A 56552-nucleotide genomic window follows, 5' to 3' on the forward strand; every position below is an offset into this window, starting at 1 on the left:
TCCCAGTTGAGGAGGTTGACGCGGGTGGCCTTGTCGGTGGGGGTGGCGGGGGTCTCGGAGGTCTGGCGGTCGCGCAGGGCGTGGAAGTTCTCCACCGCGATCGGGGCGGCGCCGCCGGAGGCCTCACCGAAGGGGCCGGAGCCGCCCATGCCGGGGCCGCCCTCGTAGTCCAGGCTGCACTCGGTGGCCAACTCCTCCAGCTTGTGGGCCTGTTCGGCGTGGGCGGGCGGGATGACATAGCGCTCGTCGTACTTGGCCAGGGCCAGCAGCCGGTACATGTCGTAGATCTGCTCGCCGCTCATGCCGACCGACTTGGGGATGGTGTCGTTCGGTTCGCGGCCGAGGTTGATGTCGCGCATGTACGCGCGCATGGCGGCCAGGCGGTGCAGGACCGCGTCCACCGGGGCGGGGTCCCCGGCGGTGAAGAGCTGGGCGAGGTAGTCGACGGGGATGCGCAGGGAGTCGACGGCGGCGAAGAGGTTGTGGTGGTTCTCGGCGTCCTGGCCGGTGTCGCGTACGGCGTCGACCACCGGGGACAGCGGCGGGATGTACCAGACCATGGGCATCGTCCGGTACTCCGGATGCAGCGGCAGGGCCACCTTGTAGGTGTTGATCAGGGAGTGGATCGGGGAACGCTGGGCGGCCTCGATCCAGTCCCGGGGGATGCCCGCCTTCTCGGCTGCGGCGATGACGTCCGGGTCGCCCGGGTCGAGGAAGACCTTCCGCTGCGCCTCGTACAGGCCCGTCTCGTCCGGTGTGGAGGCGGCTTCCAGGACGCGGTCGGCGTCGTAGAGGACGAGGCCGATGTAACGCAGCCGGCCCACGCAGGTCTCGGAGCAGACGGTGGGCAGGCCGACCTCGACGCGGGGGAAGCAGAAGGTGCACTTCTCGGCCTTGCCGGTGCGGTGGTTGAAGTAGATCTTCTTGTACGGGCATCCGGTCACGCACATCCGCCAGCCGCGGCAGCGGTCCTGGTCGACCAGGACGATGCCGTCCTCCTCCCGCTTGTAGATCGCGCCGGACGGGCAGGAGGCGGCACAGGACGGGTTGAGGCAGTGCTCGCAGATCCGCGGCAGATAGAACATGAAGGTCTGCTCGAACTCGAACTTGATCTTCTCGGAGACCTCGTTCAGCAGCACGTCCCGCTCGCTGGTCGCGGCCGATCCGCCAAGGTCGTCGTCCCAGTTCGCCGACCAGGAGATCTTCATGTCCTTGCCGGAGATCAGGGACTTGGGGCGGGCGACGGGGGTGTGCTCCTGCAGCGGGGCGTTGGTCAGGGTCTCGTAGTCGTACGTCCAGGGCTCGTAGTAGTCGTCGAGGGACGGCAGGACGGGGTTGGAGAAGATCTGGATCAGCTTCTTGAACCGGCCGCCCGCCTTCAGTGCCAGCTTCCCGCGTTTGTTGAGTTCCCAGCCGCCCTTCCAGGTGTCCTGGTCCTCGTAGCGGCGCGGGTAGCCCTGGCCGGGGCGGGTCTCGACGTTGTTGAACCACACGTACTCGACGCCGGTGCGGTTGGTCCACGCCTGTTTGCAGGTGACCGAGCAGGTGTGGCAGCCGATGCACTTGTCGAGGTTCATCACCATCGCCATCTGAGCCATACAGCGTCCGATAGTGACTCCGTCACGGGGCATATCAGTACTCCACGTCCTGGTTCGCCCGGCGGCGGATGACGGTGACCTCGTCGCGCTGGTTGCCGGTCGGGCCCAAGTAATTGAAGGCGTACGACAGTTGGGCGTAGCCGCCGATCAGATGGCTGGGCTTGATCAGCAGGCGGGTCAGGGAGTTGTGGATGCCGCCGCGCCTGCCCGAGGTCTCGGTGCGGGGCACGTCGATGAGCCGATCCTGGGCGTGGTGCATGTAGACGGTGCCCTCGGGCATGCGGTGCGAGACGACCGCGCGGGCGGCGACCACGCCGTTGCGGTTGACCGCCTCCACCCAGTCGTTGTCCTTCACGCCGACCTTGGCCGCGTCCTGCGTACTCATCCAGATCGTCGGGCCGCCCCGGGACAGCGACAGCATGAACAGGTTGTCCTGGTATTCGGAGTGGATCGACCACTTGTTGTGCGGGGTCAAGTAGCGGACCGTCACGCCCAGTTCACCAACGTTCCCGAGACGCGGCTCGTCGAACAGCGCGTCCATGTTCAACGGGGGCCGATAGACCGGAAGTTGCTCACCCAGCGCGGTCATCCAGTCGTGGTCGAGGTAGAAGTGCTGGCGGCCGGTGAGGGTGTGCCAGGGCTTGAGGCGCTCGACGTTGACGGTGAACGGGGAGTAGCGGCGCCCGCCGGTCTCCGAGCCGGACCACTCCGGTGAGGTGATGACCGGCACCGGGGCGGCCTGGGTGTCGGCGAAGGTGATCTGCTTGCCCTCGTGCTCGGCCGCCAGGTCCGCCAGCTGCGTGCCGGTGCGCGCTTCCAGGGTGTGGAAACCCTGGGTCGCGAGGTGGCCGTTGGTGGTGCCGGACAGGGCGAGGATCGCCTCGCAGGCGTTCACGTCCCGGGCGATCGAGGGCCGCCCGTCGGCCACTCCCCCGCGCACGGTGCCGTTCTTGTGGCGCAGATACTCCAGTTCACGCTCGACCTTGAAGGTGATGCCCTTGGTGGTGGCGCCCAGCTTGTCCAGCAGCGGGCCGAGCGCGGCCATCTTGTCGGCCACCGCCCCGTAGTCGCGTTCGACGGCGATGAGCTTGGGCATGGTGCGGCCGGGCACCGGTTCGCACTCCCCCGCCTTCCAGTCCCGTACCTCTCCCCGCGGGTTGGCCATTTCGTCGGGGGTGTCGTGCAGCAGCGGCGCGGCGATCACGTCCGTACGGGTGCCGAGGTGGCCAGCGGCCTGGCGGCTGAACTCCTTGGCCAGGGTGTGGAAGGCGTCCCAGTCGGTGCGGGTCTGCCAGGGCGGGGGGATGGCCGGGTTGAAGGCGTGCACGAAGGGGTGCATGTCCGTGCTGGACAGGTCGTGCTTCTCGTACCAGGTGGCGGCGGGGAAGACGACGTCGGAGAAGACCGTGGTGCTGGTCATCCGGAAGTCCAGGGTGAGCAGCAGGTCGAGCTTGCCGGCCGGGGCCTCCTCCCGCCACTCCACGTCACGGGGGCGGGCGTCGGGCGGTGCCTCGGTGGCGCGCACCGAGTGGTCGGTGCCGAGCAGGTGCTTGAGGAAGTACTCGTTGCCCTTGGCCGAGGAGCCCAGCAGGTTGGCCCGCCAGATGGTCAGTACGCGCGGGAAGTTCTCCGGCGCGTCGGGGTTCTCGCCCGCGAACTTCAGCCGCCCGGCCTTGAGTTCGTCCACGATGTGCTCGGCGACCGGTCGGCCCGCGGTCTTCGCCTCGTCGGCCAGGTCGAGCGGGTTGCGGTCGAAGGTCGGGTACGACGGCATCCAACCCATGCGCGCGGACTGCGCGATGACGTCCGCCGTGGACTTGCCCGCGAAGGGGCCCCCTGCACCGGCCGCCGAGAGGGTGTCGGCGGAGAACGGGTCGTAGCGGAACTGGTCGCTGTGCAGGTACCAGTACGCGGTCTGGATCATCAGCCGGGCAGGCCGGTTCCAGTCCGCGGCGGTCGCGATGGCCGAGTAGCCGGTGATCGGGCGGACCTTCTCCTGGCCGACGTAGTGCGCCCAGCCGCCGCCGTTGACGCCCTGGCAGCCGGTCAGCGTCGTCAGCGTCAGAAACGCGCGGTAGATGGTGTCGGAGTGGAACCAGTGGTTGGTGCCCGCCCCCATGATGATCATCGAACGGCCGCCGGACTCCTCGGCGTTGGCCGCGAACTCCCGCGCGATCCGGGCCGCCCGGCCCGCGTCCACGCCGGTGATCGCGGCCTGCCAGGCCGGGGTGTGCGGCTCGGAGGCGTCCTCGTACGAGGACGGCCAACTGCCCGGCAGACCCGGCCGGTTCACCCCGTACTGGGCGAGCAACAGGTCGTACACCGTGGTCACCAGCCGCCCGGCCACCCGGCGTACGGGAACCCCGCGCCGCAACTTTCCCGCGCTGCCGTCCGGCGCGTCGAAGCGGGGCAGGTCGACGGCGACCGGCGCCTCACCGCCGCCTTCGGCGGACAGCAAGGGCCGGGTGTCACCGAGGTCCAGGTTCCACTTGCCGGCGCCGGCCTCGCCGTAGCGGTCGCCGAGGGTTCCGTTCGGCACCACCGGCTGTCCGGTGGCGGCGTCCAGCAGGACGGTGCGGAACTCGGCGTGCTCGGCCGCCGCCTGCTCACCGCCCAGGTCGGTGGCGGTCAGGAACTTGCCGGCTGTGTACGTTCCCATCTCGCCCTCCTCCAGGGCCACCAGGAACGGCAGGTCCGTGTACTTCTTCACGTAGTCGGTGAAGTACGGCGTGGCCCGGTCGACGAAGAACTCCTTGAGGATCACATGCCCCATGGCCATGGCGAGGGCCCCGTCGGTGCCCGGCTGGGCGGGCAGCCATTCGTCGGCGAACTTCACGTTGTCCGCGTAGTCGGGCGACACCGCGACGACCTTCTGGCCGCGGTAGCGGGCCTCGGCCATCCAGTGCGCGTCCGGCGTACGCGTCACCGGCAGATTGGAGCCCCACATGATCAGGTAGCCGGCGTCCCACCAGTCCCCCGACTCCGGCACGTCGGTCTGGTCGCCGAACACCTGCGGCGAGGCCACCGGCAGGTCGGCGTACCAGTCGTAGAAGGAGAGCATCGCGCCGCCGAGCAGCGAGTAGAAGCGGGCGCCGGCCGCGTGCGAGACCATCGACATCGCCGGGATCGGCGAGAACCCGGCCAGCCGGTCAGGGCCGTACTCCTTGATGGTGTGTACGTGCGCGGCGGCCACCATCTCCACCGCCTCGTCCCAACTCGCCCGCACCAGGCCGCCCTTGCCGCGCACCGCCTTGTAGCGGCGGGCGCGCTCCGGGTCGGAGACGATGTCCGCCCAGGCCGCCACCGGATCGCCGCCCAGCCGGGCCTTGGCCTCGCGGTACATATGCAGCAGCACGCCCCGCACGTACGGGTAGCGGACCCGGGTGGGTGAGTAGGTGTACCAGGAGAAGGCGGCGCCGCGCGGGCAGCCGCGCGGCTCGTACTCGGGGCGGTCCGGGCCGACCGACGGGTAGTCGGTCTGCTGCGCCTCCCAGGTGATGATGCCGTCCTTGACGTACACCTTCCACGAACAGGAGCCGGTGCAGTTCACGCCGTGCGTGGAGCGCACCACCTTGTCGTGCGACCAGCGGTCCCGGTAGAACTCGTCCGCCTGCCGGCCACCGCTTCTATGCAGGGTGCGCAGGTCCTCGGAGACCTCCGCCTTGGTGAAGAACCGGCGGCTGCGCACCAGCGCCTCCGCCAGATCGCTGTCCATGCCCGCCCGCGTCTGTTTCCGGCTGGTCTCCGCGCTCACCGTGCCACTCCGCCCCGGGCGCACCGGGCACCCGTTCGAATTGTGATCGGTTCCGGCCGCACCCGACTCTACGACCGCCGTCCCCAGGCGGGTCAACAGCCACACCATGAATAACTCGGGGCTCGGTAAAGATCGCATGCGTGCGAGGCCGGTTACCCCGATTCGACGTGGCCATGCCCGCGTCTGCAAAGCCGGGTACCCCCGCTCGGGGTGAGCGGGGGTACCCGGCTTGCGAAAGTACTGTTCTGCTGGCGCGAGCGGCTGGACCTTCAGGCGGCCGGCCGGAACAGGGTGCTGCCCGCCTTCGCGCGTGTGGCCTCGACCACTTCCCACTCCTCGGTGCTGAGGTTCGCGAGTGCGGCCGGGAAGACGCCGTCCTGCTCCTTGAGGATGTGGTCGCGCAGCATGGCCATCGCCTCCATCAGCCGCTCCGGCCAGGCCGGGTCCGCAGGCATGCCGTCGGCGGCCTCGGCCAGCACCGCCTCGATGCGGCGGTGCTCGGCCTCCAGGGCGGCGATCTGGTCGGGGAAGTCCCCGGCCAGGGCCGGGAACAGACCGTGCTCCTCAACTACGGTGTGCGGACCGAGCACCCGCGCGATCTCCCGGGCGACCTCCGCCATCCGGACCGTCCCGCCCTCCCGGCGGGCGGGCCGGAGGTGGCTGATGAGGCGCACCACCTCGTCGTGTTCCTGGGTCAGTTCGTCGATGGTTTCCAGGGACTGGCAGCCGCAGTACTCGCACACCGGTCTTCTCCTTGATCCTCGACCTGTCGTTGTCGTCCGCTCGCCGTCAGGCAGTGGTGCCCGCGGTGCGGTGCCCGCGCGGGCGCCCGGCCCGCTGCTTCCGCTTGCCGCCCTCGGCAGCGGCGCGCACCCCGGTGACGGTGTACGCCAACGCCGCGGCGGCCACGATGGCGAGCAGCGCCAGGCCGATCGCGTACGACTCATACGCCCCGTACAGCGAGCCCATCACCAGCGGCGGCAGGAAGCCGCCCAGTCCGCCCGCGGCGCCGACCACGCCGGTGACCGAGCCGACCTGGCTGGCCGGGGTCAGCAGGGCCACCAGGGCGAAGGTCGCTCCACTGCCCGCGCCGAGCGCGGCGGCCATGGCCAGGAAGGCGAGGGTGCCCACCGGGGCCAGCGCCGGACTGAACGACTGCACAACCGCCCCGGCCACGACCACCGCCAGCGAGCCGGCCAGCACCCGGGCCGGGCCCATGCGGTCCGACAGCCAGCCGCCCACCGGACGCATCGCCACCGCGAGGAGCACGAACCCGGCCATGCGGTTCGCGGCGTCGGCCTGGGTCAGGCCGTAGCCGGTCTTGAGGTAGGTGGGCAGGTAGACGGAGAAGGCCACGTAGCCGCCGAACGCCACCGCGTACAGCGCGGACGCCTGCCAGGTGATGGGCAGCTTGGCGGTGGCGGCCAGGCGGCGGGCCAGCGGCTCGGTCGGTACCGTACGGCCGGGGGCGTCACGCAGCAGCAGCGCGGCGGCCACCGCGTACACGGCCAGGACCGCGGCGGTGATCAGGAAGGGGGTGGACATGCTGCCCGCGTCGACCAGCTTCACCGTGGTCAGGGCGCTGACGGCGGTGCCGCCCATGCCGGCGCCGAAGACGCCGATGGCCAGCCCGCGCCGCTCGGGCGGGAACCAGGCGCTGACCAGCGGCACGCCGACGGCGAACGCGGTGCCGCCGATGCCGAGGAAGAACCCGCCGACCAGCAGGGCGGCCAGCGAGGAGTGCCCGGCCAGGCCGAGGTAGAGCACCGGCACGATGGTGGCCGCCGACACGATCGGGAACATCACCCGTCCGCCGAACCGGTCGGTCAGCGCGCCCACCGGGATACGGCCCAGCGAGCCGACCACGACCGGCACCGCCACCAGCAGCGACTGCTCGAACGACGACAGGTCGAGGCCGTCCTTGAACCGCGGGCCGAGCGGGCTGAGCAGCGCCCACGCCCAGAAGTTCACGGCGAAACCGACCGTGGCCAGGGCCAGCATCAGCCACGCCCGGCGCGACACCGGCGCGCCCGACGGTGAGCTGCCGCTCTTCGACTTCGACGGCTGGACCATGTTGTCCGTCCCTTTCCTCGTGATGGTGGTACGGCGCCACCGGGATCGCAGGCGTTCCACAGGCCCCTTGCCTGCGGGACGGCGTCCCGTCACCACTGTCCGCTCAGGGGCCGCCCGGAGGCATGGGCCATGAGTCCCTGCCGACGGGCAGACGGTCCCGTGGTGCGGGCCCGACGGTCCCTCCGTACGGCCCCAGGCACCGCGTTGCCCTCGCGGCTCACGCGAAACCACGGCTGCGATCGGCCGTACGCCCGCCCCAAGTGGCCCGGGGGCAGGGCCGACCGGCCCTACCCCCTCGCTGCGGCGGTGCGGACGATGGAGGGATGTTCCAGAACGACGCCATTCGCGCACTCGACCGGCAGGAGAGCCTGCGCCTGCTCGCCAAGGTCCCGGTCGGCCGCGTGGTCTACACCCGGCAGGCACTGCCCGCGGTCCTGCCCATCAACTTCTCCCTGGACACCGACGCCTCCGTGCTGCTGCGCACCTCACCGGACTCGCACCTCGTCCGCGCCATCGACGGCGTCGTAGTCGCCTTCGAGGCAGACGAGTTCGACGCGGCGACCCGGTCCGGCTGGAGCGTGGTCGTCACCGGCCGGGCGACCGTGGTGACCGATCCGGCCGAGCACGAACGGCTGTCGCAGGCCGGCCCCACATCCTGGATGCCCCTGCGGGATGCGGTGTTCGTACGGATCGAGTCCGAGATGGTCACCGGACGGGAACTCAGGGGGACGAGCGGCACGCAGTGAGGCGCAGTCCGCAGCTGGCCTCCGGCCCTCTGGTGCCTGCTGTACGGGATCTGCGGACGCACGGTGGCGCGAAGCAACTCTCAGGACGGGTTAACGGGACCAGCCAAAGACAGCCCGGGCATCCCAGTCGTGCTGCCCGGGACTCTTCGTGGGGCCGTGGCGGTGGCTGTACCGCCCGGTTTCCGGGCTCGACTGCTGGATGTCGAAAGGCAGTGGCGCAGGCGTGGCCACTGCTATCAGTCCTGGTGGTTCCCGGGACCGGTGCGCGGGATGCGCACGGCGAGAAGAGCGAGGTCGTCGTGGCCGTCGCTGGGGTTCTGGTCGGCCAGGGTGCGGCAGAACTCGTCGAGGGGCAGCCCGGCGTGGGCGGCGGCGGTGGCGGTGGCGGTGGCGGTGGCCGCGAGCATGCCCAGTCCGGCGTCCAGCGCGTGCTCGGGGTGTTCGACCAGGCCGTCGGTGAACAGCAGCACCGTGTCCCCGGGCGCCAGCGGATGAGTGTGGTCGGGGCGCGGCAGGCGGGTGTCGACGCCCAGCGGCACGCCGGGTTCGGCCTGCAGGTAGCGGGTGCGGCTGTCGGCGCCGATGACCAGTGGGGGCAGGTGGCCGGCCGTCGACCAGTGCAGGCGCCAGCCGTCGCCGTCGGGTTCGATGCGGGCCAGGCAGGCGGTGGTGACGGGGGCCTCGGTGATGGAGTGCAGGGTGTCGTCGAGCCGGTCCAGGACCAGACTCGGCGGGGAGAGCCGGTCGTACAGCAGCGCGCGGAGCATGTTGCGGACCTGAGCCATGGCGGCCGCCGCCGTCAGGTCGTGGCCCACCACGTCGCCGATGATCGCGGCGCACGCACCGTCCGGGAGCAGCAGAGCGTCGTACCAGTCGCCACCCAGGTGGTGGCCCGGAGCGGTGGCCGCCCGGTACACCGCGGCCGCTTTGAACGGGGCCAGGTCGGGCAGGGTGGGCAGCAGCAAGCGCTGGAACTGCTCAGCGGAGGTACGTACCTGCTGGTACAGGCGGGCGTTCTCGATGGCGATGCCGGCGGCCCCGGCCAGCGCGGTCACGACGGCCGCGTCCTGTTCGTCGAACGGTTGGCCGTCGCGCCGGTCGGTCAGGTACAGGTTGCCGTAGATACGCCCGTGCACGCCGATGGCCACCCCGAGCAGGGTCCGCATCGGGGGGTGCCCCGCGGGGAAGCCGACCGCGTCCGCATGGTGCGGTATGTCATCCACGCGCAGGGGTTCGTGCTTCTCGATGAGGTGCGCGAGCAGGCCGCGTCCGTGCGGGGGGTGGACTCCGGCCAGGTCCTCGTACTCGGTGTCGCTCAGGCCGCGCGGAATGAAGTCCTCAAGGCCCACCCGGTCCTCGTTGAACACGCCGAGGGCACCGTAGCGGGCGTTCACCAGCTGCATCGCGGCGCTCACAATCTGCCGCAGCACCACTGGCAGCTCCAGCTCTCGACTGACCGCCAGCACCGCGTCCAGCAGCGCCTGCACCCGTTCCTGCGCCCGGGTGAGTTGCCTGAACTGCTCGGCGATGCTGCCCAGATCCGCATCCCAGATCACCCCGGGCGCCTTGATCGGGTGCCCCTCGTCGCCGTTCACTGGCACCTCACCCCTTCCGGGATTACACCAGGTACCGCGACCGGATGCGGCCACACGCACACCCTAGAACACCCGACGCCCGCCCACCCCGCCGCGCGAACCGGCGGCCAGGTACGTCACAGCCTGTGGAAACCGATCGGGCCACCAGAAGGGTCGGACGTCCATGCACAGCAGGGATTTGCTCGCGCCTGTCCGCCGTGGATGCCGGGCCGCAGCGCTGTGAGAGACCGCAGCACTCAGCCCGTCTTACTCACTTGCCGACGGTGCTGCGGGACGAACAACGGAGTGCACGGGTCCTCGCGGTGTGCCGGCGCCGTCCGGGCCGTAGCCGAAACGGATCAGCAGCTGCGGATGGCACCGTTTGTCTCGCGGGAGGGCCGTCGCGGCCCGCAGGTCGGACCATTCCATGGCCTGGTGCAGGAGTGAGGTGCGCAGGCCGTGGGCGGTCGCCGTGAGGAGTACGTACTGGAGTGCCTGGCCGGCGCGCAGCCAGTCCTCCCGCTGGTCGCGGGGCGTCCACAACAGGCCCAGCTGGACGTGGCGTTCGAAGAAGAGGGCGGGTCGGCGGAGGGCGGGCAGGGGGCTGGTGAAGTCCCGCATCGGCATCCGTCCGGCTGCGTCCGGCGGGCCGAGGGCGGTGACGGGAATGCCGTAGGAGACGTCCGAGCCGGGGGCGGTGAGCCAGGTGAGGGTTTCGGTGGAGCGTTCCGGGTGTGCGCGGTTGCGGGCCTCGGCTGCGGCGGTCAGGCGCAGCAGCCGCCGGGTTCCGGCGATGTCCGGTAGGTGCAGGCGGGCGTCGGCGGACTGCGCGGCCCTCGCCATCTCCGCCACGATCGGCTCGGGCACCGGGCGGCCGGTGAAGGGCATCCGGCTGGTGTGGCGTCGTGCGATGGCCTCATAAAGGCCCGGGTCGGAGGGCTGGTCGTCCGCGCCGAGCGGACCGGTCAGTCGTACGGCGGCCAGCAGTCCGGGGGTGTGACGGTCCGGCAGCAGCCTCACCTCGGGTCGCCGGCCCAGGTGGACTGCGGCGAGGCGGAGGTTGAAGACCGCGGCGCCCACGGACAGGTACTGGGCGCGGTGCATGGGGTCGGTCAGCGGCAGGGTCCGCTCCGGCGCCGAATGGACCTCCAGCACCTGGCGGTCAGGGTCCAGGCGGAAGCGCCAGGGCTGGGTGTTGTGGATCGACGGGGCCGCCACGGCCGCCGCCAGGAGCGACTCCACGGTGGCTGCGTCCAGCGGGGCTTGGGTGTGCATGATGCCTCCTCTTTTCTTTGTCCCGTTTTCTTTGTCCCGGCCATGGGTCACGTGGCGGGCAGGGCTGTGGCCAGCAGGACGACGCCGAGTGAGCCGACGAGGGAGACGACCGCCAAGGCGCGGGCCAGGTCGGGGCGGCCCTTGGCGTGGGCGATGCCGTGGCCGGCCGCGGCCAGCATCACCAGCACGAAGAGGGCGAGTTTGGTTGCGAGGGTGCGGCCGTAGCCGGGTTCGGCGAGGGAGGCCCAGGTGACGCCCTTGTGCCAGGCCATGGCCCAGCCGGTGGCCAGCTGCACGGGCAGGAACACCGCCCCTGTCAGCATCCCGAACCGGCGGCCCGCCGCGGCGGTGAAGCAGTCCTTGGCCTCCGGGGCGAGCAGATGGCGGGACAGCGGCAGAATCACCAGGGAGAGGGCCAACTGCCCACCGACCCACAAGGCCGCACCGGCCACGTGCGCGAACCGCACCAGGGACCACCAGCCGACGGTGTCCATCAGTCGCTCACCTCCACCATGCCGTGCGCCCCGGCCTCGGCGTGACGCATGTCGTGGTCGACGAAGGCGTAGTGGCCGGCATCGGGGAACGTCGTCTCGACGAATCCGCCCTGGGCCGGGGCCAGGTCCAGCACCTGCGCGCCGCCCGGATCACCGGGCTTGAGCAGGTAGGCGCCCTCCTTGTAGACGGTGTCGAAGACGGTTCCCACGAGGTGGAAGGCGACGCCGTCGCCGGGACCTGCGGCGACCACCCAGAAGCGGGCCCGCTCACCGGCCTTCGCCTTCAGCGGTCGCTGGGCGTACTGGTTGGCGATGCCGTTGAACACCCAGGCGTCCGGGGTGCCTTGGCGCATCTTCGTCACATGGGCGGTGCTGCCCGGGGTGCCGAGGTACAGCTCGGAGGAGACCAGTACGTACTCGTGGTCCACCTTCGTCAGGCCGGGTGGGTCGATGACGATGGCGCCGTACATGCCGTTGCCCATGTGCTGGAGCATCGGTGCGGTGCTGCAGTGGTACAGCCAGGCTCCGGCCTTCTCGGCGCGGAAGCGGTAGACCAGGCGTTCGCCGGGCTGGATGGTGCGCATGGGCTTGTCGGGGGCGAGTGCGCCGGCGTGGAAGTCGATTCCGTGACCCATGCCGTGGTCGTCGTTGACGAGGGTGACCTCGAAAACGTCGCCGACCTTGCCGTGCAGGGTGGGGCCGGGTGCGGTGCCGCCGAAGGTCCACATTTGCTGCTTCACGCTGGGGGCGACCTCCAACGTTCTGCGGGCGGCGTGCAGTTCGACCTTGTGGACCGTCCCGCCCGGCGCGGGGGCCAGGCCGGCGTCGCGTGGCTGCCAGTTGGTGGAGTAGTCGGCGGCGAGGTCCAAACCGGAGTCGTCATTGCCGGCCGCCGATGCGTGTCCCTCGTGTTCGCCGCTGTCCGTTGCCGTATCGCCTGCCGTATCGCCGCCCTTGACGACGATGTCCATGGTCATTCCGGCCGCCTTGTGGCCCGGCAGCGTGCACCACGCCTCGCGGTTCTCGGTGACCGGTCCGAGGTCGAGTGCGCCGGTGTCGCCCTTGGCGAGCATCGGCGTGGCGGGACCGTCCTCGACCTTGAGGTCGTGGCGCTGGGCGTCGGTGTTGGTGACCTTCAGCCGCAGCGCGGTGCCTGCGGCGACCTCGATGCGGGCCGGGCGTATACGCATGTCGGCCAGGGTGACGGCGACGGTTCGGGCGGGCCCGGTCCCGGAGCCCGCACCCGACGCCCCGGCGGCGCTCGCCCGGCCGCCCGTATCCCCGCCGCTGTTGGCCACGAGCACGGCCAGCACGGTCAGTACGGCGCCCGCGGCGGTGCCCCACAGGACGGGGCGCCGTGTCACGCCGACCGCACCTGCCTCCGGCGACAGCCCTCGGCCGCTGCGGACGAGCACGGGCACCGCGAGCGCCAGGAACGCGGCCCCGGCCAGCGCGGCCAGCAGCACGCCGGTCGTCGCGGCCGGGCCGGGCAGCGGGAGTGCCGCCAGCGCGACACCGGTGTTGAGCACCACCAGCCGCGCCGGCCAGCCCCGTTCGAGCAGCGCCTGTACCACCGCCCGGTCCTTGGGGCCGCTGCTGAGGACGACCGGCAGCAGATACGTGAGCGCGCCGATGAGGATCTGGGCGACGAAGCCGACGAGCAGCACAGGGAGCAGAGCGTCGATCCCGTTCTGTGCCGCCGCGAGCGGCCGGGTGACCAGCCAGGCGAGGTCCGCCGTCACCGCGATCAGCAGCCAGCAGGTGGCGGCGGCGAGCATCCAGGCCGCCGCCGCGGAGACGGGACGGTTGCCGCGTACGGTGCGGACGAGGAGGTTGACGGCGAGGGCCGCTCCCTCCACATACAGGCCGAGGCCCGCCGCGGCCGGCCAGCGCCAGCCGAGGGCCAGCGCGGCGACTGCGACGACCAGTCCGCTGCCGGTGAACCACAGCACCCACCGGGACACCTTCGTGGTGCGGTCCTTCATCCGTACGCCCAGCACGGTCGGCCACAGCATGAACAGCGTGCCCAGGACGGGCAGCCCGATCCAGCCGAGGAGGGTGACGTGGATGTGCGCCAGGCGCAGCCCCGCGTACCGCTCGGGCCCGCCGGTACCGCCGGTGGCCAGCAGCCAGCCGAGGACGGCACCGGCGATCAGGGCCACGGTGGCCGCCCGGTAGTAGGAGACGACCGGCCGCAGCCGCCCGCCCAGGGCGCCCCGCCCGAGGCGGACCAGCATCACCAGGTGCGCGGTGGCCACAGCCACCAGCAGCGCGGCGGAGACGGCGGTCAGCACGGGCGGTGCGGTCCACACGCCGATGAGCAGCCCGGCCACGGCGAGGTTGGCGATCACGAGCCGGGCGGTGCTCCAGCGCTCGTCAGGGATCTTCGCGTGCAACAGGGCGACGGCGAAGTGCTCGCTCCAGATCAGGATGGCGGTGGTGACGGCACCGAGCAGGAACATGTGCACCGCCAGCCAGCGGGCCATAGGCAGCGTCTCCTGTGCCGCGACCGCCAGCAGGGCCAGGCCCAGCCACCCCACCACCAGTACGTGGGCGCGCAGATGCCGGGCCCTCACGCCCTGCGCCTTGGGCCTGCTCTGGTATGTGCGGGGCCCGCTCGCGTTGCCGGTCCCGGGAGGCCCACTGGCGATGGTGGTCATGCCATTCCTCAATGCTGGGTGGGAAACCGCGCCCGGCCGCAAGGGACGGCCGGGCGCACGACCGAACCGGGCGCCACGCGCCCGCTGTACGCGCTACACCTGCGGCAGCCAGGGACGGGGGAATTGGCCGCCCGGCAGGCACGGAATGCGGTCGTACAGTCAGTTGGGCATCTGCGGTTCGATCAGTGCCCAGCATGCAACGTCGGCCTCACCCGGCTCCCCGGCCGACCGGACCCGACCACCAGGGCCATTGGGCCCTATTACGACCGCTCAGAGGGGGCCGGAAGGTCGCCCGGCAGGGACCGCCGGACCCAGGTGCGACGCGGTGCGCGACACATAGCGTTCCGGGCCATGGAGAACGATCAGAACGCACGACGCCAGGAGTCGCGCGCCGGTGAAGGCTGGCCGCTGGCCGCCCGGCGGCTGCTCACCCGCCGTGAGGTGTCGGCCGACGGACGCGCCGTGTTCGGCGAGAACGACGGCAAGTGGGAGGGCTTCTACCGGGACCGCTGGGCGCACGACAAGGTGGTGCGCTCCACGCACGGGGTGAACTGCACCGGCTCGTGCTCGTGGATGGTGTACGTCAAGGACGGCATCATCACCTGGGAGCACCAGGCCACCGACTACCCCTCCATCGGCACCGACTGCCCCGAGTACGAGCCGCGCGGCTGCCCGCGCGGTGCGTCGTTCTCCTGGTACACGTACTCGCCCAGCCGGGTCCGCTACCCGTATGTGCGGGGCGCGTTGCTGAAGCCGTGGCGCGAGGCCCGCAAGCGCCTCGGTGACCCGGTGGCGGCCTGGGCCGAGATCACCGGCGACCCGGCGAAGGCCCGCGCCTACAAGCGCGCCCGCGGCAAGGGCGGCCTGGTCCGCGCCGACTGGGACGAGGTCAGCGAGCTGATCGCCGCCGCCCAGGTGCACACCATCAAGACGTACGGTCCTGACCGCGTCGCCGGCTTCTCCCCGATCCCGGCGATGTCGATGGCGTCCTTCGCGGCCGGCGCCCGCTTCATGTCGCTGATCGGCGGCACCCTGCTCTCCTTCTACGACTGGTACGCCGACCTGCCGATCGCCTCCCCGCAGGTCTTCGGCGACCAGACCGACGTCCCCGAGGCGGCGGACTGGTGGAACGCGGGCTACCTGATCATGTGGGGCTCCAACATCCCCGTCACCCGCACGCCCGACGCGCACTTCCTGACCGAGACCCGCTACAACGGCACCAAGGTCGTCGCGGTCAGCCCCGACTACGCGGACAACGTCAAGCACGCCGACGAATGGCTGGCCCCGCACCCCGGCACGGACGGCGCGCTGGCGATGGCCATGGGGCACGTGATCCTGCGCGAGTTCCTCGTCGACCGCGAGGTGCCGTACTTCCAGGACTACCTGCGCAAGTTCACCGACGCGCCGTTTCTGGTGACCCTGCGCGAGCACGACCACGGACTCGTCCCCGACGGGTTCCTGACCGCCGCCGAACTCGGCCATGAAGACGAGCATGCCGAGTTCAAGACGGTCCTCCTGGACGGGGCCACCGGCGAACCGGTGGTCCCCGGCGGCTCGCTCGGCTTCCGGTGGGGGGAAGCCGGGCGAGGCCGCTGGAATCTCGAACTGGGCGATGTCGTCCCGGAGTTGAGCTTGCTGGAGCGGGCCGAGGACACCGTCGAGATCGCGTTGCCCCGGTTCGACGAGGGCGGCACCGAGGGCGGTTCGGTCATGGTCCGGGGCGTTCCGGTCCGCCGGATCGGCGGACGGCTGGTGACCACGGTCTTCGACCTGATGCTCGCCCAGTACGGGGTGAAGCGGGCGGGTCTGCCGGGCAGCTGGCCCTCCTCGTACGAGGACGCGTCGGAGCCGTACACCCCTGCCTGGCAGGAGACGATCACCTCGGTACCGGCGGAGCAGGCGGCCCGGATCGCCCGGGAGTTCGCCCGCAACGCCGAGCGCACGAACGGCCGTTCCATGATCGCGCTGGGTGCGGGCACCAACCACTGGTTCCACTCGGACACCATCTACCGGGCGTTCCTGGCGCTGACGACGATGACGGGCTGCCAGGGCGTGAACGGCGGCGGCTGGGCGCACTACGTCGGCCAGGAGAAGGTCCGCCCGGTCACCGGGCAGCAGCACCTGTCGTTCGCCTTCGACTGGCAGCGGCCCACCCGGCACATGGCGGGCACCTCGTACTGGTACCTGAACTCCGACCAGTGGCGTTACGAGGCCTTCGGGCCCGACGAGTTGGCGTCCCCGCTCGGTGACGGCCGGTTCAAGGGCAAGGGATTCGCCGACTGCCTGGCGCAGGCCGTGCGGCTGGGCTGGTCTCCTGGTCACCCCGGCTTCAACCGCAACCCGCTCGACCTGACGGACGAGGCGGCCGCCGCGGGCCGCCCGGTCGCCGAGCACATCGTGGACGAGCTGAAGTCCGGGCGGCTGCGGTTCGCCGTCGAGGACCCCGACGACCCGGCCAACTTCCCCCGCGTACTGACCGTGTGGCGGGCCAACCTGCTCGGCTCCTCCGGCAAGGGCAACGAGTACTTCCTGCGCCACCTGCTGGGCACCGACGCCGCGGTCCGCTCCGAGGAGACCCCGCCCGAGGCGCGCCCGAAGGACGTGGTGTGGCGGGAGGAGGCACCCGAGGGCAAGCTCGACCTGCTGGTCACCATGGACTTCCGGATGACCTCCACCAGCCTGCTCTCCGACGTCGTCCTGCCGGCCGCCACCTGGTACGAGAAGGACGACCTGTCCAGCACGGACATGCACCCCTTCGTACACGCCTTCACCCCGGCCATCGCCCCGCCCTGGCAGGCCCGCACCGACTACGACACCTTCCTGACCATCGCCGACCAGTTCAGCGAGCTGGCCGCCGAGCACCTCGGCAAGCGCACGGACGTCCTCGCGGTGCCGCTGCTGCACGACACCCCGGACGAACTCGCCCAGCCCGGCGGCGTCGTACGGGACTGGAAGACCGGCCAGTGCGAGCCGATCCCCGGCCGCACCATGCCGAAGCTGGTCGTCATCGAACGGGACTACGCCGCGACCGCGCAGAAGATGCGCGCCGTCGGCCCGCTCCTTGACACCCTGGGCACCACCACCAAGGGCGTCACCGTCCACCCGAACCAGGAGATCGACGACCTGCGGCGCCGCAACGGCACCGTCCGGGACGGCATCGCCGCCGGACGGCCCTCCCTCGCCACCGCGAGCCACATGTGCGAGGCGATCCTCGCCCTGTCCGGCACCACCAACGGGCGCCTGGCCACCGAGGGCTTCCGGGAGCTGGAGCGGCAAACCGGCAGCGAGGGCCTGGTGGAACTGGCCTCCGAACGGGAGGCGGAGCGGATCACGTTCGCCGACACCCGCACTCAGCCGCGCTCGGTGATGACGTCGTACGAGTGGTCGGGCTCGGAAACCGGTGGCCGCCGCTACTCGCCGTTCGTCATCAACACCGAGCACAAGAAGCCCTGGCACACCCTCACCGGCCGCCAGCACTTCTTCGTCCAGCACGACTGGATCAGCGAGATGGGTGAGCAACTCCCCGTCTACCGGCCCCCGTTGAACACGCCCCGGCACTACGGGAACGAGCAACTCGGCGGCGACCGCGCCGAAGTCACCGTCCGGTACCTGACCCCGCACTCCAAGTGGTCCATCCACTCGAACTACCAGGACAACAAGTACATGCTCGACCTGTCCCGCGGCGGCCCGGTGATCTGGATGTCCACCGCCGACGCCGAGAAGATCGGCGTCAAGGACAACGAGTGGATCGAGGCGTACAACCGCAACGGCGTCGTCGCCGCCCGGGCCGTGGTCACCCACCGCATGCCCGAGGGAACCGTGTACATGTACCACGCCCAGGACCGCAACGTGAACGTCCCGAAGACCGAGGTCAGCGGCAAACGCGGCGGCATCCACAACTCCCTGACCCGCCTCCTGCTCAAGCCCACCCATCTCGCGGGTGGCTACGCCCAGTTCACCTACGCCTTCAACTACTACGGCCCGACCGGCAACCAGCGCGACGAGGTCACCGTGATTCGCCGTCGCTCGCAGGATGTGGAGTACTGACATGCGCGTGATGGCACAGATCGCGATGGTCATGAATCTCGACAAGTGCATCGGCTGCCACACCTGCTCGGTCACCTGCAAGCAGACGTGGACCAACCGCACCGGCGTCGAGTACGCCTGGTTCAACAACGTCGAGACCAAGCCCGGCGTCGGCTACCCCCGCCGCTACGAGGACCAGGAACACTGGAAGGGCGGCTGGATGCTCGACAAGCGCGGACGTCTCGTCCTGCGCTCCGGCGGCCGGATCAAGCGGCTCCTGTCCCTCTTCTCCAACCCCGACCTGCCGTCCATCGAGGACTACTACGAGCCGGTCACCTACGACTACGACAACCTCGTCAACGCCCCGGCCGGCAAGGACATCCCGGTCGCCCGCCCGCGCTCCGTCCTCACCGGCAAGCCCACCGCCATCACCTGGGGCGCCAACTGGGAGGACGGCCTGGGCGGCGCCCCCGAGAACGCCGGCGGCGACCCGAACCTGACCGGCGAGTGGGCGGAGAAGGTCAAGTTCGAGTTCGAGCAGACCTTCCTCTTCCACCTCCCCCGCCTGTGCGAGCACTGCCTCAACCCGGCCTGCGTGTCGGCCTGTCCGTCGGGGGCGATGTACAAGCGGGTCGAGGACGGCATCGTCCTGGTCGATCAGGACCGCTGCCGGGGCTGGCGGATGTGCGTGACGGCATGCCCGTACAAGAAGGTGTACGTCAACCACGCCACCGGCAAGGCGGAGAAGTGCACCTTCTGCTTCCCGCGCATCGAGGCCGGCCAGCCCACCGTCTGCTCCGAGACCTGCGTCGGCCGCCTGCGCTACCTCGGCCTGCTCCTGTACGACGCCGACCGCGTCGGCGAGGCCGCCGCCACCCCCGACGAGCAGGACCTCCTCGACGCCCAGCGCGGTGTCTTCCTCGACCCTCACGACCCCCAAGTCATCGCGGCAGCAAGGGAGTCGGGCATCCCCGAGGACTGGCTGGAGGCCGCCCGCCGCTCCCCCGTGTACGACCTGGTCATGCGCTACAAGGTCGCGCTGCCGCTGCACCCGGAGTACCGCACGCTGCCGATGGTCTGGTATGTGCCCCCGCTCTCCCCCGTCCTGGACGCCGTGGACGCGGCGGGCGGAAACCAGGACGACCCCGACCATGTCTTCGCCGCCGTCACCCGGCTGCGGATCCCGCTGGAGTACCTGGCGGAACTGTTCACGGCAGGAGACGCGGACGTGGTCGCCGGGGTGCTGATGAAGCTCACCGCCCTGCGCTCGTACATGCGCGAACGCACCCTGGGTGAGGACGGCGACGAGGCCGCACTCAAGGCTGTGGGTCTCACCGCACGTGAGGCGGAGGACCTGCACCGCCTGCTCGCCATCGCCAAGTACCAGGACCGGTACGTCGTTCCCGCCGCGCACAAGGAGGACGCCGCCGCGCTGACCGCGATGGAGAACCGCTGCCCGGTGGAGTCGTCCGACACCGCCGAACCCCGCAAGGTCATGCTCGGCATCCCCACCCTGCGCCGCCGTACGTCCGAAGCACCCGCCGGAGGCCGGTCATGAGCCCTCTGCCCTCCATAGTCCGCACCCGCGTCCGCGCGGCCATACGCCGCCCCGCCCGCCTCACCCCCGAGGAGGCCGAGGCACGCACCCTGCTGCTGCGCCTGTGCTCACTGCTCCTGCAGTACCCGGACACCGAACTGACCGCCGCACGCCCGGTGTTGACCACGACCATCGAGGCACTGTCGCCCTCGCCCGCCGCCGAGCACCTGGCCGCCTTCACCACCTGGTTCACCGACCAGGAACCGGAGGAACTGGAACGCCACTACGTCGAGATGTTCGACCTGCGCCGCAAAAGCAGCCTCTACCTCACCTACTATCTGCACGGCGACACCCGCCGCCGCGGCATGGCCCTGCTCACCCTCAACCAGCGCTACAAGGCCGCGGGCTGGGACACCGACGGCGGCGAACTGCCCGACCACCTGCCGGTCGTCCTGGAGTTCGCCGCGCTGGCGGGCCCGGGCGGCGGCGAGGCACCGCTGCGCCAGCACCGGCGCGGTCTTGAGCTGATCCACCGCGCCCTGACCGACGCCGACTCCGCGTACCGGCATGTCCTGGCCGCGCTGCTCACCCTGCTGCCGCCGCCCACCGAGGCGGACCGCGCGGCGGTGGCCCAGCTCGTCGCCGAGGGCCCGCCGAACGAGGAAGTCGGCCTCGACCCCTACGGGACGTACGGGGACGGGGAGTTCGCCCCGCCGGGCACCTTCGTGCCGCCGATGCCGGCTCCGCCGACCCGAGTGCCGCCGCCTGCCCCGACCAGCCGTACGGAAGGACCCCGATGAACACCTCGCTCTCCGCCCCGGCGAGCGGCGCCGATCTGCTCCTGTGGGTCGCCGTGCCCTACATCTGCCTCGCCGTGTTCGCCGTCGGCCACGTATGGCGCTACCGCCAGGACCAGTTCGGCTGGACCTCCCGCACCAGCCAGCTCCTCGAACACCGCTGGCTGCGCTGGGGCAGCCCGCTGTTCCACCTCGGCGCGTTCATGGTGATCGCCGGGCATGTCGTGGGGCTCGCCATCCCCGACGCGTGGACCGAGGCCGCCGGCATCAGCGAGCACGCCTACCACACAACCGCCGTGTGGACAGGCTCAGTTGCTGGCATCGCCATGGTCGCCGGGCTCGGTATGCTCTGCGCCCGCCGGCTGCTGACCCGCCAGATCCGCCTCGGCACCGACCGCAGCGACAAGCTCCTCTTCCCGCTGCTGTCCGCCACCGTCCTGCTCGGCATCACCGCCACCGCCGCGCACAACGTCTTCGGCGCCGGATACGACTACCGCTCCACCGTCTCCGTATGGTTCCGCGGCCTGTTCGTCCTCCAGCCGCACCCCGAGGCGATCGCCGGAGCCCCGCTGCTCTTTCAGCTGCACGCTCTCACCGCCTTCCTGCTCTTCGCGGCCTGGCCGTTCACCCGGCTCGTGCATGTGTGGAGCGCCCCGATCGGCTACCTGGCCCGCCCGTACCTGGTCTACCGACGACGGGCCACACCGGCGGCAGTCCCGACGACCGCGGGCCGGACCCGGCCGGCCTCCGGCTCCCGGCGAGCCGCATGAGTCACGGCCCCGCGCTCGCACCGGACGCCACGACCACCCGGCGCCCTGAGACAGTGGGAGCGAGCCGCCGAACGGGATGGATGATGACCCTCACCGGGACCGTCGGCTGGCTCGCCTCCTTCCAGCTCACCGTGGACGCCTGGCGGCTCCTCAAGGACCCGGCCTACCAACCGCCCTGCAACATCAGCCCCGTCGTGAGCTGCGGCAGCGTGATGTCCAGCCCGCAGGGCAGCCTGTTCGGCTTCCCCAACATGCTGCTCGGCCTCGGCGCCTTCGCCGCCGTGACCGCGCTGGGCATCGCCGTGCTCGCCGGAGCGCGCCTGCACCGGCGGCTGTGGCTCACGCTGGACGGCGGGGCGCTGGTGGGCGTGGCGTTCGTGCACTGGCTGATCGGGGAGTCGCTGTACGAGCTCAACAAGCTCTGCCCGTACTGCGCCGCCATCTGGATCGTGACCATCGCCCTGTTCTGGTACGTCACCCTGCACTGCCTCGAACGGGGCATCGTCCCCGTGCCCCGCGGTGTGTTGTACATCCTCCGGGACACGCACTGGATGCTGCTCGGCGCCTGGTACGGGGTGATCGCGATGCTCGTCCTCACCCGCTTCTGGCCGTACTGGAGCGGCCTGCTGTAGGCGCATCGCAGGGCCGGCGCGGACGTGCCCCACTGGGCCCTTCAATCGGGACGTTCGGCCCCCGCGCCCGGCCATCACCCCGGATTAGGTTCGCCTAAGTGACACCGATGCAGGCAGAAAGCGAGGCACGAACATGGCATCGACAGAACCTTCGGCCCTGCGGCACAACTTCCCCGTCCCCGGCGACGGACTGGACGCCACCCGCATGCCCGGCCACTGGCTACTGGCCCGCCTGGGCAAGCGGGTGCTGCGCCCCGGCGGTGTGGAGCTGACCCGGTGGATGCTGGACGCCCTGGGCGTGGACCCGGAGGACCGGGTGGTGGAGCTGGCCGCCGGCCTCGGCGCCACCGCCCGGCTGACCCTCGCCCGCCACCCGGCCGCCTACACCGCCGTCGACCGCGACCCGGCCGCCGTGGCCGCACTCAGCGCCCTCGCCGCGCCCGGCCTGACCACGGTGCGTGCCGTACGGTCCGACGCCGCGGACACCAGGCTGCCGGACGGCGACGCCAGCGTCGTATACGGGGAGGCGATGCTGACGATGCAGCCCGAGCCCGCCAAGCGGCGCATCGTACGGGAGGCCCGCCGTCTCCTCGACGGTTCCACGGGCCGGTACGCCATCCACGAACTGTGCCTGCTCCCCGACGACTTGGACCCGGCCCTCGCCGAGCGGATCACCGCGGACCTGCGCGAGGCCATCCACGTCGGCGCTCGCCCCCTGACGCCCACCGGCTGGACCGATCTCCTCGCCGACGAGGGCTTCACCGTCACCGCCCACAAGACGGCACCGATGGCGCTGCTCGAACCGGGCCGACTCGTCGCCGACGAAGGTCTGGTCCCCGCGCTGCGCATCGCCGGCCGGGCGCTGCGGGACCCGGCCGCCCTGCGCCGTGTGCTGCACATGCGCCGCGTCTTCCACCGCCACCACGCCCACCTGAGCGCGATCAGCCTGCTCGCCGTCCCCACCCCGTCCCAGCCCTGAGCCGTCCCGGCCCGGAGGAGGTACGCCCCCATGTCCGCCACCGTGATCACCGACCTGGCCACCGAACTGACCGTGCCCGAGGACGGCACCCTCAGCCGCGTCCTGTACCGCGACGACCGTCTGCGCGTGGTCGGCTTCGCCTTCGCCGCCGGCCAGGAACTGACCGAGCACACCTCGGCGCTGCCCGTGGTCATCCAGGTCGTGCAGGGCCGTCTCGACCTGGTTCTGGGCGAGGAGAAGATCGAGGCGACACCCAGGAGTTGGATCCGTCTGCCCGCGCGGCTGCCGCACTCGGTGTACGCCACCGAGCCGAGCGTGATGCTGCTGACCATGCTGCCCGCGCCGGAACCGTCCGGATCCGAGGCGCCTTCCGCAGCGTGACCAGCCGTCGGGCCTTTGGCGGCGCCGCGCCGGCAGAGGCCCCGCGGATCACCGCACCCACGCCGCTGCCACCGTAGGCGGCAGCATCGAGCACAGATCGGTGATGCGGACATGGTCCGCGTGGTGCGCGGTGATCTCTCCGACGGAGATGTCCGATGAGCCGAAGGACTCTTCGCGCACGTGCTGCGCACGCGGGGGTGCTGTCCAGTCCCAAGACCGCCGTCGCCTTGGAGGTACGCAGGAACCGGCTGGGCTCGGGCCGACGCCGAACAGCTGAGCGCGCCGCCCCGACCAGTGCGCGGCCAACATCATCAGGTTCTTGAACACCGGCCGTTTCCGCATGGCATCCGCGCCCGGTCCGGCCGCCGGTCCCTCTACCGGCCGTGCCCCGGATTGCTCGCGCGGCTCCTTCGAACCCCGGCTACGGTCCGCTCCTGCCGGATGCGAAAGACAGGGCCGACCGGCCCTACTCCCGCGCCGGCGGCCACGCTGAGGATGGTCTGATGCTCGGAAACGACGCCTTTCGTGTTCTCGGCCGACGGGAGTGCCTGTGCCTGCTGGCCAAGGTGCCGGTCGGCCGCGTGGTCTACACCCGGCAGGCACTGCCCGCGGTCCTTCCGGTCAACTTCTCCCTGGACGAGGACACCTCCGTCCTGCTGTACACCTCGGCCGACTCCGATCTCGTACGCGCCATCGACGGCGTCGTGGTCGCCTTCGAGGCGGACGAGTTCACTGCGGCAACCCGGTCCGGGATCCTCGGTCACACCGTGTCGAGAACGTCACTCACCGGGCGGCGGGGAGTGGCCGGGCCCCGCGGGCCGTAGCCGAGACGCAGCACCATCTGCACCTGGCCGGTGCCCGTTCCCGGGTCGCGGGCCAGCAGGCGCAGCGCGCGGTCCTCCAGCGCGTGGGAGGTCAGGGAGGTGGCCAGGTCGGCGAGGGTGGCCTCGAGCAGGACGCGTTGCAGTGCCTGCCCGGCACGCAGCCAGTCGGCAGGGCCGTCACCGCGGGTGCTCAGCAGAGCCAGGTGCGGGGTGTGCTCGAAGGCGGTGGTGCCGCGGTCAGCCACCGGCCGGCGCCCGGCGAAGTCCCGCACGGGCGCCCTACCGTCCCGTTTGCGCGGCCCGAACGCGTACTCAGGGACCCCGTCGACGGCGAGGTCCGCCTCCGGTCCGAGCCGAGTCCAGCGCACCAGGTCCCCGCCGGCGTCCGGGTCCAGGACATCCCGGCTCTCCGCGTCGCGGATCAGGTCGAACACGGTCTCGGCGTGCCAAGGGCCGGGGAAGAGCAGCACGGCCCCCTCCCGCTCGGCAGCGTCCTGCAAGGTGACCCGGACGTCCTCGGGGACGTCCTTCTCGGCGAAGGGATGGCGGCTGGTGTGCCGCTGCCGGATGGCCGGGTACAGCCGCGCCAAGGCGTCGTCCCGCCCGCGCCCGGCCTCCTCGGGCAGATGGACGGCGGCGAGCAACAGCAGGTCGTGCGGCTCGGGCAGCAGCCGGATCTCCGGGGCGAGGTCCGCGTGCGCGGCGGCGACCCGCAGGTTGAACAGTGCCGCCCCGCAGCCGATGTGCAGTGCCCGGTTGTCGGGATCGGACCGGGGCATGGCCCGCGCCAGATCGGCATACAGCAGCAGGAGACGTTCACCGGTCAGGAAGCGGAAGCGCCACGGCTGCGCATTGTGCATGGACGGGGCCGCCGTGGCCTCGGCCACCATCCTCGTCACCGTCTTCTCATCGAATTGTCGCAATGCCATGCCGTCCTCCTCACGAGCGCCCGCCGGGACGTGGTCCCCACCACCAGGTACCCCGCTGGCGGGCGCTGAGCGGCTCGGTCGCGCGACGAGCCCGTATCTCGCGGGGCGCGGGGGCGTCGTCAGCGGTTCGGCGTCAGCCGTGTTTGGCGACGGTGAGGAGCACCGCCGCGTCTTCGATGGCCTGCAGGCTGTGGCGGGCCTCGGGGATAGTGATCAGGTCACCGGTCCGGCCCTCCCAGGAGGTGTCGCCGCTGGTGAGCCGCACGCGTCCGCGCAGCACCAGCAGGGTCGCCTCACCGGGGCTCTCGTGCTCCGCGAGGGCGGTGTCGGTGGTCAACGCCAGGACGGTCTGGCGCAGGACGCGTTCGTGGCCGCCGTAGACGGTGGCGGCGCTGCGTCCGGTGGAGGCGGCCGTGGCGCGTTCCAGGTGCTCGCGGGCCAGCGCGTCGAGTGAGAGCTTCTGCATGGCTTCCAGTCTCCTTGTCTTCGCGGACGTGACGGATGACCGCCGGCGCGCCGTGCGGCTGGCCGCAAGCGGATTTTGCTGCGGTGCCGCCGGCGGCCGCGTGGTTCCGGCACCTCACATCTCGAAGACGATGCGTGCCTTGATCTGGCCGCTGAGGACCGCGGCGATGGAGTCGTTGACGGTGTCCAGCGGGCGGGTCTCGTAGATGACCTTGGTGCGTCCGGCGGCGTGCAGCTGGAACACCTCGTCCAGGTCCTGGCGGGTGCCGACGATGGAGCCGATGACCGAGGTGCCGTTCAGGACGGTGTCGAAGATCGGCACGCTGATGGTGCCGCCGGCGGGCAGGGCGACCATGACCAGCTTGCCGCCGCGCCGCAGTCCGCCGTAGACGGAGGCGAACGCCTGCTCGTTGACGGCCAGCGCGATCGCCGCGTGCGCGCCGCCGTGCTCCTTGAGGACCTCGGCGGGGTCCTCCTTGCGGGCGTCGATGAGGATGTCCGCGCCGAGTTCCCGGGCGAGGTCGAGCTTGTCGTCGGTGACGTCGATCGCGGCGACGGTGGCTCCGGCGATCTTCGCGTACTGCACGGCGAGGTGGCCCAGACCGCCGATGCCGGAGATCGCCACCAGCTGGGTCGGGCGCACTCCGGCGACCTTCAACGCCTTGTAGGTGGTGACGCCGGCGCAGGTCAGCGGGGCGGCGTCGCGCGGGTCGATGCCGTCGGGGACCACCGCGGCGAAGTCCGCGGGGGCGAGCATCTTCTCCGCGTAGCCGCCGTCCACGCTGTAGCCGGTGTTCTGCTGCTGCGCGCACAGCGTCTCCCAGCCGGACAGGCAGTGCTCGCAGCGCCCGCAGGCCCAACCCAGCCAGGGCACGGCCACCCGCTGCCCGATCTCCAGGTGGGTCACCCCGGCGCCGAGCGCCTCGACGATGCCGACGCCCTCGTGGCCGGGGACGAACGGCGGGGTGGGCTTGATGGGCCAGTCGCCGTGCGCGGCGTGGATGTCGGTGTGGCACAGTCCGGACGCCTCCAGGCGGATGCCGACCTGGCCGGGGCCGGGCTCCGGGTCCGGGCGCTCCTCGATCACCAGCGGCTCGCCGAAGGACCGGACGACTGCTGCCTTCATGGAATGCTCCTCAAGCTCTGTCGGTGGGGTGCGATTCCAGCGTCGGCTCCGTCCCGGCGTGGCGGCAGGTCCCGGACGTCCTCGGGGATGGGGCCGATCGGCCCCGAGCCGCTCGGAAACAGCCCCCTTGAGCCGGGCAGAGCGCGCTGCCGTGGGATGCATCCTGCTGATCCGCCGCCATGGAGCACGGCCGTGCGTGCCGGGAAGCGCGGGCCGGCGCCCGGCGTGGCCGACCACCACGCGCCGCCTCTCGTGGCGGTCGGTACGACGTCGGAGGCGTAACCCGGACCGACGACGCGGGTGACCGGGATCTGGAGATCACGCTCGCGCCATGGTTTGAGCGTGCCGACGAGTTCCTTGTCCGGCAGCGGTTGGCTCCGGGTAGGCGATCCGATCAGCGTGCCTCAGGGAAAGACGGGGTTCTGGGGTCAGTAGGGCCGACCGGCCCTGGCCCTTCGGCCCTCGATCGCGCAAGATCTGCGATAGACACAGACCAGTTGCGTCTGATGGGCCATGTCCGGTGCAGGATTCAGACGGCGCAGAACAAGGAGTTTCCGATGGCGGACGGCGAGCAGCCCGGCCCCGACAACCCGATCCGGGTCTTCCTGCTGGACGACCACGAGGTGGTCCGGCGTGGGGTGCACGACCTGCTGGACGACGAGCCGGACATCTCCGTGGTCGGCGAGGCCGCCAATGTCGCGCAGGCGCTGGTGCGCGTGCCCGCGCTGCGCCCGCAGGTGGCGGTGCTCGACGTGCGCCTGCCCGACGGCGACGGCGTGACCGTGTGCCGCGAACTGCGCTCCCAGATGCCGGAGCTGGCCTGCCTGATGCTGACCTCGTTCGACGACGAGGAAGCCCTGCTCGACTCGATCATGGCCGGTGCCTCCGGGTACGTGCTGAAGCAGATTCAGGGCTCGGACCTGGTGTCGGCCGTCCGCACGGTGGCCCGGGGCCAGTCCCTGCTCGACCCCAGTGCCACTGCCAAGCTGATGGCCCGGCTGCGCCAGGGCCAGGAGCCGGAGCCCGAACCTGACGCCCTGCCGGGCCTGACGGACCGGGAGCGGGAGATCCTGGCCCTGATCGGCGAGGGCCTGACGAACCGCCAGATCGGCCAGCGTCTCTACCTCGCCGAGAAGACGGTGAAGAACCACATCTCCCGGCTGCTGGCCAAGCTCGGGGTCGAGCGGCGCATCCAGGCCGCGGTCATCGCCACCCAGGCCCAGGACCGGCAAAGGCAAGAAGGGCGCTGAAGCAGCCCGGGTGAGCCGTGGGGCCGAACGTCTCCCCGGCTCGCCCCCGTTGGGCCCAAGCCCGATCCCGTCCCCGGCCAGCAGGCTGGCAGCGACACAGAAGCGGATCGATCGGGAGGACGACGGACATGAGCGTGCGCGTGGGCATCAACGGCTTCGGCCGCATCGGACGCAACTACCTGCGGCTCGTGCTGGAGCGCGCGGAGACAGCGGCCGGTACCCCGGTCGAGGTGGTGGCCGTCAACGCCTCACCTCCCCGGCGGCATTGGCCCATCTGCTGGAGTACGACTCGACGTACGGCAGGCTGCACCGCACCGTCGAGCACGACGACACCTCGATCACCGTCGACGGCCACCGCATCGCCGTGACCGCCGAACGTGACCCCGCCGCCCTGGACTGGGCCGGCCTCGGCGTGGACGTCGTCATCGAGTCCACCGGACAGGCAGCGCAGTGGGCAGCCGCTGAGGAACAGCACGAACCGGGTCCCGGGACCGTCCACTCCCGTGGACAGGTCCCAGGAGTGGATCCGGCCCGTCAGCGGCGCGACCGTGGTGTTCACAGCGATCCGTGGAAGGTGCGGCTGATCACGTCGAGCTGCTGCTCGCGGGTCAGGCAGACGAAGTTGACCGCGTACCCGGAGACCCGGATCGTCAACTCCGGGTACTTCTGCGGGTGTTCCATGGCGTCCTCGAGCGTCGCCCGGTCCAGGACGTTCACGTTCATGTGGAAGCCGCCGGAGGCCATGTACGCGTCGAGGATGCCGGCCAGGTGCGCGGCGCGCTCGGCCGGGTTATGCCCCAGGCCCTCGGGGGTGATCGTCGTGGTGAGCGAGATGCCGTCGCGGGCCTCCTCGTACGGCAGCTTGGCCACCGACAGCGCCGAGGCGGCCACGCCGTGCCGGTCACGGCCGTTCATCGGGTTGGCGCCCGGGGCGAACGGGGCACCCGCGCGCCGACCGTCGGGGGTGTTGCCGGTGTGCTTGCCGTACACCACGTTCGAGGTGATGGTCAGCACCGACTGGGTGTGCTCGGCGCCTCGGTAGGTGGGATGCTTGCGCACCTTCGCCATGAACGACTGGACCAGGCCGACGGCGAGCGCGTCGGCGCGGTCGTCGTTGTTGCCGTACGCCGGGTACTCGCCCTCGACCTGGTAGTCGACGGCCAGCCCGGTGGCATCCCGGATGACCTTCACCCGCGCGTGCTTGGCGGCCGAGAGGCTGTCGGCCGCCACCGACAGGCCCGCGATGCCGCACGCCATGAAGCGGTGCACGGGGTGGTCGTGCAGGGCCATCTCGATGCGCTCGTAGGCGTACTTGTCGTGCATGAAATGGATGACGTTGAGCGTGTTGACGTAGGTGGCGGCCAGCCAGTCGAGCATGTGGTCGTAGGCCCTCGACAGCTGCTCGTAGTCGAGGTACTCACCGGTCAGCACGGGCGCCTCGGGGGCGATCTGCTCGCCGGTCATCTCGTCCCGGCCGCCGTTGATCGCGTATAGCAGTGCCTTGGCGAGATTGACGCGGGCGCCGAAGAACTGCATCTGCCGGCCCACCGCCATGGCGGAGACGCAGCAGGCGATCGCGGTGTCGTCGCCGGTGTGCGGCCGCATGAGGTCGTCGGACTCGTACTGGATGGCGCTGGTGTCGATGGACACCTGGGCGCAGAACTCCTTGAATCCGGAGGGAAGTTGAGGCGACCACAGCACGGTCAGGTTGGGCTCGGGGGCGGGGCCGAGGTTGTAGAGGGTCTGCAGGAAGCGGAACGAGGTGCGGGTGACCAGCGGGCGGCCGTCGGTTCCGATGCCGCCGATGGACTCCGTCACCCAGGTCGGGTCGCCGGAGAACAGCGCGTCGTACTCCGGGGTGCGCAGGAACCGGACGATCCGCAGCTTGATGACGAAGTCGTCGATCAGCTCCTGGGCGCGGCTCTCGTCGAGGGTGCCCTCGTCCAGGTCGCGCTGGAGGTAGACGTCCAGGAAGGTCGAGGTGCGCCCCAGGGACATCGCGGCGCCGTTCTGCTCCTTCACCGCCGCCAGGAAGCCGAGGTAGAGCCACTGCACGGCCTCATGCGCGGTGGCGGCGGGGCGGGAGACGTCGCAGCCGTACGAGGCAGCCATCTGGGCCAGCTCGCCCAACGCCCTTATCTGCTCGGCCAGTTCTTCACGGTCGCGGATGACGTCTGGGCTGGAGGGCCGCGCGTCCAGCCGGGCCTTCTCGGCCCGCTTCGCCTCGACCAGCCGGGCCGTGCCGTACAGCGCGACCCGCCGGTAGTCGCCGATGATCCGGCCGCGGCCGTAGGCGTCCGGCAGGCCGGTGATGATCCCGGCCTTGCGGGCGGCGCGCATCTCGGGGGTGTACGCGTCGAAGACGCCGTCGTTGTGGGTCTTGCGGTAGGTACTGAAGACGCGCTTGACGAAGGGGTCGGCCTGGTAGCCGTACGCCTTCAGCCCGTTCTCGACCATGCGCAGCCCGCCGTTGGGCATGATCGCCCGCCGCAGCGGGGCATCCGTCTGCAGGCCGACGATCAGTTCGCGGTCGCGGTCGATGAAGCCCGGCCGGTGCGAGGTGATCGTCGACGGAAGGCCCGTGTCGACGTCCAGGATCCCCTTGCGCCGCTCCTCGGGGAACAGCCGGGCGACCTTGTCCCAGACGGCGAGCGTACGCGCGGTCGGACCGGCCAGGAACGCGGAATCGCCTTCGTACGGTGTGTAGTTGGCCTGGATGAAGTCACGCACGTCGATGTGGTCCCGCCAGCGCGTACCGGCGAAGCCCCGCCATGCCTCGGTCGCCACCCCGACTCCAGCCGTCACCGTTACCGTCATCGCCGGTCTCCCTCGCTCTGCGCGTGAACTTCTGCGCTTTCGATGCTCGTCGCTCGCGATGCCTGCGGGGAGGGCCTGTCGGCGTACCTGGAGCGCGCCGTACGTCCCTGCTGTGCCGGGCCGTTGGGCCCGTCATGCCGAGCCGGCCGCCGGTGGCACAAGACGACCGGGGCGCCTTCGCCGACGAGCGGAGGCGCCCCGGTCCGACGGGCACGCGGCCCTCAGAGCAGCCAGCGGTTGCGGCTGACGAACGGCAGCCGCGCCCAGGCTCTGCCCAGACCCCAGGTGGCGCCGGCGCCCGCGACCGCCAGGGCGATCAGGACGACGGCGTAGACGAGGTGGTAGTCGACGAAGGGGTTGGTCGACATGCTCATCGAACCGTCGGACAGGTGCTTGGCCGGCGGCCACTCCGCGATCCACATGAACGCCATCATGGCGGTGCCGGCGACCGCGGCGAGCCGCAGGCCGATGCCCGCGATCAGGGCGAGGCCGATGCCGAGCAGGCCGAGCATGAACAGCCAGTTGGCCCAGGTGGCCCCGGCCCAGTCGTGGAAGGTGGACTCCATCGGGCCGACGGCGACGCCACCGAGGAAGCCCATGGTGGGCGAGCCGCCGTCGATCCATCCTTTGCCGGAGGGGGTCGCGTAGCCGAAGCCGAAGGTCTTGTCCAGGAACGCCCACAGGAAGACGAACCCGGTCAGGACGCGGAGCCCGGCGAACACGTACGCACGGGTCGCCTTCGCGGCGGCGGTCGCCTCGTCTATGGAGGCGGGAGCCGTCCCGGTCCTGCGCAGGGACGGGAAGCGGAATCCCAGATGCCGGTGGGGGTGGTCGTGCACTGCCATGATGCTCATCCCTTTCGAGGGGTGTGACGCGCAGGATGTGGTCCGGCTCTCGTTGCGCCTTCAATGTCCCGCGTCGTCGACGCCCGTTCGAGGGGCTGCAAGGCCCCGGACGGCGGGCCGAACGGCCCTCTGTCCGGGCCCCGTTGGCATCCGTCAGCCGTCCCAGGCCCAGTCGGCGACCTCCGGCAGGTCGGTGCCGTGGACGCGGATCCACTCGTCGTGGCGTAGCCGCGCGTCCTCCATCGCTGCCGTACGCCCCGGCGCGCACCGCCAGTCCCGGGACACGGTCGATGACATCCATGACCAGGCGGTAGCGTTCCAGGTCGTTGCGGACCAGCAGCTGCGCGGCGGCCAGCATTTCCTGCGTGGGGACATCACCGGCGGCCGCGAGCACCACGTCCGGCTCCCGCTCGCCGTTCTGCGTGCCGGCCCACTCCCAGATCCCGGCGCCGCGCGCACCGCGCACCCGCGCCTCGTCCATCGTCAGCCAGTCGAAGCAGAGCTGCTTGCCGGCCACGATGACGTTGACGTAGTCGCGGCTGCGCAGTGCGTGGTCCGCGACGGACAGCAGGGTGTTGGCGTCCGGCGGCAGGTACACCCGTACGGCCTCGGGACCCTTGTTGAGGATGTGGTCGACGAAGCCGGGGTCCTGGTGCGAGAAGCCGTTGTGGTCCTGGCGCCACACGTGCGAGGTCAGCAGGTAGTTGAGGGAGGCGATGGGGGCGCGCCAGGGCAGTCGGCGGGTGACGCGCAGCCACTTGATGTGCTGGTTGACCATCGAGTCGACGAGGTGCACGAACGCCTCGTAGCAGGAGAACAGCCCGTGCCGGCCGGTCAGCAGGTAGCCCTCCAGCCAGCCCTGGCAGGTGTGGTGCATGCGGGTCCGTATCTCCTCGCCCTCCCCCACCCGCCGGATACCCGACAGGGCCGACCGGGCCATCCGCCTCGACGGCGGTGCTCGTCAGCAGGCCGTCGGCACCAGCACCACGGGGCAGTGGGCGTGCTGCAACAGGACGTGCGCCACCGGGCCGATCGGCGGACCGAGCCGGCCCGAGCGCTGACGCGTGCCGATGACCACGAGGCCGGCCTCGCGCGTCCCCGCCAGCAGGGCATGGGCCGGACCGGTGCGGACCGTGCGGCTGTCGACCTCGACCTCGGGATACTCCTCGCGCAGCCCGGCGATGCTGAACCGCGGCACGGCCTCTTCCGCCCGGTGGTTGCGGGCCTGGCGCTCCTGGCCGGGGCTCGTCGCGGCGACCAGCGAGGGCAGTTCGGGTGTGGTGTGCCGGTGCGTCGCGGAGTGGACGACGTGCAGCCGGGCCCCGCGCCGGGCCGCCTCCTGGAAGGCAAAGGTGGCCGCGGCCGCGTCGGCGTCGCTCTCCAGGCCGAGCAGCACCTCGCGCCCCTCGTCGCCGGGGTGCTCCCCGCGGGCGACCAGCAGCGGACCGTGCACCTGGGCGGCCAGGCGCCAGCTCACCGAGCCGGCCAGCAGGCCGGTGACACTGCCGAGCCCTCGCGTGCCCACGACGGTGAGGTCCGCGACCGCGCTCTCCTCGGCCAGCGCCGCCACGGCGCCGCCCTCCACGGCCCTGGTCTCCACCGGCAGACCGGGATGACGCTCGTGTACCCGTGCGACGGCCGATGCCAGAACCGGCCCCGCCTCGTCGCGGTCGGCCACGGCGTAGACGATGCGCAACGCGATGCCGCGGCGCACCGCTTCCTCGGCGGCCCAGTCCAAGGCCCGTACGGCGACCAGCGAACCGTCCACTCCTACGACCACATGACGGTCAGTCATTTGCCCCATCCCCTTCTGTTGCGTGCGTGGGCCGTTTCACCTCCCTGGGAGTTCCGAAGGCGGTGGTGAGCTCGCCGCCGGTCGGCTGAGCGTCGGTCCCGCGAACGATGCTCACCGCCGGCGGAGACTGCCGGCAGAGGCCGACGGAACCCTTCGGAACGCCGTACGTCCCGTCCCGCCGGGGCCGTACGGCCCCGGGCCCGGGCCCCGGCCGGACACGAAGAGGAGGGGGCACGGAGGAAGGAGATGTTCAGGCCGTGAGGTCCACCCCGTACAGGGAGTGTCCGCCGACGAGCTCACGCCCGGTGACCAGCTCGGGCTCGATGCGGACGAAGACTTCCTGCGGCGCGGGCACCCAGGAGACCGTGCCGGTCCGGGCCAGGCGTTCGTGCTCGGCAGGGTCGGTCACCACCGTGGCCGTGCCCGTGACGACGACGCTCCACCCGGAGTGCCGGTCCGCGTCGACGTCGTCGGTCTCGAAGGCGACCACGGCGCCGTCGATCGCGCGGATCAGTTCCGAGGTCGCGGAGGTGCGCAGCAGGACCGCGCCGTCGTGGTCCAGGCTGAAGTTGACGGGCAGCACGGCGGGCAGGGCCTGGCGCGTGTAGACGATGCGGCCGACGGGCACCTTGGCCATCAGCCGCAGACAGTCGTGCCGATCGAGTTCGCGGAAGCCGTCGTTGGGGTGCATGGGCCGGCCCGCCTTTCGTCTGATACTGCGGTGCTGCGTCCTTCCAGCCTGAGCCGGACGTGGCCTGAGGGGTGAGGGCCGATGGGTCCCGGCCGCGCCGGAGAACGGCCCGTGCCACGTTGTGGTCGATGGGCCGCGAGGCCCGCCCGTCCGGGTGTCCGGGTCTTCTGGTGATGCTCGGGCCGGTCGGCCGCCCCACCCCGCCGGATCCGCAAAACCCGTCGGTAGGGCCGACCGGCCCTATCCGCACCACACCACTGCCCTGTTTCCTCAGGCCATGTCCGAGAACGCCCCCAGGCCCACGCCTCACCACACGGAACGCACCGTCGGTGAAACCACCGTCGTGGAACTGCGCGGCGAGATCGACATCTTCACTGCGCCGTCTCTCGCGGCCCGGTTGGAGGCCCTGACCGCCGCTCCGCACCCCGATCTGGTGCTGGACCTGCGCTCGACGGACTTCATCGACTGCACCGGGCTGGGTGTCCTGTGCCGGGCACGGAACCGAACTGCGGCCGGGCAGGGCCGCCTTCGGCTGGTCACCGACAGCGTGGGCTTCCAGCGGATCCTTCGCGCCGTGGGCCTGGCCGGTGTCTTCGAGCTCCACCCCGACCTGGGCACGGCCCTGGCCCGTATGCCGCAGTCGGTCGCCGCGGGTTGATGGCCGGCCGGATGGGCTAGCGGCTCGCCAGCACTTCGTCGAGCGCCAGACGCGGTGCGCGCCGCGGGCTCGCTGCGCCTTCGGGGCCGTATCCGAGGCGGATGAGCATCTGCGCATGTCCGGTCCGCCCGGGCGTCGGGCTCAGGGAACTGCGCAGGTCCGGCCACTCCAGCGCCTGGTTCAGCAGGGAGGCGCGCAGGCCATGTGCCGTGGCGAGCAGCCACACGTGCTGGAGCGCCTGTCCGGCCCGCAGCCAGTCGGCGCGGCGGTCGTGCTCGGTGATCAGCACGGCGATGACGGGTGTCGCCTCGAACGGCCGGGCGACCCGCCACTCGGTGTGCCGCTGCGCGGTGAAGTCCCGCAGGGGAAGGTGTTCGCGGGCGTCCTGGAGGCCGAGTACCGCCTGCGGCAGGCCCACATCGGGAGTCGGCTGCAGGTCGCGGTGCACCCAGCGGCTGCTCTCCGTGGCGCGGTCGGTGTCGAGGCGGTTGCGTCGCTCGGCTTCGGTGGTCAGGCGGAGCAGCCGCGCCGTCTCGATGAGGTCGGGGAACCAGAGCCGTGCGCCCTCTGCGCGGGCGGCTTCAGCGAGTTCGTTGCGCAGATACGGCGGCAGGGGCCGTCCCGAGAACGGGAGGCGGCTGCTGTGCCTGCGCCAGATCGCCTCATACAAGTCGGTCCGGTGCTCTGTGGGGCGCCGGGCGATGGCCCCGGCCAGGCGGACGGCGGCGAGGAGGGCGGGGTCCTCCGGGGAGGGCAGCAGGCGCCTGACCGGCGACCATCCGCAGTGTGCGATGGCGACCCGGAGGTTCAAGAGGCACGCCCCCACCGAGAGATGCAGGGCGCGCCCCGCCGGGTCCGTGTGCCGCAGGCCGCGTTCGATGGCGGCGCGCACCTGGAACGTGGCCGACTGGGGGTCCAGGCGGAAGGACCAGGGCTGGGTGTTGTGGATGGAGGGCGCGGCGGCTGCGGCCGAAACGCAGGTCTCCGGGATCGCGGCGGCCAGGGATGTGCTGTGCATGACGTCCTCCTCACGCGTCGGCGCGCAGGACAAGGTGTGCTGTCCTCCGAGCGTGGGTGCCCGGCCCCGGATCGGCGAGGGGCCGATGGTCCCGTCGCCGGGACCGTACGGGCCACACCTCGGCAGGTGGGTGCCGTCCGGGAACGCCTCGCGGCTCCCCACCGCCGGTCCCCCAAAGGCATGGGCCGAACGGCCCAGCAGCGGATGCGAGTTGGCCCCGTCCGACCCTGCCCTGCTACCTCATCGGCCCATGTCAGGACTCGCTCCCGCCTGTCACCTTCGTGAGCGTCGTGACGAGGAAGAGGGGCAGGCGATGGACGGCAGCAGGCGTACGAAGAAGACAAGGCTTTGGCGATGGCGTAGCAACCCGCTGCGGCGGCGCGACGACGTCATCGATGCCTGGATCGTGCTGGCCGTGGGGGCGGTCATCGCGGTGGGCGGCACGATCGTCGGCCTGGTGACGGACAACGCGGCCGGTGAGGTGTTCGCCCGGCAGCGCGCCGAGCGGCATTCCGTGCGCGCCGCGCTCCTCGCCGACATCCCGCGCAGCGTCGCGGGTGTCGGGACCACCGGCGACAAGGTTGCCGCGCGAGTCCGCTGGACGGACCGCGACGGCTCCGTCCACACCGATAAGACCTTGGCGGACACCGGACTGAAGGCCGGGTCCAGGATCGTCGTTTGGACGGACAGCCGGGGCGAGATCACCGCCAAGCCGCCGAGTCCCGCGAAAGCGGCCGTCGAAGCCGGCGTGCTGGCCACCGGGGCCGCGCTCGCCTTCGCCGGCCTCGCCTACGGCGCCGGCGCCCTCGCACGGTGGAGGCTCGACCAGCGGCGCATCGAGCAGTGGGGCAGCGAGTGGGACCTGGTCGGCCCGCAATGGGACCACAAGACCGGATGATCCACGCTCAGCCATGGGAAGCGCGGTAGAACCGTACGACCACACGGACGGCTCCGCCTCCGCAGGCGCGTCTGCCGTAGCCGCGGCAATGAGCTCAATGAGGCAGTCAGTGTTCGTCGGTGCGCGCCGCGCTGTGTTCCCAGACTGGGGACGCGAGACCTGCTCGGGGATCTTGGGCGTTCCTGGAAGGTGAACTTGGTGGCCAGTGTCAGGGCCCGGCGGGCCTCCTCGGTGGTGGTGGAGGGCTGATTGCGCTGCCGAGCGTGGCCGTGGACCGCTCCGACGAGGCTCTCCACCCACCCGGTGAACCGCGCCCGCACCGGCCAGTACGGGATCTCTGCCTTCAACTGCACAGAACCCCACGGGATGGGGGCCATGGCAGCAGGCTAGTAGTTGCGACCGTGCCTACTTGCGCACGTGGAAGCGCAGCATGGTGACCCCGCCCGACTGGATGTTGCTGAACGGTTCCAGGTCGATCCGGTCGAGGCCCGGCGGCGCGAAGCGGACGCCGTCGCCGAGCAGCACCGGCAGCACGTACACCAGGATCTCGTCGACGAGGCCGCGCTGCAGGCACTGGCCGGCCACGTCGGCGCCGAGGATCTCAAGGTTCTTGTCGCCGGCGGCGTGGCGTGCCGTGGCCACGGCTTCCTCGATGTCGCAGGTGAGGAAGGTGACGTTGGGGTCCGGCTCGTCGGGCGGGCGGTGGGTGAGGACGAACTGCGCCCCGCCGTCGTAGCCGGTGTTCTCGTCGGACATGCGCTTGCCGACCTCGTACGTACCCCGGCCGATGAGCATGGCGCCCGTGGCCGCCATGACCTCCGGGAACGTCGCCGACGTCATGTGCTCGAAGATCCAGTCCATCGTGTGGCCAGGACCGGCGATGAACCCATCGAGGGACATCACCCTGTTCACGACCACTTTGCCGGTGCTCGCATCCGTCATGCGTCGTCTCCAAGCAGGTGGAGGGCGGAATCGCATCATAGGTCGGTGAGCAACATCTTCTCCGGCGATAGCCACGACCTGGACCTGTCCAATGGCGCCACCGCGGTGTTCATCGACGTGCTGATGCCGGCCGTTTCCGATCTCACCTCCGAGGACTGGGACTTCCGCTTCGCGGCGCTGCTGACCCTGCTGGACCAGAACGTCATGGGGCGCGGTGCCGTGGGGTTCGACCTGGCGGAGTTCGACTGGGGTGCGACGGAGCGGGAACGCGTCCGCGCGAAGGACTTCGTGCTGCGTGCCACAGCACGCACTCGCGGCGAGCGGACATCGCTGGAGCGAGCTGGGCTACCACCCGCCCCGCGTGCATGACTACCTGCACCGCTTCACGACCATGGTGGAGTCCTGCACCCCGCCCGCCGACAGCAGCGCCGCACGCGGCTTCCCCGGCCCGGACGAGGCCGCGATGGCCTCGTGCGTGCGCCACCGCGTCCTCAGCGCGCTCCCGCTGTGGGACGGCTGCTTCCTCTGCAATCGGCCGCACTACTAGCCCGGCTCGGTTCCACATAAGGCGGGCGCTGCCCGCCGACTTCCCGCCGTGGGACCGGGTGTATGCGTTCTTCCGCCGCTGGCGCGAGAACGCCCTGGTGAAGGAGTTCCACGGCCGGCTGCGCGGCCAGGTCCGCGAGCGGGAGAGGCGGAATGAGCGCTCAATGGGATTCCTGCGACCCCGGCCGACCTGCCGTCATGCCTCGGTCGGCGGATCAGCGCCCTCCCGGGTCCGCCGTCTCAGCCGACGGTCAGGTCCGGGCGCACCAGGGTTCCCGACCTCCCGTGAACGATCTCGTACGCCGCGTCGAGGGCGCCGATGGCAGCCAGTGCTCCGGTGCGTTCGACGAATCGTGCGGCTGCCTCCGCCTTGGGTCCCATGGAGCCGTCGGGATAGCCTCCGCGGCGCAGGTCGTCGGGGGTTGCGTCGAGGACGGGCTGCGGGTCGTGGGTGCCGTAGCCGGCGTAGACGTTCGGTACGTCGGTGAGGATGAGCAGGAAGTCGGCCTTGAGTTCCTCGGCTAGCAGGGCGGCGGTGAGGTCCTTGTCGACGACCGCCTCGACGCCGGTCAGTGCGCCGGTGTCGTGGTCGGCGGTGACGGGGACGCCTCCGCCGCCGGCGCAGATGACCAGCGCGCCGCAGGTGAGCAGGTCGTGGATGGTCTCGGTTTCCACGATCCCCTCGGGCGCGGGTGAGGCGACGACCTGGTGCCACCCGGTGGCGTCCTTGGCGATGTGCCAGCCGCGCCTTCGCGCGAGGGACTGGGCGACGTCCCGGGGGTACACGGGGCCGACGCGCTTCGTGGGTCGCGCGAGGGCCGGATCGTCGGCCCGTACCAGGGTGTGGGTGACCAGTGCGGCGATCTTGCGGCCGGGCAGCGTGTCGTGCAGGGCGCGGACCAGCAGCGAGCCGATCAGGCCCTCGGTCTGGGCGCCGAGCAGGTCCAGCGGACAGGGGGTGGTCAGGACCGGGTCGGCCGCGCTCTCCATGGCGAGCAGGCCGATCTGCGGCTCGTTGCCATGGGTGAGGACGACCTCGTGTTCGAGGGCGAGGCCGGCGACGGCGGTGGCCGCCCGGTCGATGTTCGCCTGCTGTACGGCCGCGTCGGGGCGATCACCCCGGCGCAGCAGGGCGTTGCCGCCGAGGGCGATGACGATGCGCACGGTTCAGTCCTCCAGGGTGGCGACCAGCACGGCGTTGATGGTGTACAGCCCGTACTCCGCCTGTTCCCAGTCGATCGCGACGGGTGAGTCGAGACCTCGGAAGTGCCCTCGCGGCAAGGCCGGTATGTGTTCAGGAGCTGACGGCCGGCCGGGCGCGGGGACGAGCAGGGGCCGACTGGGCCTTCGCATGGCGTCCTGCAAGTCGGTGGCCGTCAGCGTCCTGGCCGTTGACCTGGTACAGCGGCTCCAGGCTCGCCCGGCTCAGTGAACTCTCGCCTTCTCTCGTCTTCATCGAACATCGAGGACCGTTCCGGCACAGGGTGCCGAAGGACCTGGACTGGGTGCCGGGTGGGCCCGGTCATAGGGCCGGGTGGCCCATCGCCCGGCACCGGGCACGGGAGCACGCTGGAGGTGGCAGGTTCGTACGCCCTGACTGGAGGCACGTCATGAACCCTCCCGCCACCGCCGGCATGCTCCAGGCGCTGCCCGCCGAGCACCGCCACCGGCTGATGCGCTTCGCCCGTGAGGTGTCCTTCCCCCAGGGCGCCCGGCTCTTCGAAGAAGGCGGCCACGCCGACCGGTTCTGGATCATCCGCACCGGGAGCGTCGACCTCGACATGCACGTTCCCGGCCGCCGGGCGGCCGTCATCGAGACCCTCCACCACAACGAACTCATCGGCTGGTCCTGGCTGTTCGCCCCGCACACCTGGCACCTGGGGGCCACGGCGACCAGCCCGGTGCGCGCCTACGAGTTCGACGCCACCGCGATCCGCTCGATGTGCAAGGACGACCCCGCGCTCGGCGCGAGCGTCGCCCAGTGGGTGGGCGACGTCCTCGCCCACCGCCTGCGCTCGGCCCGCACCCGGCTGCTGGACCTGTACGCCCCCTACGGCAGCGGCAGCCTCCTGCGATGACCGAGCCGACGAGTCGAAGCGACAGCAGCAACGGCGCTGAGAGAGGCATCATGCACGGCACTCCGCACATCGTCAGCGACGTGATGACCCACACCGTCGCCGCCATCGGCCGTGGCGCCTCCTTCAAGGAGATCGTGCGGATGATGCACGACTGGAAGGTCAGCGCGCTGCCCGTCCTGGAGGGCGAGGGCCGGGTCGTCGGGGTGGTCTCCGAGGCCGACCTGCTGCCCAAGGAGGAGTTCCGCGACAGCGCCCCCGACCGGCACACCCAGGTGAAGCGCCTGTCCGACCTGGCGAAGGCCGGCGCGGTGACCGCCGGGGAGCTGATGACCTCACCGGCCCTCACCGTCCACGCGGACGCGACGCTCGCCCAGGCCGCGCGGACCATGGCACACGCGAAGGTCAAACGACTCCCCGTCGTCGACGACGTGGGCATGCTGCAGGGCATCGTCAGCCGCGCCGACCTGCTCAAGGTGTTCCTGCGCGACGACGAGGACATCGCGGAGGAGGTACGCCGGGAGGTGGTGGCCTACCTCTTCCCCGCGCCGGCGTCGGCCGCACGCGTGGCGGTGCGGGACGGGGTCGTGACGCTCAGCGGCCACATCCGGGACACGTCCCTGGTCCCCGTGGCAGCTCGGCTGATCCGGGCCGTCGAGGGGGTCGTGGACGTGGGGTTCGACATCACCGAGCACGGCCGATCCGCGGAGCCGACCCCTGTCCCGCCGAGTCTCAGCGAGAACGCCTCACCCTCCTGACCCAGCCAGGCCCGAGCCAAAGAGGCGTGTGTGTCCTGCCCCACGAGTGGGTGCCCGTCGAGACCTGCGCGGACGGCGGTGACGCTGCCGGGGAGCGTGTCGTGAAGGACTCCGTCGGCAACGTGCTGCAGGACGGCGACTCCGTGGTCGTCGTCAAGGCGCTCAATGTCAAGGGCAGCTCCTCGGGGATCAAGGCCGGCACCAAGGTGCGCACCATCCGGCTGGTCGACGGGGTCGACGGGCACGACATCGACTGCAAGATCGACGGTTTCGGGCGATGCAGCTCAAGTCGAGCGTGGTCAAGAAAGCCTGATTTCGCCGACGCCGTCCATCGGCCCCTCCACCGGCTCTTCCATGGCAGGAACAGCGGTGCAGCAGCTTGATGCCGAATTGCAAAATTTCGCAATTAGTTAGATGCTGTGTTGGTCATGCTCGCAGGTAGCCGCGGACACAGCGTTTCGCGTCCGCCCGCGGGGCGGGGCTCGTAGGGGAAGCCGAGGGGTCGTGTCCGTTCCGCTGTACCAGGCCAAGGCCGAGTTCTTCCGGATGCTGGGACATCCCGTACGGATAAGGGTGCTGGAGCTGCTGCAGGACGGACCGATGCCGGGACGGGAGTTGCGGGCAGCGATCGAGGTGGAGCCCTCCAGCCTGTCGCAGCAACTGGCGGTGCTGCGCCGCGCGGGGATCGCCTCCGCTCGCGAGGGCTCGACCGTCGTCTACGCGCTGGCCGGCGAGGACGTGGCCGACCTGATGAAGGCCCGATGATCTCGCAGATCAGCCGGGTCTGGGCCCGGATCGCAGGACTGCTCCCTGCCCGCGCCGACCTGACGGAGATGCGCCGCGCCCCGCGGCGGGACCTGCTGGCCGGGCTGACGGTGGCCGTCGTGGCGCTGCCGCTCGCCCTCGGGTTCGGCGTCTCCTCGGGACTGGGAGCGGAGGCGGGCCTGGCGACCGCGGTGGTCGCGGGTGCGCTCGCCGCGCTCTTCGGAGGATCGAATCTGCAGGTGTCGGGGCCGACCGGCGCCATGACAGTGGTCCTCGTCCCCATCGTGGGCGAGTACGGGCCGACCGGCGTCCTCACGGTCGGTCTGATGGCCGGCGTCATGCTCCTCTCCCTCGCCGCTCTCAAGGCAGGGCGCTATATGCAGTACGTCCCGGCGCCCGTCGTCGAGGGCTTCACGCTGGGCATCGCCTGCGTGATCGGCCTGCAGCAGGTCCCGAACGCGCTCGGCGTGCCCAAGCCCGAGGGCGACCGGGTGCTGGTGGTGACCTGGCGGGCGATCGAGGAGTTCGCCAAGTCCCCGAACTGGACCGCCGTCTGCTTCGCGGTCGCCGTCGCCGTGGTCATGCTGGTCGGGGCGCGGTGGCGGCCGACCGTTCCGTTCTCGATCCTGGCCGTGATCGCCGCGACGGTGGTCGCGCAGGCCGCCGGCCTGGGCGCCGCCAAGCCGATCGGAGCCCTGCCCTCCGGCCTCCCCGCACCCTCCCTCGCCTTCCTCGACCTCGGCTCGTTGAGCAGCCTGCTCGCCCCTGCGGTGGCGGTCGCCGCCCTGGCCGCCCTGGAGTCCCTGCTGTCCGCCTCGGTCGCCGACGGCATGACGGTCGGCCAGAAACACGACCCCGACCGGGAGCTGTTCGGCCAGGGGCTCGCGAACATCGCCGCCCCGCTGTTCGGCGGGGTACCGGCGACCGGCGCCATCGCCCGCACCGCCGTCAACGTCCGCACCGGCGCGAGCTCCCGGCTCGCGGCTCTCACCCACGCCGCGATCCTCGCCGTGATCGTCTTCGCGGCGGCACCCCTGGTCTCGAAGATCCCGCTCGCCGCGCTCGCCGGCGTCCTGCTGGCCACAGCGATCCGCATGATCGAGGTCGGCTCGCTGAAGGCGATGGCGAAGGCGACCCGCTCCGACGCGCTGATCCTTGTCCTGACCGCCGTGGCGACGCTGGCCCTGGACCTCGTGTACGCCGTGATCATCGGCCTCGCCGTGGCGGGCGCCCTCGCCCTGCGCGCCGTGGCCAAGCAGGCCCGCTTCGACCAGGTGCCGCTCGACCGGGGCGACCACAGCGCCGAGGAACACGCCCTGCTGGCCGAGCACATCGTCGCGTACCGCATCGACGGGCCGCTGTTCTTCGCCGCCGCCCACCGCTTCCTGCTGGAACTGACCGAGGTCGCCGACGTCCGCGTCGTGATCCTGCGCATGTCGCGGGTGTCGACGATGGACGCCACCGGCGCCCTGGTCGTCAAGGACGCCGTGGAGAAACTGCACCGGCGCGGCATCCTCGTCCTGGCCTCCGGCGTGCGCCCGGGCCAGCGCCAGGTCCTCGACTCAGTCGGCGCGCTGGACCTGCTGCGCCACCAGGGCCGGGAGTACGCCACCACCCCCGAGGCGATCCGGGCCGCCCGCGATCACCTGGAGTCGGCCGGAGTCCTGCCCACCCTTCCCGCACAGAAGCAGCCCCGAACCTCCAGCGAGGAAGCCCTCCGATGAGCACTCCCCCGCCCCCTCCATATGGTCGCCGCTGGATTCGACGGCCCGGTTCCCCCTACTCGGGTTCGGCGCCGCCGGTGCCGCAGGCGAGGATGGGCCGCATGTGTGTGACGAGCGAAGCGAGATGGGGGTCCCCCCGCCCGAAGGGTGGGGGAGGGTGGATGCGATGCGCCAAGTCCCGGCCGATGGGGCCGTGTTGCTGCGGCGGGGAGGCGACGGCACGGTGAGTACGCCGCTGTACCAACTGAAGGCCGAGTTCTTCAAGACGCTCGGCCACCCGGCGCGCATCCGGGTGCTGGAGCTGCTGAGCGAGCGCGAGCACGCGGTCGCCGAGATGCTGCCCGAGGTGGGCATCGAGCCCGCGCACCTGTCCCAGCAACTCGCGGTGCTGCGCAGGGCGAATCTGGTCGTGACCCGCAAGGAGGGCTCGACCGTCTACTACGCGCTGACCAGCCCGCACGTCGCGGAACTCCTCCGGGTCGCCCGCACGATCCTCTCCGGCGTGCTGGCCGGCCAGGCAGAGCTGCTCGCCGACCTGCAGGCCGCGCGGGGGGAGGCGAAGCCGCCGTCGTAGTGACGGCCCTCGATCGGCGGCCGTCTCCTGCGGATGGACAGCGCTCTGCGGAAGCGGGAGGCGGCCGCCTTCACCAGAAGTCTCCACAAGTCATGCGTGCGTCAGCTCGTCGGCGACGTGCGCCGCCCACGTCTCGATCGCGGTGAAGTCACGGAAGTCCCCGCCCTTTCCGTTGCGGAGGAGCATCCGTGCGACCCATCCCTTCGCACCCTCCTCCAGGCAGCCCCCGAAGGTGACGTGGTCCCTGACGTCCAGTTCGGCCATGGCCTTCTTCACGCCGGGTACGGGCGGGATGTCCTTCTCCGAGGCCGAGGCATCGAGCGGGCCGCTGCTGAACAGCCACAGTGGGCGTTCGGCCAGGGCGCGGCGGTGCCGGCGGAGGAACCGGTGGGCGTGCTTCTGCCAGCGTCCGGCGTACAGTCCGCCGCCGACGACCACCGCCCCGTACGACGCCACACTCGCGACGGACTGGGCCGGAAGGGCCTCGACCGTCAGCCCGTACTTGCGCAGCACGTCGGCGATGGCTTCGGCGATCTGCGCCGTCGATCCGTTCGTGGTTCCGTAGGTGACCAACACGGTGCCGGTCATGGCGGTCCACCTCCTCTCATACTCGGCGCCGCCAGTCGTCGGCCACGCCGTGCAACGCCTGCTCCCGGGTGCGCACACGCGCGTCGTCCAGCCGGTACGTGAGCCTGTCGGCCACGTCGACCACACCGTTGATCCGAGCGGTCATCGACCGGGCTATCTCCGTCTCGCTCTTGCGTTCCATGTGCCCGGTGAGCGTGACGACGCCCTGCACCACGGACACGTCGATGCTGCGGGGCGCCAGCCACAGGGTGCGCACCAGTACGTCCTCGATCACCTCATCACGGATCTCTTTGTCAGGCCGAAGGAAGACCTGGAGCAGGTCGCGGCGGGTGACAATGCCGACCAGCCGGTCCGCCTCGTCGAGCACCGGCAGCCGTTCCACCTGGTGCCGGGCCATGGTGCGGGCTGTCGCGACGATGGTGTCGTCGGCGTGCGCAGTGACGGGCGGCGCGGTCATGAGCCGGCCGGCAGTACGGGCATGCACCGTCGCCGCCTGCCGCCGGGCACCGCGCGTCAGCCCCAAGAACGCGAAGCGACGGCGCGGTTCGTACGGTCCTGGGGTGGCCGCCTGGCGTGCCACCAGGTCCGTTTCGGAGATGACGCCGATGACCTTGTCGTCCTCGTCGACCACCGGCAGTCCGCTGATCCGGTGGGCCGCGAGCAGCCGCGCGACCTCCTTGAACGGGGTGCCGTACTCGACGCGGACGACCTCGGTGGTCATCACGGAGCCGACCTTGTTGTGTTTCATGTCCGTTCCTTCCTCAGCGGAGCCGGCGCAGATAGGGGTCTTGGGGCCTGCACGGGACCAGGCGGATCCGCGCGTCCAGCACGGCGACGCCGCCCGGTGTCGTACTCGGCGAGGCCGATCACGCGGCCCTGCGTCTTGGCCAGCAGCGCCCGGTAGCCGGGGCGGGCCGACGCACAGGCGCGGTCGGCGGCCAGACGGGCCGACCGGTGGCACGCGGCGAAGAACCTCAGGCGCAGGTTCTCCGGGGACATCTCCTCGTACAGCCCTTCCAGCTGGTCGTGGTCGCCCGGCGCCACGGGACGGATGCACACCGGTGGTGCCATCCGCGAGCAGGGCGTGGACGGGGGGTCGGCCGGTCACCTGGTGCGTCATGGCGGGACTCCTCCAAGCCTCGTGTCATGTCGAGCATCCGGCGGATTCGGGGTTGTCCCATGGGCTGTCCGGGACCGATACGAGGGCCGGTCGGCCCAAGATGTCGCCAGTCGTCCCGGCCAGAACCCGGGCGGCATGCCTGAGCCGAGAACGACGGACGAACAGGCGAAGGCGGGGGCGGGGGCGGGGGCACTGCGGCGCTGGAAGCTGCCGCCGATGAATCTGGAGTCGATCACCCGCTGGGAGGCGTACTCCCTGGCCAAGGACGAGATGCTGGTGCACACCGACATCACCGAGGCGCCCTGGCATGTCGTGGAGGGCGACGACAAGCGCCGGGCCTGGCTGAACATGATCGCCCACCTGCTCGGCTCCGTGCCCTACCACGACGTGCCGCCGGTGCTGGAGCTGCCGGAGCGGCCTGCGTCGACCGGCTACGAGCGCCCACCGGGATGTGTTGGCGGTCGCCGCCCGGCGCGTCGACCGGCAGTGCAGTGCCGGCAGATGCTTTCCCGCGGGTCGTTCGGCACCTCGCGGTCGGCCAGGTCGCGGAGGATCCTTGGGTCCTCCGGCCCTAGGAGTCCTTCCGCCGCCGGGAACTCCTGCTGGCGCTCGGCTGCCTGGCCGGGGTTCTCGCCCTGGACATCCTGTACGGCGTGCTGGTCGCCGTCGGCCTGTCCGTGGCCGAACTGCTCACTCGGGTGGCCCGCCCGCACGACGCTGTCCAGGGCCTGGTGCCCGGTGTGGCCGGCATGCACGACGTCGACGACTACCCCGAGGCCCGCACCATCCCCGGCCTGCTCGTCTACCGCTACGACTCCCCGCTGTTCTTCGCCAACGCCGAGGACTTCCGGCGCCGCGCCCTGGCCGCCGTCGACGAACAGACAGAACCGGTCCGCTGGTTCGTCCTCAACACCGAGGCCAATGTGGAGGTCGACATCACCGCCCTGGACGCGGTCGACGAGCTCCGACGCGAACTCGCCCACCCACGGCATCGTCTTCGCCCTCGCCCGCGTCAAGCAGGACCTGCTGGACGACCTGACGGCATACGGCCTGGCAGACACGGTCGGCAGCGAGCAGATCTTCCCCACTCTGCCGACGGCCGTGACCGCATACGGGAAGTGGCGCCGCAGTCAGTAGGCCGCCCCGCGGATCCATCCTCCACAGCGCGACACCCGCGGGGCGCGGCTTGGCGAGGTCGCCGCTGTCAGCCCTCGTTCCGGACGGTTGCAGGGGACAGGGCCGAAAGGAGTTCGGCCCGGTGCCATGCGGCCCTGCGACGTAGCAGGTTGTGGGACCGATGTGCCTGAATCGATGGGGCCGTTCGGCCCCTCTTCGCCCAGCGCCGTGAAACAGCGCCGAAACGCGGTCGGGTGCCTGCTACACAGAAGATGCCGCCCGATGCGATGCGGCGCCCTTCCCACCCTCATCCCCTGCCCGGGAGTCTTCATGCTGTCCGCAGAATCCGCTGCCGTCATCCGTGCCACGCTGCCCGCCGTGGCCGGCGCACTCGACGAGATCACGACGCGCTTCTACGGCGCGATGTTCCGCGACCGGCCGGAACTGCTCGACGGGATGTTCAACCGCGGCAACCAGGCCAGCGGAGCCCAGCGGCGCGCGCTGGCCGGCTCGATCGCCGCCTTCGCGACGACGCTGCTCGATGATCCGGACAGCCGGCCGGACGCGCTGCTGGAGCGGATCGCGCACAAACACGCCGCCGTCGGCGTCACCGACGACCAGTACACGATCGTGCACAAGTACCTGTTCGTCGCGATAGCCGAAGTACTCGGCGACGCCGTCACCCCTCAGGTGGCGGCCGCCTGGGACGAGGTGTACTGGCTGATGGCCGGTGCCCTGATCGGCCGTGAGGCCCGCCTGTACCAGGACGCGGGCGTGGAGCCCGGCCAGGTGTGGCGGCAGTGGACGGTCGTCGAGCGCCGCACCGAAACACCGGACGTGGTGTCCTTCGTCCTCCGCCCCGCCGACGGCGAACCGGCACCCAAGGCACGGGCGGGCCAGTACGTGAGCGTGCGGGTCCTGATGGCCGACGGGGTGCACCAGCTGCGCCAGTACAGCCTGTCCTCCGACCCGGGCGGGGAGCTGCGGCGGATCACCGTCAAACGGGTCACCGGCACGGCCGACGCGCCGGACGGTGAGGTCTCCAACCTCCTGCACCACCAGATCCACGAGGGCGACGAACTGACCCTGTCCGCCCCCTTCGGAGACGTCTTCCTCGACGACCCGGCCGACGCCACCACTCCGGTCGTGCTGGTCTCCGCGGGCATCGGCGGCACCCCCATGACCAGCATCCTGGCCCACCTCGCCGCCCTCGGCTCCACCCGCCCGGTGCTGCTCCTGCACGCCGACCGCTCCCCCGCCGACCACGCCCTGCGCACCGAGACGGGCGCGTTGGTCGGGCAACTGCCGGGCGCCCGCGCGGTCTTCTGGTACGAGCAGCCCGGCCCGGAGGAACCCGACGCTCACGAGGGCCTGATGGACCTCTACGGAGTCGACGTCCCCGAGAACGCCACGGTGTTCCTGTGCGGCCCGCTGCCGTTCATGCGCGACGTCCGCGCCCAGCTGCTGCGCGCCGGGGTTCCGGCACAGCGCATCCGCTACGAAGTGTTCGGCCCGGACCTGTGGCTGCCCGGCACCGCGGCCTGAACGGTGCCGAACGTCCCTACGTCCTGAGGAGGGGCCCGTAATGACTGCCCGCCGTCACCGGCGAGGTGCGGATCGTGCGAGCCAGAGCTCAGCACGCGGAACGCCCCTGGTCGGCCACAGCCGACCTGCACGTCGGCAAGCGGCAGGTCGTCGTCCTCGCCGAAGAGGCCACGGGCACCGAACTCGTCGACCAACTCCAGGACGGCTGCGCCGCCAGACCGACGGGACCGTACACGCGTGGGACCACGGCCACTGGACAGCGGCCCCGCCGTGGCGCGGCGGCCAGCAGTCCGCGTGAATCCACAGTGGGCGCGGCCCGGTCAGGGACGGGCCACCGACCCGGGCCGTCGCCCCGCTCCCGTACCAGGCCCGGATCCGGGGCCATGAACATCTTCTTCACCACAGCGACCTTCAGGACATGGACATGGGAATGGCGCCGCGGGTCCGGTTCCGGCTTCCTTGCCGTCCTGCTTCCGCGCCGTCCATCGCTTCACGGCGCCATGTACAGCGACAAGGTGAGCAAGAGGGGGCAGTGGCCTTGGCTCAGCAGGCTCGCGATTTGCTGGGCCATTGGTACAGTCTATGGCGATCAGCCAAGACCGCAGAGAGGCCAACGGACCATGGCCGTCGACGAACTCGACACCCGCATCCTGCGACTGCTCCTGGAGCAGCCCCGCACCAGCGTCCGCGAGTACGCCCGCATCCTCGGCATCGCCCGCGGCACGGTCCAGGCGCGCCTGGACCGGATGGAGCGCGACGGCGTGATCACCGGCACGGGGCCCTCGCTCTCCCCCGCAGCGCTGGGCCACCCCGTGCTCGCCTTCGTGCACATCGAGGTCACCCAGGGCCATCTCGACGAGGTGGGCGATGCCCTGGCCGCCGTACCGGAGATCGTCGAGGCGTTCTCGATCACCGGCGGCGGTGACCTGCTGACGCGGGTCGTCGCGCGCGACAACGCCCATCTGGAGGATGTGATCCAGGCGCTGATCAGCATGCCGGGCGTCGTCCGCACGCGTACGGAGGTGGCGCTGCGCGAGCGCGTGCCGCACCGGCTGCTGCCGCTCGTGGAGGCGGTCGGACGCGCGGCCAAGAACTGACCGGTGACGCCAAAAGACCGGACGCCAAAAGACCGACCGGCGGCCGAGAGCAGTTCAACGGCCGATAACCCGCCCTTGGCATCCTGGAAGCCATGAGCTCTCTCGGCGGAACCGCGGTCATCTTCGATCTCGACGGCACACTCGTGGACAGCGAGCCCAACTACTACGAGGCCGGACGTCAGACGCTCGCCGAGCACGGCGTCACGGATTTCACCTGGACGGACTTCGAGCAGTACGTCGGCATCAGCACCGCGGAGACGGTTGCTCACTGGAAGGAGCGATACGCCATCGAGGCCCCACGGGACGTGCTGCTCGCGGAGAAGAACCGGCGCTATCTGACGCTGGCCCGCACCGCCACTCACGTCTACCCGGAGATGCGGAAGTTCGTGGAGCTGCTGGCCGCCGAGGACGTACGCATGGCCGTGGCCTCGGGTTCCTCGCGGGAGGCCATCGAGGCGATCCTGTCGGGCACGGGCTTGGACGCCTCGCTGCGCACCGTCGTCTCGGCCGAGGAGGTTGCCCGGGGCAAGCCCGCTCCGGACGTCTTCCTGGAGGCGGCACACCGACTGGGAGCGGCCCCGGCGGACTGCGTGGTCCTCGAGGACGCCGCTCCGGGCGCGGCGGCGGCGCACGCGGCCGGGATGCGCTGCATCGCGATCCCGTACCTGGCCGCGCAGGCCGACGATCCGGCGTTCGTCACGGCCGGGTTGCTGTTGCGCGAGGGCCAGAGTGAGTTCACGGCGCGGGCAGCGTACGACTGGCTCGTACGCTCGGCTCCGTCCTCCTGACCCGCCGACAACCGGCCCCTTGATTCACGGCTGAGTTCACGGCTGGAAGAGGATCTTCACCGCTTCCTCCTGCTTGCGCTGGAAGATCTCGTACGCGTGCGGGGCCTCCTCCAGCGGGAGCCGGTGGGTGGCGAAGCCGTCGACTCCGAGGGGGTCCTCGTCGGTGAGCAGCGGCAGGATGTCGTCGACCCAGCGCCGTACGTTCGCCTGGCCCATCCTCAGCTGGATCTGCTTGTCGAACATCGTCATCAGCGGCAGCGGCGAGGCCATGCCGCCGTAGACCCCGCTCAGCGAGATCGTGCCGCCGCGCCGCACCAGCTCGATCGCGGTGAGGAGCGCGGCCAGCCGGTCGGTGCCGGCCCGTTCGGCGAGCCGGGCGGCCCACGCGCGGGGCAGCATCGCGGACATCTGCTGGGCGGTCCGCCCGACGGGACTGCCGTGGGCCTCCGTTCCCACGGCGTCGATCACGGCGTCGGGGCCCCGGCCGTCGGTCCGGTCGCGGATCTCCTCGATGAGTTCCTTGCGTCCCTCGTACCGCCGCAGGTCGTACGTCTCCACGCCCCGCTCGCGCGCCCGCCGCAGCCGCTCCGACACCAGGTCGACGCCCATGACGATCTCGGCCCGCTGGAGCCGGGCGATCCGGCAGCACATGTCGCCGATCGGTCCGAGGCCGAGGACGGCGACGGAGCCGCCGGGCGGGATGTCGGCGTACTGCACGGCCTGCCAGGCCGTAGGCAGGACGTCCGAGAGGTAGACGTAACGGTCGTCCGGCGGCCCGTCCGGTACCTTGATCGGCCCGAACTGGGCCTGCGGGACCCGTAGATACTCGGCCTGGGCGCCCGGCACACCGCCGTACAGCCTGGTGTAGCCGAACAGGGCCGCGCCCATGCCCGAGTCGTGCACCTGGGTGGTTTCGCACTGCGTGGGCAGCCCGGCGCCGCACATCCAGCAGTGCCCGCAGGCGATCTGGAACGGCACGACGACCCGGTCGCCGGGCTTCAGCCCGGTCACCTCGGAGCCCACCTCCTCGACCACGCCGATGGGTTCGTGCCCGAGGATGTCCCCCGGTGTCATGAACGGGGTGAGCACCTCGTAGAGATGCAGATCGGAGCCGCAGAGCCCGCTGGAGGTAATGCGTACGATCGCGTCCGTCGGTTCCTCGATCTCCGGGACGGGTACGGTCTCCACCCGTACCTCGCGCTTGCCCTGCCAGGTCACGGCCCTCATCGTGCGCTCCCTTCACCGCTGCTCGTCGGCTGCCCCAGCCGTCGGCTGCTCGCCCGGCTGCTCGTCGTCGCCGGAGGCGCTCGGCGAGTACCCGCCTTCGCGACGCTCACCCGTTGACGGGCCACCTGTCGGGGGACTCACCTGCCGAGGGGCCGGATCAGCCGACCTTCTGGCCGACCAGCGGGGCGGTCTCCTCGCCGGCGCCCTCGCGCATGCCCTGGAGGACTTCCTCGACCGCCTCGATGGCGGTGTACCGCGGCCGCCAGCCCAGCTCGTGGCGGGCCCGGGTGCAGTCCATGAGGGGCAGCCGCAGCACCGCGTCGAACAGTTGCGGCGAGGCGGGCACCAGGTGCAGGCCCCAGGCCGCGGCGAGGGCGGACCGCGCCGCCTTGCGGGGCATCCGCACCAGCCGGGAATGGAACAGCTCGCCCAACACCTCGGCGTCCAGCGGCGGTTCGGCCGCCAGGTTGAAGGCGCCACGGACATCGCTCGTCACGGCGAGCCGGTACGCCTCGGCCGCGTCCTCGGTGTGCAGGGCCTGTACGCGCAGCCCGCGGACGTCGGGCAGTACGGGCAGCAGCTCGGGCCGGGCCAGCGGACCGGGCTTGAAGCGTCCGGCGAAAAGACGGCGCTGCTGGCTCCCCGACTCCTCCTTGAAGAGGAACGCGGGCCGCATACGGACCACGCGTGTCTCCGGCCGCTCGTACTCGAAGGTGTCCAACACCCGCTCCACATAGGCCTTTTCACGGCAGTACGCCGCTTCCGGCCAGCCGTGCGTCGGCCAGGACTCGTCCACGGCACGCTCCCTCGGGCCCGGCGAGTAGGCGCCGACCGAGGAGGCGTACACCAGCGCCGGCACCTTGGCCGCGGCCGCCGCGTGGAACACCTTCACGCTGCCGAGCACATTGGTGCGCCAGGTGACCGCCGGGTCCCGGGCGGGCTGCAGCTTCCAGGCCAGATGGACGACGACGTCGGCGCCCTCAAAGTGCTTGGTCAGCTCGGACTCGGCCGTCAGATCCACCGCGGCCCACCTGGCCGACGACACCGGCGGCTCGTCGGGCAGCCTGCGCGCGATGCCGAGCACGGAGTCCACCTGCGGATCCTCGCTCAGATGACGCATCACGCTGGTGCCCACGTTCCCGGTGGCCCCGGTGACGACGACCCGCAGTCCGGTTGCACTGCTCATGATCGGCTCCTCTCCTGGCTCCGTCACGTGACGCGTTCCCCCTGCGCGGGAGGCAAACGTGGTGGCAGCGTGGGGCCGCAGCCCATGGATCGGTATCACGTGGCCGTGCACCATATGAGGAACGCGGAGATCACGACCAGCAGGAGGATTTATGTCGAAGCCACCGCTCCCCGAGGCCGCCGTCGCCATGCTGAAGAAGCCCAACCCGGCTGTCATCGCCACGGTGCGCTCCGACGGGCAGCCGGTGTCCACGGCCACCTGGTACCTCTGGGAGGACGACGGGCGGGTGCTGGTCAACATGGACGAGGGCCGCAAGCGGCTCGACCACATGCGCAACGATCCCCGCGTCACGCTGACGGTGCTCGACGAGGGCAACTGGTACACGCACATCACGCTCATCGGCCGGGTGGTGGAGATCCGCGACGACGAGGGCCTGGCCGACATCGACCGGTTGTCGCGGCACTACGGCGGTCGCCCGTACCCGCAACGGGACCGCGCCCGCGTCAGCGCCTGGCTGGAGATCGACCGCTGGCACGGCTGGGGCGACCTCCGGGACAGCGACCAGGCGGCCGGTTGAGCATCGCCCCTCGACGGCGCCCGCTCATCGCCCCGGAGCGCCGGCGCGCAGGCCGTCCATGACGAGGTCCATGAGTCGCCCGGCGCGGTCCTGCCAGTCCCCCTGGGGATCGATGTGCCAGAGGCCGGTGATGGCGAGGATGAAGTCGTCGTTGGTCACCCCGGGGCGGATGGTGCCGGCCTCCTCGTTCGCCTTCAGCAGGAGCGCGACGGCCTCGCTCACCGGGCCGTGCCCCGGTCGCGCAGGCCCCCCGGGCGCACTGGTCGCTTTGCTCATGGCGTCGGCCAGCCCCGCCTTGGCCATGGCGTACTCGGCCAGGCGGTCCATCCACTCGCGCAGCGCCTGGTCCGGTGCGCGGGTCTGCAGCAATTGGGCCGCGGCGTCGGCGACCTGCTGCATTTCGTGGCGATACACCTCCAGGACGAGAGCTTCGCGGCTGGGGAAGTTCCGGTAGAACGTGCCCTGCCCGACCCCCGCCTTCTTCGCGATCGAGCTCAGCGGAGCATCTGCTGAACGGGTCAGCTCCACCAGGGCCACTTCAAGGATGCGCTCGCGATTCCGTTGCGCGTCCGAGCGCATTGGCGCGTCATTTCTGTCCTGCACCCGTCCCCCTTCCAGGAATCACGTCAGGGCCTCCCTTGCTAAGCGGACAGCTGTCCGTTAGGTTTCTGACTACCGGACAGCTGTCCGCTTAAGTCCACTCTAACCGCGGACACCCCTGCGCGAACGGCCGGAACTGTTCGCCGACCCGCATCGTCCCGTCCGGCTTCGACGCGCACACCCACGCGAAGGAAGGCCGCCCATGACCCCAGTTCCCCCGACGTACAGCGCCATCACCCTCAACATCAATGGCGAGAAGTACACCCTGCCCGTCGACCACCGCACCACCCTGCTCGACGCACTGCGCGAGCATCTCGACCTGACAGGTACCAAGAAAGGCTGCGACCAAGGTCAGTGCGGTGCCTGCACGTTACTGATCGACGGACGCCGTGCCGTCTCCTGTCTCCAGCTCGCGGTGGCCGCCGAGGGGCGCGAGATCACCACCATCGAAGGCGTCGCCGAGGGCGAGCAACTGCACCCCGTACAGCAGGCGTTCCTCGATCTCGACGGCTATCAGTGCGGCTACTGCACTCCGGGCCAGATCTGTTCGGCCCTCGGCATGATCGAGGAACACGCGGCGGGATGGCCGAGCGCCGTCACCGACGACGTACGACCTGAAGCGGGGCCCCCACCGCTCAGCGCGGACGAGATCCGGGAGCGGATGAGCGGCAACCTGTGCCGCTGCGGCGCATACGTGTCCATCGTGCAGGCAGTCGCACAGGCGGCAGGGGCGCAGACGGCCGAGGCCGAGGAGGCAGCCGCATGAGGGAGTTCGGCTATCAGCGCGTCCTCGATGTCTCCGGCGCGGTCGCGCTGCTCGACGCCGATCCGGATGCGCGCTTCCTCGGCGGCGGCACCAACCTCGTCGACTTGATGAAGACCGGCGTGGAACGGCCGGCGCGGCTCGTCGACGTACGCGAACTGCCCCTCGACCGGATCGAGTCGACGAGAGACGGCGGTCTGCGCATCGGCGCCACCGTCACCAACAGCGACCTCGCCGCGCACCCCGAAGTCCGGCGCCACTACCCGGCGTTGACGCAGGCCGTGCTGGCCGGCGCCTCCGGGCAACTGCGCAACATGGCCACCGTCGGCGGCAATCTGCTCCAGCGCACCCGCTGCGGCTACTTCACCGACGTGACCAAGCCGTGCAACAAGCGCGTCCCCGGCAGCGGATGCCCCGCCATCGAGGGCGAGCACCACAACCACGCCATCCTCGGCGCCTCCGACCACTGCGTGGCCACCCACCCTTCGGACATGGCGGTGGCGCTCACCGCCTTCGACACCGTCGTTGCGTACGAAACCGCCGACGGGCCGGGCGAGTTGCCGCTCGCCGACTTCTATCTGCCCGTGGGCGACACCCCGCATCTGGAGACCGCGCTGCCGCCGGGAGCGCTGATCACCGGCGTCACGCTGCCGCCCGCGCCCACAGCCGCCAACTCCCGCTACCGCAAGGTGCGCGAGCGTGCCTCGTACGCCTTCGCGATCGGCTCGATCGCCGCCGCGCTCGACGTCGAGGACGGGCTCGTACGCGACGTGCGCCTGGCTTTCGGGGCGGTCGCGTCCCGGCCGTGGCGAGCCCGGGCGGCCGAGCGGGCGCTGACCGGGGGTCCGGCGACGGCCGATGCCTTCGCCGCCGCCGCGGACGCCGAACTGGCGGCCGCCAGGCCGCTGCCCCACAACGCCTACAAGGTGACGCTGATGCGCAACCTGGTCGTGGCCGTGCTGACCGAACTCGCCGAGGAGGCCTCCCGATGACCACGACGACTCAGGCCACTGCGGTGACGGGTGCCGTCGGGACCGCGCACACCCGCGTGGAGGGCCGGGACAAGGTCACCGGAGCCGCCCGCTACGCCGGAGAGATTCCCTTCGCCGAACTGGCCCACGGATGGCTGGTGTTGTCCACCATCGCGCGCGGACGCATCCGATCCGTGGAGGCCGACCCCGTCCTCGCGATGCCCGGCGTCCTCGCCGTCCTGCACCACCAGAACGCGCCGCGCGTCACCACCGATTACATGAGCATCACGGGAACGCCGGACCCGACCCTCGCGATCCTCCAGCACGACCGCGTGCCGTACGCGGGCTGGCCGGTGGCGCTGGTCGTGGCCGAGACGTCCGAGCAGGCCAGGGAGGCCGCCGAGGCGCTCGTGATCGAGTACGACGAGGAGCCGCACGACGTCGCCTTCTTCGCCGGGCGTCCGGATGTGTACACGCCGGCGGACTCCGTCGTGCCGACGGACGAGGTGAAGGGCGACATGGAGGCCGAACTGGCCGCGTCCGCCGTCGTCGTGGACGTGGAGTACACCACACCGGAGGAGTACCACAGCCCGCTGGAGCCGCACGCGGCGACGGCTCACTGGGACGGCGGTCGGCTCGACGTCGTCGATTCCAACCAGAGCACCATGTGGGTGGCCGGTGAGCTCGCGCAGCTGTTCTCCCTCGATCCGGCCTCGGTGCGGGTGCGGTCCGAGCACGTCGGCGGCGGCTTCGGGTCCAAGGGCGTCCGGCCGCACCAGGTGGCCGCCGTGATGGCCGCGACCGTCCTTCAGCGCCCGGTCAGGATGGTGCTGACACGTCGTCAGATGTTCTCGCTCGTCGGCTACCGCAGCCCGACGGCACAGCGGATCAGGCTCGGCGCCGACTCCGACGGGCGGCTGCGCGCACTCGACCACCATGCGCAGGCCCTCACGTCGACCGTGCACGAATTCCTGGAGC

General features: G+C 71.1%; 48 protein-coding genes and 9 pseudogenes (1 of these 57 running past the window's edge). 30 read left to right on the forward strand and 27 right to left on the reverse strand.

The genetic code is table 11. From position 1 onward, the window contains the following. The 4 genes from narH (G6048_RS05935) to G6048_RS05950 all read right to left on the reverse strand — a co-directional run. Positions 1-1598 (reverse strand): nitrate reductase subunit beta (gene narH / locus G6048_RS05935; RefSeq protein WP_165338379.1); only part of this gene is annotated, 1598 nt, incomplete at its 3' end. Between the two features lie 34 nt (positions 1599-1632). Then, on the reverse strand, positions 1633-5313 hold the full coding sequence (locus G6048_RS05940) for a nitrate reductase subunit alpha (RefSeq protein WP_165338452.1): 3681 nt from the start codon (positions 5311-5313) through the stop codon (positions 1633-1635). A 308-nt stretch (positions 5314-5621) separates the two neighbouring features. Further along, complete coding sequence (locus G6048_RS05945) at positions 5622-6095, reverse strand: hemerythrin domain-containing protein (RefSeq protein WP_165338380.1); 474 nt, start codon at positions 6093-6095, stop codon at positions 5622-5624. 46 nt (positions 6096-6141) lie between these two features. Then, the gene (locus tag G6048_RS05950; protein WP_165338381.1) at positions 6142-7425 is read right to left on the reverse strand and encodes an MFS transporter; all 1284 of its coding nucleotides are present in this window, start codon (positions 7423-7425) and stop codon (positions 6142-6144) included. Between the two features lie 323 nt (positions 7426-7748). On the opposite strand from G6048_RS05950, the gene G6048_RS05955 reads away from it, so the two are divergent. Beyond that, positions 7749-8171, forward strand: coding sequence for a pyridoxamine 5'-phosphate oxidase family protein (locus G6048_RS05955; RefSeq protein ID WP_165338382.1), 423 nt, complete (start codon positions 7749-7751; stop codon positions 8169-8171). A gap of 236 nt (positions 8172-8407) precedes the next feature. Here G6048_RS05955 and G6048_RS05960 read toward each other — a convergent pair whose 3' ends face one another. From G6048_RS05960 to G6048_RS05975, 4 genes are all read right to left on the reverse strand, one after another. After that, a complete protein-coding gene (locus tag G6048_RS05960; RefSeq protein WP_408056116.1) occupies positions 8408-9766 on the reverse strand; it encodes a PP2C family protein-serine/threonine phosphatase in 1359 nt (452 codons plus the stop codon). 246 nt (positions 9767-10012) lie between these two features. Beyond that, a complete protein-coding gene (locus G6048_RS05965) occupies positions 10013-11020 on the reverse strand; it encodes an Acg family FMN-binding oxidoreductase (RefSeq protein WP_165338383.1) in 1008 nt (335 codons plus the stop codon). Between the two features lie 47 nt (positions 11021-11067). After that, the gene (locus tag G6048_RS05970; protein ID WP_165338384.1) at positions 11068-11514 is read right to left on the reverse strand and encodes a hypothetical protein; all 447 of its coding nucleotides are present in this window, start codon (positions 11512-11514) and stop codon (positions 11068-11070) included. Continuing rightward, positions 11514-14174, reverse strand: a complete 2661-nt coding sequence (locus G6048_RS05975) for a multicopper oxidase domain-containing protein (protein ID WP_165338385.1) — start codon at positions 14172-14174, stop codon at positions 11514-11516. Before G6048_RS05975 ends, G6048_RS05970 begins: the two co-directional genes overlap by 1 nt. A 351-nt stretch (positions 14175-14525) precedes the next feature. On the opposite strand from G6048_RS05975, the gene G6048_RS05980 reads away from it, so the two are divergent. The 7 genes from G6048_RS05980 (at position 14526) to G6048_RS06010 (ending at position 23296) form a co-directional block, all read left to right on the forward strand. Beyond that, entirely contained in the window at positions 14526-18221 is a 3696-nt protein-coding gene (locus G6048_RS05980; RefSeq protein ID WP_165338386.1) for a nitrate reductase subunit alpha, read from the forward strand. A gap of 1 nt (position 18222) precedes the next feature. Next, positions 18223-19758: a nitrate reductase subunit beta gene (gene narH / locus G6048_RS05985; RefSeq protein WP_165338387.1), complete on the forward strand. Its 1536-nt coding sequence runs from the start codon at positions 18223-18225 to the stop codon at positions 19756-19758. Beyond that, a complete protein-coding gene (narJ, locus tag G6048_RS05990; RefSeq protein ID WP_165338388.1) occupies positions 19755-20537 on the forward strand; it encodes a nitrate reductase molybdenum cofactor assembly chaperone in 783 nt (260 codons plus the stop codon). The genes narH (G6048_RS05985) and narJ overlap by 4 nt, the downstream gene beginning before the upstream one ends. Then, on the forward strand, positions 20534-21304 hold the full coding sequence (gene narI, locus G6048_RS05995; protein ID WP_165338389.1) for a respiratory nitrate reductase subunit gamma: 771 nt from the start codon (positions 20534-20536) through the stop codon (positions 21302-21304). The genes narJ and narI overlap by 4 nt, the downstream gene beginning before the upstream one ends. A gap of 83 nt (positions 21305-21387) precedes the next feature. Further along, positions 21388-21936, forward strand: coding sequence for a vitamin K epoxide reductase family protein (locus tag G6048_RS06000; protein ID WP_165338390.1), 549 nt, complete (start codon positions 21388-21390; stop codon positions 21934-21936). A 133-nt stretch (positions 21937-22069) separates the two neighbouring features. After that, on the forward strand, positions 22070-22915 hold the full coding sequence (locus G6048_RS06005) for a class I SAM-dependent methyltransferase (protein WP_165338391.1): 846 nt from the start codon (positions 22070-22072) through the stop codon (positions 22913-22915). 30 nt (positions 22916-22945) lie between these two features. After that, positions 22946-23296 (forward strand): cupin domain-containing protein, encoded by a 351-nt coding sequence (locus G6048_RS06010; protein ID WP_165338392.1) that lies wholly within the window; start codon positions 22946-22948, stop codon positions 23294-23296. Positions 23297-23344: 48 nt separating this feature from the next. Here G6048_RS06010 and G6048_RS50830 read toward each other — a convergent pair whose 3' ends face one another. Next, on the reverse strand, positions 23345-23476 hold the full coding sequence (locus G6048_RS50830) for a hypothetical protein (RefSeq protein WP_268978608.1): 132 nt from the start codon (positions 23474-23476) through the stop codon (positions 23345-23347). A gap of 323 nt (positions 23477-23799) precedes the next feature. Here G6048_RS50830 and G6048_RS06015 point away from each other — a divergent pair. After that, positions 23800-24048, forward strand: a pseudogene (locus G6048_RS06015) (pyridoxamine 5'-phosphate oxidase family protein); the annotation flags it as partial. 8 nt (positions 24049-24056) lie between these two features. On the opposite strand, the gene G6048_RS06020 reads toward G6048_RS06015, so the two are convergent. The 3 genes from G6048_RS06020 to adhP form a co-directional block, all read right to left on the reverse strand. Then, entirely contained in the window at positions 24057-25049 is a 993-nt protein-coding gene (locus G6048_RS06020) for an Acg family FMN-binding oxidoreductase (protein ID WP_165338394.1), read from the reverse strand. Between the two features lie 133 nt (positions 25050-25182). Further along, positions 25183-25515: a cupin domain-containing protein gene (locus G6048_RS06025; protein WP_165338395.1), complete on the reverse strand. Its 333-nt coding sequence runs from the start codon at positions 25513-25515 to the stop codon at positions 25183-25185. Between the two features lie 114 nt (positions 25516-25629). After that, on the reverse strand, positions 25630-26640 hold the full coding sequence (gene adhP, locus G6048_RS06030) for an alcohol dehydrogenase AdhP (RefSeq protein WP_165338396.1): 1011 nt from the start codon (positions 26638-26640) through the stop codon (positions 25630-25632). Positions 26641-27197: 557 nt separating this feature from the next. Between adhP and G6048_RS06035 the strand changes: the two genes are divergently transcribed. Both G6048_RS06035 and G6048_RS06040 read left to right on the forward strand, forming a co-directional pair. Then, on the forward strand, positions 27198-27890 hold the full coding sequence (locus tag G6048_RS06035) for a response regulator (RefSeq protein WP_165338397.1): 693 nt from the start codon (positions 27198-27200) through the stop codon (positions 27888-27890). Positions 27891-28018: 128 nt separating this feature from the next. After that, a pseudogene (locus G6048_RS06040) lies at positions 28019-28332 on the forward strand (glyceraldehyde 3-phosphate dehydrogenase NAD-binding domain-containing protein); the annotation flags it as partial. Here the strand turns inward: G6048_RS06040 and G6048_RS06045 are convergent. From G6048_RS06045 to G6048_RS06070, 6 genes and pseudogenes are all read right to left on the reverse strand, one after another. After that, positions 28291-28449 (reverse strand): annotated as a pseudogene (locus G6048_RS06045) (pyruvate formate-lyase-activating protein); the annotation flags it as partial. The pseudogenes G6048_RS06040 and G6048_RS06045 sit on opposite strands and share 42 nt — an antisense overlap. Next, entirely contained in the window at positions 28446-30707 is a 2262-nt protein-coding gene (gene pflB, locus G6048_RS06050; RefSeq protein ID WP_165338398.1) for a formate C-acetyltransferase, read from the reverse strand. The gene pflB and the pseudogene G6048_RS06045, both read right to left, overlap by 4 nt. A gap of 221 nt (positions 30708-30928) precedes the next feature. After that, on the reverse strand, positions 30929-31552 hold the full coding sequence (locus G6048_RS06055) for a DoxX family membrane protein (protein ID WP_165338399.1): 624 nt from the start codon (positions 31550-31552) through the stop codon (positions 30929-30931). Positions 31553-31705: 153 nt separating this feature from the next. Next, a pseudogene (locus G6048_RS06060) lies at positions 31706-32450 on the reverse strand (phosphoketolase family protein); the annotation flags it as partial. Positions 32451-32513: 63 nt separating this feature from the next. After that, on the reverse strand, positions 32514-33347 hold the full coding sequence (locus G6048_RS06065) for a universal stress protein (protein ID WP_206341235.1): 834 nt from the start codon (positions 33345-33347) through the stop codon (positions 32514-32516). Between the two features lie 250 nt (positions 33348-33597). Beyond that, the gene (locus tag G6048_RS06070) at positions 33598-34038 is read right to left on the reverse strand and encodes a pyridoxamine 5'-phosphate oxidase family protein (RefSeq protein ID WP_165338400.1); all 441 of its coding nucleotides are present in this window, start codon (positions 34036-34038) and stop codon (positions 33598-33600) included. A 277-nt stretch (positions 34039-34315) separates the two neighbouring features. Here G6048_RS06070 and G6048_RS06075 point away from each other — a divergent pair, with 277 nt between their 5' ends. Next, positions 34316-34696, forward strand: a complete 381-nt coding sequence (locus G6048_RS06075; RefSeq protein WP_165338401.1) for an STAS domain-containing protein — start codon at positions 34316-34318, stop codon at positions 34694-34696. Positions 34697-34712: 16 nt separating this feature from the next. Here the strand turns inward: G6048_RS06075 and G6048_RS06080 are convergent, their stop codons facing one another. After that, entirely contained in the window at positions 34713-35714 is a 1002-nt protein-coding gene (locus G6048_RS06080) for an Acg family FMN-binding oxidoreductase (RefSeq protein ID WP_165338402.1), read from the reverse strand. A gap of 250 nt (positions 35715-35964) precedes the next feature. Here G6048_RS06080 and G6048_RS06085 point away from each other — a divergent pair, with 250 nt between their 5' ends. Then, the gene (locus G6048_RS06085) at positions 35965-36612 is read left to right on the forward strand and encodes an Rv1733c family protein (RefSeq protein WP_408056117.1); all 648 of its coding nucleotides are present in this window, start codon (positions 35965-35967) and stop codon (positions 36610-36612) included. A gap of 405 nt (positions 36613-37017) precedes the next feature. Here the strand turns inward: G6048_RS06085 and G6048_RS06090 are convergent, their stop codons facing one another. After that, entirely contained in the window at positions 37018-37554 is a 537-nt protein-coding gene (locus tag G6048_RS06090; RefSeq protein ID WP_165338403.1) for a dihydrofolate reductase family protein, read from the reverse strand. A gap of 45 nt (positions 37555-37599) precedes the next feature. Between G6048_RS06090 and G6048_RS49215 the strand changes: the two genes are divergently transcribed. Both G6048_RS49215 and G6048_RS49220 read left to right on the forward strand, forming a co-directional pair. Then, entirely contained in the window at positions 37600-37923 is a 324-nt protein-coding gene (locus G6048_RS49215; protein ID WP_235989503.1) for a hypothetical protein, read from the forward strand. Next, on the forward strand, positions 37916-38101 hold the full coding sequence (locus G6048_RS49220; RefSeq protein WP_235989510.1) for a hypothetical protein: 186 nt from the start codon (positions 37916-37918) through the stop codon (positions 38099-38101). Before G6048_RS49215 ends, G6048_RS49220 begins: the two co-directional genes overlap by 8 nt. A 239-nt stretch (positions 38102-38340) precedes the next feature. On the opposite strand, the gene G6048_RS06100 is transcribed toward G6048_RS49220, so the two are convergent. Then, positions 38341-39264: a carbamate kinase gene (locus G6048_RS06100; protein WP_165338404.1), complete on the reverse strand. Its 924-nt coding sequence runs from the start codon at positions 39262-39264 to the stop codon at positions 38341-38343. A 446-nt stretch (positions 39265-39710) separates the two neighbouring features. On the opposite strand from G6048_RS06100, the gene G6048_RS06105 reads away from it, so the two are divergent. The 6 genes and pseudogenes from G6048_RS06105 to G6048_RS06130 all read left to right on the forward strand — a co-directional run bounded on the left by G6048_RS06105 (position 39711) and on the right by G6048_RS06130 (position 43996). Beyond that, complete coding sequence (locus G6048_RS06105; protein ID WP_165338405.1) at positions 39711-40178, forward strand: cyclic nucleotide-binding domain-containing protein; 468 nt, start codon at positions 39711-39713, stop codon at positions 40176-40178. A 50-nt stretch (positions 40179-40228) separates the two neighbouring features. Next, a complete protein-coding gene (locus G6048_RS06110) occupies positions 40229-40933 on the forward strand; it encodes a CBS domain-containing protein (protein WP_165338456.1) in 705 nt (234 codons plus the stop codon). Positions 40934-40974: 41 nt separating this feature from the next. Next, positions 40975-41246, forward strand: a pseudogene (locus tag G6048_RS06115) (zinc ribbon domain-containing protein YjdM); the annotation flags it as partial. Positions 41247-41437: 191 nt separating this feature from the next. Then, positions 41438-41692: pseudogene (locus tag G6048_RS49225) on the forward strand (ArsR/SmtB family transcription factor); the annotation flags it as partial. Between the two features lie 2 nt (positions 41693-41694). Beyond that, the gene (locus G6048_RS06125) at positions 41695-43422 is read left to right on the forward strand and encodes a SulP family inorganic anion transporter (protein ID WP_165338407.1); all 1728 of its coding nucleotides are present in this window, start codon (positions 41695-41697) and stop codon (positions 43420-43422) included. Between the two features lie 223 nt (positions 43423-43645). After that, positions 43646-43996 (forward strand): ArsR/SmtB family transcription factor, encoded by a 351-nt coding sequence (locus G6048_RS06130; protein ID WP_165338457.1) that lies wholly within the window; start codon positions 43646-43648, stop codon positions 43994-43996. A 90-nt stretch (positions 43997-44086) separates the two neighbouring features. Here G6048_RS06130 and G6048_RS06135 read toward each other — a convergent pair whose 3' ends face one another. The 3 genes and pseudogenes from G6048_RS06135 to G6048_RS06145 all read right to left on the reverse strand — a co-directional run. Beyond that, complete coding sequence (locus tag G6048_RS06135; RefSeq protein WP_165338408.1) at positions 44087-44584, reverse strand: flavodoxin domain-containing protein; 498 nt, start codon at positions 44582-44584, stop codon at positions 44087-44089. Between the two features lie 16 nt (positions 44585-44600). Further along, positions 44601-45332, reverse strand: coding sequence for a CBS domain-containing protein (locus G6048_RS06140; RefSeq protein ID WP_165338409.1), 732 nt, complete (start codon positions 45330-45332; stop codon positions 44601-44603). 92 nt (positions 45333-45424) lie between these two features. Then, a pseudogene (locus G6048_RS06145) lies at positions 45425-45704 on the reverse strand (GNAT family N-acetyltransferase); the annotation flags it as partial. A gap of 192 nt (positions 45705-45896) precedes the next feature. On the opposite strand from G6048_RS06145, the pseudogene G6048_RS06150 reads away from it, so the two are divergent. The 5 genes and pseudogenes from G6048_RS06150 to G6048_RS06170 form a co-directional block, all read left to right on the forward strand. After that, positions 45897-46151: pseudogene (locus G6048_RS06150) on the forward strand (polyphosphate kinase 2); the annotation flags it as partial. 131 nt (positions 46152-46282) lie between these two features. Continuing rightward, positions 46283-46841 (forward strand): annotated as a pseudogene (locus G6048_RS06155) (STAS domain-containing protein); the annotation flags it as partial. Positions 46842-47150: 309 nt separating this feature from the next. Beyond that, the gene (locus G6048_RS06160) at positions 47151-48365 is read left to right on the forward strand and encodes a globin domain-containing protein (protein ID WP_165338410.1); all 1215 of its coding nucleotides are present in this window, start codon (positions 47151-47153) and stop codon (positions 48363-48365) included. Between the two features lie 620 nt (positions 48366-48985). Then, positions 48986-49462: an Lrp/AsnC family transcriptional regulator gene (locus tag G6048_RS06165; RefSeq protein ID WP_165338411.1), complete on the forward strand. Its 477-nt coding sequence runs from the start codon at positions 48986-48988 to the stop codon at positions 49460-49462. A 92-nt stretch (positions 49463-49554) separates the two neighbouring features. Then, positions 49555-50250 (forward strand): HAD family hydrolase, encoded by a 696-nt coding sequence (locus G6048_RS06170; protein ID WP_165338412.1) that lies wholly within the window; start codon positions 49555-49557, stop codon positions 50248-50250. Positions 50251-50286: 36 nt separating this feature from the next. On the opposite strand, the gene G6048_RS06175 is transcribed toward G6048_RS06170, so the two are convergent. Continuing rightward, complete coding sequence (locus G6048_RS06175) at positions 50287-51477, reverse strand: zinc-dependent alcohol dehydrogenase (protein WP_165338413.1); 1191 nt, start codon at positions 51475-51477, stop codon at positions 50287-50289. Between the two features lie 157 nt (positions 51478-51634). After that, positions 51635-52663, reverse strand: coding sequence for an NAD-dependent epimerase/dehydratase family protein (locus G6048_RS06180; RefSeq protein WP_165338414.1), 1029 nt, complete (start codon positions 52661-52663; stop codon positions 51635-51637). A 151-nt stretch (positions 52664-52814) separates the two neighbouring features. On the opposite strand from G6048_RS06180, the gene G6048_RS06185 reads away from it, so the two are divergent. After that, positions 52815-53240 carry a PPOX class F420-dependent oxidoreductase gene (locus tag G6048_RS06185; RefSeq protein WP_165338415.1) on the forward strand — a complete coding sequence of 142 codons (426 nt, stop codon included), beginning with the start codon at positions 52815-52817 and terminating at the stop codon, positions 53238-53240. A 24-nt stretch (positions 53241-53264) separates the two neighbouring features. On the opposite strand, the gene G6048_RS06190 is transcribed toward G6048_RS06185, so the two are convergent. After that, a complete protein-coding gene (locus tag G6048_RS06190; RefSeq protein WP_206341238.1) occupies positions 53265-53819 on the reverse strand; it encodes a TetR/AcrR family transcriptional regulator in 555 nt (184 codons plus the stop codon). 223 nt (positions 53820-54042) lie between these two features. Between G6048_RS06190 and G6048_RS06195 the strand changes: the two genes are divergently transcribed. The 3 genes in view from G6048_RS06195 to G6048_RS06205 are tightly spaced (each overlapping or abutting the next) and all read left to right on the forward strand, a layout consistent with a single transcriptional unit that may run on beyond the window. Continuing rightward, positions 54043-54606, forward strand: a complete 564-nt coding sequence (locus G6048_RS06195; RefSeq protein ID WP_165338417.1) for a 2Fe-2S iron-sulfur cluster-binding protein — start codon at positions 54043-54045, stop codon at positions 54604-54606. Next, positions 54603-55595, forward strand: coding sequence for an FAD binding domain-containing protein (locus G6048_RS06200; RefSeq protein WP_165338418.1), 993 nt, complete (start codon positions 54603-54605; stop codon positions 55593-55595). The genes G6048_RS06195 and G6048_RS06200 overlap by 4 nt, the downstream gene beginning before the upstream one ends. Then, positions 55592-56552, forward strand: the 5' end (the start) of a protein-coding gene (locus tag G6048_RS06205; RefSeq protein ID WP_165338419.1) for a xanthine dehydrogenase family protein molybdopterin-binding subunit. 1178 nt of this gene lie beyond the right edge of the window; 961 of the gene's 2139 nt are visible here — the first part of the coding sequence; the start codon lies at positions 55592-55594; its stop codon lies off the right edge, out of view. The genes G6048_RS06200 and G6048_RS06205 overlap by 4 nt, the downstream gene beginning before the upstream one ends.

Source organism: Streptomyces ureilyticus, assembly GCF_011045025.1.
Lineage (GTDB): Bacteria > Actinomycetota > Actinomycetes > Streptomycetales > Streptomycetaceae > Streptomyces > Streptomyces ureilyticus.

Excerpts from the sequence above, each read along its gene's own strand:
- G6048_RS05940 (WP_165338452.1), bottom strand. The coding sequence starts at position 5,313 with ATGGACAGCGATCTGGCGGAGGCGCTGGTGCGCAGCCGCCGGTTCTTC.
- G6048_RS05950 (WP_165338381.1), bottom strand. The coding sequence starts at position 7,425 with ATGGTCCAGCCGTCGAAGTCGAAGAGCGGCAGCTCACCGTCGGGCGCG.
- G6048_RS05955 (WP_165338382.1), top strand. The coding sequence starts at position 7,749 with ATGTTCCAGAACGACGCCATTCGCGCACTCGACCGGCAGGAGAGCCTG.
- G6048_RS05965 (WP_165338383.1), bottom strand. The coding sequence starts at position 11,020 with ATGCACACCCAAGCCCCGCTGGACGCAGCCACCGTGGAGTCGCTCCTG.
- G6048_RS05970 (WP_165338384.1), bottom strand. The coding sequence starts at position 11,514 with ATGGACACCGTCGGCTGGTGGTCCCTGGTGCGGTTCGCGCACGTGGCC.
- G6048_RS05975 (WP_165338385.1), bottom strand. The coding sequence starts at position 14,174 with ATGACCACCATCGCCAGTGGGCCTCCCGGGACCGGCAACGCGAGCGGG.
- G6048_RS05980 (WP_165338386.1), top strand. The coding sequence starts at position 14,526 with ATGGAGAACGATCAGAACGCACGACGCCAGGAGTCGCGCGCCGGTGAA.
- narH (WP_165338387.1), top strand. The coding sequence starts at position 18,223 with ATGCGCGTGATGGCACAGATCGCGATGGTCATGAATCTCGACAAGTGC.
- narJ (WP_165338388.1), top strand. The coding sequence starts at position 19,755 with ATGAGCCCTCTGCCCTCCATAGTCCGCACCCGCGTCCGCGCGGCCATA.
- narI (WP_165338389.1), top strand. The coding sequence starts at position 20,534 with ATGAACACCTCGCTCTCCGCCCCGGCGAGCGGCGCCGATCTGCTCCTG.
- G6048_RS06000 (WP_165338390.1), top strand. The coding sequence starts at position 21,388 with ATGACCCTCACCGGGACCGTCGGCTGGCTCGCCTCCTTCCAGCTCACC.
- G6048_RS06005 (WP_165338391.1), top strand. The coding sequence starts at position 22,070 with ATGGCATCGACAGAACCTTCGGCCCTGCGGCACAACTTCCCCGTCCCC.
- G6048_RS06010 (WP_165338392.1), top strand. The coding sequence starts at position 22,946 with ATGTCCGCCACCGTGATCACCGACCTGGCCACCGAACTGACCGTGCCC.
- G6048_RS06020 (WP_165338394.1), bottom strand. The coding sequence starts at position 25,049 with ATGGCATTGCGACAATTCGATGAGAAGACGGTGACGAGGATGGTGGCC.
- G6048_RS06025 (WP_165338395.1), bottom strand. The coding sequence starts at position 25,515 with ATGCAGAAGCTCTCACTCGACGCGCTGGCCCGCGAGCACCTGGAACGC.
- adhP (WP_165338396.1), bottom strand. The coding sequence starts at position 26,640 with ATGAAGGCAGCAGTCGTCCGGTCCTTCGGCGAGCCGCTGGTGATCGAG.
- G6048_RS06035 (WP_165338397.1), top strand. The coding sequence starts at position 27,198 with ATGGCGGACGGCGAGCAGCCCGGCCCCGACAACCCGATCCGGGTCTTC.
- pflB (WP_165338398.1), bottom strand. The coding sequence starts at position 30,707 with ATGACGGTAACGGTGACGGCTGGAGTCGGGGTGGCGACCGAGGCATGG.
- G6048_RS06055 (WP_165338399.1), bottom strand. The coding sequence starts at position 31,552 with ATGGCAGTGCACGACCACCCCCACCGGCATCTGGGATTCCGCTTCCCG.
- G6048_RS06065 (WP_206341235.1), bottom strand. The coding sequence starts at position 33,347 with ATGACTGACCGTCATGTGGTCGTAGGAGTGGACGGTTCGCTGGTCGCC.
- G6048_RS06070 (WP_165338400.1), bottom strand. The coding sequence starts at position 34,038 with ATGCACCCCAACGACGGCTTCCGCGAACTCGATCGGCACGACTGTCTG.
- G6048_RS06075 (WP_165338401.1), top strand. The coding sequence starts at position 34,316 with ATGTCCGAGAACGCCCCCAGGCCCACGCCTCACCACACGGAACGCACC.
- G6048_RS06080 (WP_165338402.1), bottom strand. The coding sequence starts at position 35,714 with ATGCACAGCACATCCCTGGCCGCCGCGATCCCGGAGACCTGCGTTTCG.
- G6048_RS06085 (WP_408056117.1), top strand. The coding sequence starts at position 35,965 with ATGTCAGGACTCGCTCCCGCCTGTCACCTTCGTGAGCGTCGTGACGAG.
- G6048_RS06090 (WP_165338403.1), bottom strand. The coding sequence starts at position 37,554 with ATGACGGATGCGAGCACCGGCAAAGTGGTCGTGAACAGGGTGATGTCC.
- G6048_RS06105 (WP_165338405.1), top strand. The coding sequence starts at position 39,711 with ATGAACCCTCCCGCCACCGCCGGCATGCTCCAGGCGCTGCCCGCCGAG.
- G6048_RS06110 (WP_165338456.1), top strand. The coding sequence starts at position 40,229 with ATGCACGGCACTCCGCACATCGTCAGCGACGTGATGACCCACACCGTC.
- G6048_RS06125 (WP_165338407.1), top strand. The coding sequence starts at position 41,695 with ATGATCTCGCAGATCAGCCGGGTCTGGGCCCGGATCGCAGGACTGCTC.
- G6048_RS06135 (WP_165338408.1), bottom strand. The coding sequence starts at position 44,584 with ATGACCGGCACCGTGTTGGTCACCTACGGAACCACGAACGGATCGACG.
- G6048_RS06140 (WP_165338409.1), bottom strand. The coding sequence starts at position 45,332 with ATGAAACACAACAAGGTCGGCTCCGTGATGACCACCGAGGTCGTCCGC.
- G6048_RS06160 (WP_165338410.1), top strand. The coding sequence starts at position 47,151 with ATGCTGTCCGCAGAATCCGCTGCCGTCATCCGTGCCACGCTGCCCGCC.
- G6048_RS06165 (WP_165338411.1), top strand. The coding sequence starts at position 48,986 with ATGGCCGTCGACGAACTCGACACCCGCATCCTGCGACTGCTCCTGGAG.
- G6048_RS06170 (WP_165338412.1), top strand. The coding sequence starts at position 49,555 with ATGAGCTCTCTCGGCGGAACCGCGGTCATCTTCGATCTCGACGGCACA.
- G6048_RS06175 (WP_165338413.1), bottom strand. The coding sequence starts at position 51,477 with ATGAGGGCCGTGACCTGGCAGGGCAAGCGCGAGGTACGGGTGGAGACC.
- G6048_RS06180 (WP_165338414.1), bottom strand. The coding sequence starts at position 52,663 with ATGAGCAGTGCAACCGGACTGCGGGTCGTCGTCACCGGGGCCACCGGG.
- G6048_RS06185 (WP_165338415.1), top strand. The coding sequence starts at position 52,815 with ATGTCGAAGCCACCGCTCCCCGAGGCCGCCGTCGCCATGCTGAAGAAG.
- G6048_RS06190 (WP_206341238.1), bottom strand. The coding sequence starts at position 53,819 with ATGCGCTCGGACGCGCAACGGAATCGCGAGCGCATCCTTGAAGTGGCC.
- G6048_RS06195 (WP_165338417.1), top strand. The coding sequence starts at position 54,043 with ATGACCCCAGTTCCCCCGACGTACAGCGCCATCACCCTCAACATCAAT.
- G6048_RS06200 (WP_165338418.1), top strand. The coding sequence starts at position 54,603 with ATGAGGGAGTTCGGCTATCAGCGCGTCCTCGATGTCTCCGGCGCGGTC.